The sequence below is a fragment of the Ochrobactrum quorumnocens genome (genome assembly GCF_002278035.1).
GTDB classification, from domain to species: Bacteria; Pseudomonadota; Alphaproteobacteria; order Rhizobiales; family Rhizobiaceae; genus Brucella; species Brucella quorumnocens.
Genome location: NZ_CP022603.1, coordinates 634,150 through 688,798, shown reverse-complemented (window position 1 = coordinate 688,798; position 54,649 = coordinate 634,150). Strand labels below are relative to the sequence as shown.

The window sequence follows — 54,649 nt, the reverse complement described above, 5'->3', positions numbered from 1 at the left end:
TGCGTGAGGTTCGATACGGCATCAAACAAACGTTTTGAGGCCGCAAGCCCTGCCTCATCGGGCACCGGATGGGCGGCTTCGATGATTTCAATACGCTCACAAGACGTTGCATAACCATAACGCGTGACGACCACACCTTCGAGCGGTGCGTCCCATACACGCTCAAAAGCCGCCGCCATTTGCGCCGACCCTTTGCCCGCGCCAATTACAATCGTCCGGCCTTTAGGCTTTGCAGGCAAATTGGCCCGGATCACCAGCTCAGGATCAGCAGCAGCAACCGCTGCATCAAACAAGGACTCCAGAAAAACGCGTGGATCAATTTTTGACATCATATCGTTTTGAAGGCCTCGGTTTTATGGATCTTTATTTGGGTCTAACAGGTGTGGCGGCGGCGCGTTCTGACACACCACCGTAGAGCACTACTATTTAGCGATGCCAGAAATAGTCTTTAAAATGGAAGCACCAAGGGTGTATTTGGGGTCTACCATATTGCCAAGGCGTACCCGTCCCGCCTGTGTCAAAAGCATATAGGCATCAATCTCATCGAAACCGAAGTCCGTAGCCATCCAGCGGATTAGTTCCCTGTAAGCCTGTCGAGCTGCGTCTTCCATGGGACGGGAAGAGCCAATCGTCATGTAGAATTTTTCATTCTCTAAACGGGGTGCACGAATAGTCCAGTTTTTGATCAGGTCGACTTGAACCGTAGTTACGGTTGGATGTTCAACGGCTACGCCACAAAGTTCTCCATCACCTTGCGCAGCATGGCAATCGCCGAGAAACAGATAAGCTCCTTTTGTTTGAACTGGCAGGTAGATGACTGCGCCCGGTGCAACATCAGGCAAATCCATGTTGCCACCATAATAATCCGGCACGAGAGCACTTATTGCTTCGATTTCCGGTGCAGTGCCGATTGTACCGATGAATGGTTCATATGGCAGAGTGATACGATCATTCCATTTAATACCCTTTTCAGCGTCGATGTGCAATTTCTTGACAACCTCCGGCAACGTGGGGTTTAGCATCGCAGTATCCGCTGTCGGCACGAGACCGCCAAACTCTGGCATGATCACAGTGGTGCCGGACGGCTGTTCGCCGCGTGGGCGAATTTCCTTAATATACACCGCCAGAGTATCGCCTTTCTCGGCACCCTCGACATAGATCGGGCCATTTTGGGGATTGAGAAATGGAAAATTCAAAATCTCCGAAGGTTTGTCAGTCTCCTTACTAATTTTCCCTTCAAAAGCATCGTGTGTCTCTGCGGAGATGATCGCTCCCGGCTCTACATACAATATAGGCTCAACAAATGCCCCGTAAACATACTGGTACTTTCCCTGAACTTCTTCACTAATGTGGTGAGGGTTTCCGGCGATACCTTTTGCAACACCTTTGCGGGCCATAATCGATTCCTCAAACCAGGACATACAACTCTCCTTTTATTAAATTTTGATTCAGCAAGCTCCCGAGCAAATCCCAGCTCGGAACAAACGAAGATTGGGGGATTTCTAAGACCGACACCTGCAATCTTCAGACAGCCAGGTATCTGCGTACCGTATCGCGATCTTCCAACATCTCGGCTGAGAGTGTTGCAACGATGCGTCCTTTATCCATGACATAGCAGCGCTGGGCCATGGCGCGGATCATATCGATATTCTGTTCAACCAGAATGATCGACACTCCAGTTCTCTGGTTAAGTTCGACTGATAACTTTGCAATATCCATCACGATGTTTGGCTGAATTCCTTCGGACGGCTCGTCAAGGAGGATAAGAGACGGACGTCCTATCAAAACACGTCCAATTGCCAATTGTTGCTGCTGACCGCCCGACATGGTTCCAGCGCGTTGATGTCGTCGCTCTGCGAGAATTGGAAACCGGACATAAATCTCGTCGTAAAGCTTTTTACTGGCACCGGGAGTTATAGATTCTCCGACGGCCAGATTTTCTTCAACAGTCATTCGAGGGAAAACATCTCGTCCTTGCGGCACATAACCGATTCCGTGTCGTACCCGCTTGTGAGGAGGCAGATGCGTAAGGTCCTTCTGGTTGAACTGTATTGATCCCTGATCAGCTGGCAAAAGCCCGATAAGAGCCTTCATAAGTGTAGATTTACCCACGCCATTACGACCGATAACGGCTACGATTTCGCCTTTGTGCACATCGATATCTACACCCTGCAGCACGGGCTTTCCACCATACCCTGCCCATAGTCCGCGTGTTTGAAGTAGAATTTCCTTATGCATCGGCTTGCCCCAGATAGATTGCGGCGACCCGGTCATCCTTTACAATGTCCTCGATCGAGCCTTGTGCAAAAATTTTACCAAAATGCAGAACGGTAACTCGTTGCGCGATTTGCCGAACGAATGCCATGTCATGCTCAACGGCCAACACAGTCACTCCTTGTGCATTCAATTGTTGAATCATTTCGCCGGTCGCAAATGTTTCGTCCGGCGTCATGCCTGCTGTCGGCTCATCGAGTAGCAGCAATTCCGGTTCAAGACTGATCGCCATACCAATCTCCAACCACTGCTTCTGGCCATGGCTGAGATTACCGGCAAGTTTTGTGGTGGAATCCCTAAGCTTCAGGAAGCTTAAAAGACGTTCGATTTCGCGTTTAAGATCTGATCCGCGATGCTTTCTTTGGACCGCTATTTCGAGGTTTTGATAAACACTCAGTTCCCTGAAAATTCCCGGAACCTGAAATTTTACGCTGATACCGCGGTCGACGCGATCAAACGATTTCAATCGGGTAATCGTTTCGCCTTTATAAATGACGTCGCCTTTACTTGGCAGATACTCACCGAGAATAAGACGGAAGAGAGTGCTTTTTCCTGCTCCGTTTGGTCCGATCAAACAGTGAATTTCTCCCTTCTTGAGCCGCAAGTTGACATCGTTGGTTACGTGCAGTCCACCGAAGCTTTTATGCAGGCCGCGTGTTTCAAGAATATTCATGGCGCTGACCTCTTGCGTTTGAAAAACAGAACACGCCCAATCAAATTGGCTAACCCAAGAACGATACCTTGCGGTGCGAGAAGTACTGTGAAAACGAGCAAAGCACCCATCACGACCAGTGCATATTGAGCACCATAAATTGTCAGCGCTTGAAATCCTGCAAGAACAAGAAGCGTTCCAATCAGGGTGGCAGTGATGTCGCTACGACCACCAACGGCAACCCAAACAATCGGTAACGCAGCTGCGGTAATGCTCATGCTTGATGGTGTGATATACTGCCCCCAGGCGGTGTATAGAACGCCCGAAAGACCGGCTAGCATCGAGCCTATGATAAAGCCCGCCCACTGATAGAGGCGAACATCATAGCCCAGCATCTCGGCACGCTGCGGATTCTCGCGAATGGCTACTAGGACATTGCCAAATGGCGAGTTCAGTAGAACGCGCAAAGCTAGGTAGACAAGAACTACAAGGCCAAGAACGGCATAGTAAAGTCCGATATCTGGATAGAGCGCAATGTCACCACCAAACCACGGAATGGTAATTGGCGGCATACCGCTCATACCGTTGAAACCGTTAAGGCGGGCCTTTCCTATTGCCCATTCCGGGCCTGCCGTCTGCGCCATTAAGCGCTCCAGCACGAGCGTCACCGAAAGAGTGACAATGCCTAGAAAAACCCCTGTTATCCGTCCATAAAACAGAAAGTATCCAATGATTGCAGCAAAGAGACCAGACAGGAGAATTGCCAAGACCAACGCGACAAGGGTAAGGCCGTAAGCATCCCCAATGTTGATTGTGAACACTCCATAGGCATAGCCAGCAACACCGAAAAATGCTGTTTGACCGAACGATAAAGCCCCTCCATAGCCCCATATGAGGCTAAGCCCCATCGCCATAAATGTCCAAATCAGGAAGTAGACATTGTTTCCAATGGTGTAACCGTCAGAAAACATGGGGTATATGATCGCGATTAGGACAACGGCAAAGAATCCAACCCAGAAAATGGGGCCTTTGCCGTTGGTTTGGGGCCCTTCGAGATGCCTGAATAGCTTGGGTGCCATTAACCTTTTCCTTTAATGAAAAGCCCTGAAAGGCCATTTGGCAGCACACGAATGACGATGATCACAGCCAGGAGCAGCCCAATCTGTCCAAACAGTTGGCCATACATCGACGTAAGACTTGCCTTGACGATCGCTAGAATGGCCGCAGCCGGTGCCGTACCCAGAAAGACATCAGCGCCTCCGACAACAACGGTTACGAATGACTCCACAATGAAGCTCGAACCCATTGTCGGTACAAGGGTCATGGTCGGAGCATAAAGTCCGCCGGCAAGTCCTGCCAGACCGGCACCCAGACCAAACGTCAGCGCATAGATATAGTTCGTGTTCACACCAAGCGTCTTGGCCATGTCGGGGACCTGAATTGTCGCACGTGCAAGAATGCCGAAGCGTGTCTTGTTAAAGACAAGGTAGAGACCTGCGAGGATCGCCAGTGCTGCCAGCATCAGGACCATGCGGTAAATAGAGAAGGACAGAGCTCCCAAAGTGAACGATCCCAATGGAGTGCCGATACCCTGCATCGTTGAACCAAGCAGGATGAGTGTTCCTTGTGTCGCAATCAGACTGATGCCCCATGTTGCAACGATTGTATCAAGTGGCCGACCGTAGAGATGACGGATCACAAGTCGCTCAAGAAGCATACCGATGAGGCCTGCAACGAGGGCCCCGGTAAGTATGGCCAATGGCAAGGGTAAACCGGCCTTTGTGGTCATTACGGTCACATAAGCACCGCACATGATAAACTCACCATGCGCGAGATTGATGACCCCCATCATACCAAAGATGATTGCCAGTCCGCATGCCGAAAGAACGAGAAACGCAAATGCATCGCCAAACTGATAAAAGGCAGCGAAAAGAGAACCCAATAGCTCCATCATAATAATCCTTAATCGGGAGACGTCTGATTCATCGGCACGCATCACGCGCGTGCCGGATCAGACCCTTACTGCTTCGAAGGTGGATTAGATGGTGTGTACTGTTCGCCAGGATTGCTTTTCGTTAGGTCGCAACCCGCATCACCCAGCCAGTAAGGCTTCACATCGTTCCAGACTTTTGGGAAAGAAACACTGTGGTCATCGCCTACTTTGGCCAGATAGATGGTATGCGACATATGCTGGCTCTTGGGATCAAGACAGGTTTTTCCCGAAGGACCGTCAAAACAAACGTCGCCCTCCGCAATTATTTTGCGCAAGTCATCCCGCTTGGTTGATCCACCAGCACGCTCAACCATCTGCTTATAGAGGTTGACTGCAATATAAGAATTGGCAGATTCTTGGTTGATGTAAGGCTCATTCGGAAACTTGGCGTGGAAGCGTTCGATGAATTCCTTGCTTGCTGGCGTGTCGACTTCTTCGATGTAGTTTGTCGTCACATGCATATTCGCAAGACTAGGTGGTGTGAAACGCTTATGTTCGTAGCCCTGTCCAACGTTGACCGATGAAGCCATAGGCAATTTCAGATTTGCGGAAGCCGCTTGTTCATAATAGGAAGCCTGCGCTGTTCCAACCAGCAAAGTCACGACAACGTCAGGTTTGGCAGTCTGAATATTCTGAATGGTTTGAGAAAACTGCGAAACGCCAAGCGGGATGAATTCCTCTCCCACCATTTCACCACCATTCTGCTTAACAATCTCACGGACCCATTCAGCCGAAATCTGGCCAAAATTATAATCCGCAGCGATGGTGTAAACTTTCTTCCCATAGGTTTCCATCATCCAGGGAATGAGGGTTGAAAACTGCTGTTCCGGCACTGCGCCCGTAATGACCATATTTGCGTCGCATACACCGCCTTCATACTGGTTGTTATAAAAGGCAAAGCCGTCAAACTGGCGTACGATTGGTCGATAAGCCTCTCGGGACGCCGATGAAAAGCCTGCGAAAATGACATCGACCTTATCGCGTTGCAGTGCACGGCGTGTGAATTCCTGGAACCGCGTATTGTCTGACTGCGTGTCATAAATGACCAGTTCAATCGGACGCCCAGCAATGCCACCTTTGGCATTGATCTCTTCGGTTGCAAGCTGGATCGCATGGACCTTACCAATGACAGGCACGACAAATTCGCCAGATTGGTCTTCCAGAACACCGATTTTGATCGGCTCCTGCGCAAGTGCTGCCCCTGAAAAAAGCGCAAGGGTCCCCGTTACCGCAAGTACTGCGGTTTTTGAAATCATAGACATTCTTTGTTCTCCTCGGAGGTTATTTCGCGATCGTTGACCTTTGAGCGGTTTCTGTTTCGCGGTCGTCCACCTTCATCAGTTCGCTGATGAAGTATTCTGCGTATGTTTCAACATTCATTCGCGCTTTCATGCTTTCCTTGCGAAGAAGGTTGTAGGCTGTGTCGTCACAAACATTGTGACGACGCATAATCTCGACAATTGCCTTAATTAGACTCCGACGTTGCAACCGACGCATTTCGTGGAGAGCGATCGTGGTCTCCATCTGCTGCCGCTGCTGGTAGGCGTTAATGCCAAGAACAATTGCGGAATAAACGATAGAACCGTAAACGGGCTTGCGTAAAAAGGCAGTTGCCCCGGATTGGACAAGCCCCTTCAAACGACTGGGTGCTTCCACACCGACTAATCCGATGATCGGTACACAAGCCAGACCGCTAACCGGGCTGACAGGAAGCGAGAGTGGGCTGTCTAGATCACCATCTACAAACAGCACGTCCCGATCAGCGTTGAGTTCTGATTCTAAGAGTTCAGCATGGTCTGCTTTCAGAGGTACATATGACGCACTGAGACCAAGTTTTGGCAAGGTCGAATCCAAGGCGCCAATTGCTCTGAAATCACGTGAAACGATGATCCCTCGGCGATTATTGAAATTTTGTATGAAGCGGTTGCTCATTGTACAACCCTCAAACTTGCCTGGCCGATTGAAGCTACAGCGAGGCTATCTGCTGATACGAGGTAGGGATCTGGTCGCACAGGTTCCGGCGACTCGATTAGTATCTCAAATTCGGCATCTCGCGTAGACAGACCGATGCGGGGCGTCAGATAGGCATGATGTGTTTCGGGGTCTATTGTGACAAGTCCTTGCGGTGCCTGTAACTGCATTCCTGCAACAGCGTTTCTAACCAGCATAGGATCGATTGAATTGGCTGCAGAAATGGCTCTTCCGAGCATGAGAGTAGCAATATAGGCGGCTTCGCCTTCTGCTGCGGGTGGAGGACCTTCCGGAAACGCCTGATTATATTCTGCTACGAAGCAACGATTCTCGGGATTGGTTAGAGTGGAGAAATAAACTGAAGAGCTGATATGCCCATCTCTGCATTCTGGTATTATCTCGGTCAGATCGGGTTCAGAAAGATTGCAACTGGCGATTGGGAAACGTTCGGACTGATTGATGCCACGCGCCTCACATGCCCGTCGAAACTGCTCGAAAAAGGCGTAAGAAGAGTCACCGATCAAGGCATTGAATATAAAGTCGGGCTCTTCCTCGAAGATGGTTTCAATGATTTTTTGAAGATCAGTCTCACCCACGCCGAGATAGCGTTCAGCCAGAACAATACCTTTTCTTGCTTGGATATATTCACGCAGGACGCGGATGCTTTCCCAACCCCAAATATAGTTGGAGCCAACGCAAAATGTTTTGCGGCCGTATCGAGTTAGAAGGTAATCCATCAATGGAGACATGTGATGGTTCGGCGAAGCACCCGTGTAGATTACGTTTGGGGAACTTTCGAATCCTTCATAATGGGATGGATGCCAGAGCTGCGCATCATACTTCTCAAAAAGCGGAATGACTTCCTTTCGGCTGGATGATGTATAGCAACCGACTACATGACGAATTCCGGAATCGATCAACTTTTTGGTCGCGACCGAATATTCTTCCAAATCACCACCTGGATTGTAATGCACCGGCTCCAGAGTTAATCCCCATTCATCGTCGGCACTTATTTGCGAGCACGCAAGCAGCGTTCCGTTCAAGATCGCACGTCCAACGGCTGCGTATGCGCCAGTTGTGGAAATCAATATGCCGATCTTGCAGGTCAGCTCACCCATTTCACCTCACAAACGACAAAAATCCCGCCAACACGATGTGTTGCGGGCTTCATTGCCACCACGTTCCCTTAGATTGTTTTTCTACGCATTTATAGGCAACGTTGCCTCGCGTTTCCAACATACAACAAACTTTTCATGATCCTGTCAAGCGGTCAATAGAATCTCTTTAGCTAACCGACTTCTATCGCTGTGTTGATGATATCCTTGTGGCGGCTTCTCATTTAAAATATTTTTGCCTGTTTCATTTTTTGGATGGCGAGATAAAGCCTTTGTACGGAATCTCGTTTTGGCTGTAACAGCTCGATGTATGGGGAATTACAACCTCAATGATCTGCGCATTCAAAAAATTCGACTAGTTCCCCGACTGGAGGTGTGGCGCAAATCAAGTGATATCGCCTTTTATCGGAGCATTTTTCCAGCGGTCCAATCGGGCGTAATGCCATTTTTACCAAAAATGCCATAATGGCCTCCCGTGTGAATAACCCGCACGATAAAAGCAGCACAAACACACATAGAGATGCGCTTCTTGTGTGCATTGCCACTTAACGCGAAATAAATAACGTCACTGACTGCCGCAGATCCAACATAGGCCTCAATCATTCAATCCTCATAGAGAGGTGTCCACTATTGCTACTTTTGTGGGGCTAAATGGTGCGTCTCCGCTGAACACGTAACTTTAGTTGTGTCGATTGCTAACTGGAAAGGTGCATGCTCGAATTCATGTTGATCACCCCCAAGGTGCAGAGTTCTTGCTTCAGCAACGGCAGTTCATCTTAGAGTATAAGCCCCGGTAGCGAAACGGCTTAACAAGGGCGATGCTTTCTCGTGTTTGGGAACCGGTCAGCGCCCGTTGATTTCTAAATGCTCAGACGATTTTCTTTGGTTTTTGCAGGGATTTCGTTTTTTTCTGCTTTTTTGCCGTTTTTAGCTCGTCTGCTAAATTAATAGAGGTGTGGACCGAACTTGCAACCAGTTGATGCATGACTTCGATGAGTTTGATCTCGTCCTCAATAAAAAGTGACACTTCCTTTGGCCGTGAAAAACGATTGAGGCCAGAAAACGAAAGTGTTCTGCTCTGAGGATCATAAGCAACTGTATTCACTTTTACGACGCGCATTTTGATTAACTCCATTCAATCCGCTCAATGGTGAACCGAGTTAGCTGTCATAATCAATGGGGTATGACTGTCATAATTCTTATAGTTCAAAAAAAACCGTCAAAATGTTAACCAGTCGGGGTTTTGCAAAATTCAAGTCGCATTAAATGTTGGCTCGCACACCAGATGATGCAAAGAGAACCCGGGCAGGCGGGGCAGCGCCGGAACGACTGTCGCGGATCGTCCTCGCGCGCCCTCAATCATCGCATACTCGCGACAAATTTCAATAAAAACCCCGTTACGTTTTTCAACGTCACAGGGCTGCGCATCAACGGGCATGCGATTGTCTCAGCGCACTGTGTAATATCAAAATTCGCACCAAAGAAAAGCCCCCGGACGGCGGTCAGACCAAACCGGGGACGCGCACCGGTGATTATCAGGAAGTGGGCAGTGCGCTGATAAATCCTCTCACATTCATAACAAAAGACAATAAAAACCCCGGCAAGCGAGGGCCGACCGGGGTTCTGCGCACCGCGAGTGATGTGGGGGGCTCGGGATGATGCGCAAGTAAATCTTCTCACAGTCTCAGGAAATCACACTGTCACGGCCCATCACATGCTGGCGCTCTGTCGTACCTAACTTCAGGACAATCTAATGAACAAAACAACGTTCTTCGCGTATGCGAGGCGCGCGCCTTTTGGCGGACGTCTTTCGCAGGCGCAAGTCAGCGGCACCGAGGCAATTCTTGCCGAAGCCGCTAAAAGGAATCTGCCTGACGAGCAGGTTGCATACATCCTCGCGACCGTCTTCCACGAAACTGGCGGCAAGATGCAGCTGGTTGTAGAGAACCTGAATTACACCAGTGCGGCGCAAATACGAAAGACGTGGACGAAACGCTTCTCGTTGATCGCTGCGGCTCAGTCTTATGTGAACAATCCGCAAGCCCTTGCAAACAAGGTCTACGGCGGCCGCATGGGCAGCAACGGCGCTAATGACGGTTGGCTTTATCGAGGCAGGCGCCTGCGTCAGATCACTGGCAAGGACAATTATAAGAAGTTCGGCATTGCTGATGTGCCTGAGAAAGCGCTCGAACTCGCAACAGCGACCGTCCTTGTCAATGCGTATCTCAAAGGCCGGTCTGACAGCAAAACAGCCCAGACCGCACGCGACGCAGGATCCGTAACCAAAGCACGGAAGATAGAAAATGAAGTTGGCCGTCTTGATGACAGCGCTGTTGACGCTCGGCTTGCTAAGTGGATGCGCGACAAGCGGTAATTACTGTGACGTGGCGAGGGCAATCTATGCAAGCCATGACGACACGTCAGAAACCAAGCGTCAGATTCTGGCTGAGAATGAGAAAATAGAAAAGCTATGCGGGATGCAGCCGTGATTCCTAATTGGAGGCCGGTTCCGTTGCTCCTGGGACATGGTCAGTAGGAATTAGGCTTCGGCCCTCTTCATACCTAGCAATCAGTACAACTGCGGCAAGCGCCACCAAGATCGGTACAGCAATACATAGGATCCGCGGTACCGATGAAACGATCTGTCCAATGATAATTGTCAGTTTCGATCTCATACGGCGATGTTAGCAAAGAAGAAGTTAAACGAAAACAAAGGACGACATTAACTATGTTTAATCCTAGGGAATTAGCCAGATGACCGGCACTGAAATCATGGGCGCAGTCGGCTTCATCGTGATGCTGTTCGGCTTTCTGTTTGGCCTTTGGAAGTATGTCGACAGCAAGATTAATGCGGCAAGAAACGAAAATGCCGCTACAGTCGAAGCAGCAACCGCACTCGCCGCGCTGACGAGCCAGGAGCTATCAGACTACAACCTGCGGGCTGCCGAAACATTCGCCACAAAGGCCGGGATGCAGGAGCAGACCTCGCAAATCGTGTGCCATCGAAAGCGTTGCAAACCGCATTGATGGGCTTACCGAGCGTATGGATCGCGTATTTGAACAGAAGACGACGCGGGCTAGAAGCTAAGCGTTCTACTGGGGCGCTCTTTGCACTTCTGTTTCACTTGGCTGCGGCTGTAATGTATCGGTGGGTCCGGGAGCAGGCGGCTGTGGCGGCGTTGAGGGTTCTTCTGCAAGAACCTCATTTGTCTTCGCCTTAATATCCTCTGCCGTCTGCTGGCTAATTAGTCCCTGCGATGCGGCAAAGCCTACGACAATGGCAATGATCGCGCCGACGAGAGCAGTTTTTAGCTTGGGCGACATATGCGGCTCTCCTACAAGAATAGTTTATGTCCCGCCGAGCCCTTGGTAACGGTTTTATATACAGGCACTCAATAAAGCAATGTTGGATTTTCGTCCCGATGAGGGAACGAAGGCTTAAAAGAAAGCGGCCTTTTGGCTGCTGTCATATAGGTCAAATTACAGATGATTTCTGCATTTGTAAGCGCATGTCCCGTAATCGCGAAGTCCGACTAGTCTGTGTTCGTTGCCTCAATGTTGGAGTTAGCAGCCGGGAAACTGTCGCGCGGGTGGCGGAACTGATATTTTTGATGAGCCTGCCGGACAGCCAGTTCGGTGATGTAGCCGAGGTCGCGAAGCCCGCTCTCATAAAGCATCATGATTGTGCTAGACAGATCGACTGCAACATAATCGAGCTCGCCTTCTTCAAGCTTGGTTGCTGCATTCGAATAACAGCGTCTCATGAAACTCACTTCTTCAAGCGTGTAGATCCGGCTCGCTTCGTTGAACAGTGGCATAGCCAAGCTCCCTCCAGTTGTGAACCAAAGTAAAAGCCGTTGCGGCGTTAAATCGTATGATGTTAATTAATGCATAACATCCGAGAAGGTTTCTAAGGAATTTCCAGTATGACGCGGCTTGCTCAGGCGTGCAGGCGACTGCATTGTGGGCGGGTACTAACTGACCGGCTTAAAACAAACAGGTTTGGGCTTCCTCGTTATCGTTGCTCGGCGTGAGGTCGATCAAATCCGCATCAGGCGAAGGCTTCTGCATTTCTTTGGCTTCATCCCATGGTGCGCGAAGCCACGCGTCGATTTCCTCAATGGTGCGTAGAATGACCGGCATTGCTTTTGGGTGAATAAGCCTAACTGTGGCGTTGGACTCGGTTGTCAGGAAGCCGAATATGTTGATCTCAACCGCCCCTTCCTTCTTCTTCCGCGCCCCTTTCTAACTTCTCCATATGCCAGCGAACGCAAAGAGTGGCTTTTCTTCATTCAATACGAACCAGTGTATCCGTTTGCGCTTGGTAATTGGGGCGAGATTTTGCCCATATTCGGAGAATGAGTTGGCCGGGACAACGCAGCGGCTCTCGACGGCTTGCCATCGCCGCCAATGGGATGACTTTAGATTTCTGGCGTTCGTGACGCCTTTATCGACTTCCGTTTTCAGAAACTCACGGGGCATCGGCATATCCCAGCGCAGCATTGTAAGCTCCGGGTCGTCAGCTTCGACGTTCCGAAGTACTGGGGCCGGATAATCTGGATACACATCAAGCTGTGGATCAACACGGTTTGTCACATCACCGAACTTGGGGAACAGACGGCGCATGGCCTCATGATAGGTCGTGATGTTATATAGATTGCACATGCGTTCCTCCGTTTTGAAAGGAGGTAGCGCGCAATTTAGCGGCGTACAGCCAGTGCCTCTTAACAAAAATACCCCACGATTTTTTCTCGTGGGGTATTTGCTGCAAAGTTAACTATATGGCGAATTGCAAACCACTCGACGTCCGACACTCGGAACATAAGTATTGTCTGATGCACGGTAGGTGCGGTAACGCGATGAACACCACTGATAATGGCGATTACTATAGCCACGTGCTGCCGGGCGCTGGTTATTTAGAGCGCCACCGACGACCGCACCCGCACCAAAGGCTGCCAGCGGATACCACCAACCATCCGAATGTCGCCTATAACCCCGACGGTATTCGCGATACCCACGATGTCCGTTGCGCCAGCCGTCACGATGAGAGCGTTTCATATTCCCGCGCCTATCATCCCAACGCCGCTTATTCTGAACTTGTTGGATCTGCGATACATTAAAAGAAGAGTCTGACGTCTGACGCAAAGGGGAGGCGATTACAGGTGTGAATGAAGTCGCTGCAACAGCAAAACTTAAAGCTGCAATCCAAGTTTTTCTAAGCATTATTTTTCCTTCCATTATCTCAATAGATCAACTGAGTACGCCGCGTATGGTTCCAATAAACGGCAAATTGGGCAGACACTTCCTCGGCGCTCGATAAACGACGAATTCGCTCTGCCCCTTCATGATGCATGCCTCACATCGCAGCTTCCATTGATGCTGTCGCAGCGGTTCGTCTTTGCCAATTCTGTGCAGAACTTGTTTTATGCTTACATCGTTACCCACCTGACAAATCAGCGTGACCGTGATGCGCGTCATCCGACCGAGAAGCCGACCCCGTTGATGGCAGAGCTTCTAGTTGACTTTACCGATCAGGGGCAGACGATCCTCGATCCTTTTAAGGGGTCCGGAACCACTGGCATTGCCTGCGCGCGAATGGGCCGTCGATTCATTGGTATCGAACTTGATCCAAAGTATTTCGACGTGGCATGTGAGCGCATCGAAAAGGCGTACGCGGAAAGAGATATGTTTGTTGAAATGCCGCGGAAAGCTCCCAATCCTACGGATCCTTTTGCTGCCAACGACAATGTCGGGGCTGCAAATGCGGCCTGACGATATCTGCCACGTCTGCTACCGCCATGCCGTCGGACTTGGCGTGCAGGCAGATCGCGAACCGACCCGCTGGCTTTGCAAGGACTGCGCAGACATTGTCGAGCACATCCGTTCCCACCGCAGGCTCGACCCTTACGAGCTGCGCGCCCTCGATGCCGGCGTTGAGGCAGTTGGTTCATATCTGCAAGAGATCACAATAACCGACCTTGCGGAATGCGACAATCTCGAAGCGCGCTTGCCGGTCGAAGCAGCGTGGGAAGGTTGCGGGCGAGGGATGCGGGAAGCTTTGAAGGAAGCGCCGTTCTAAGTAGTCTTTGGTGGCTCGACCGACGGCATCTTTTGAAGGAGCTCGTTGTTGTACTTGGAACCCTCCATGCCGTGATGAACCTTGCGATGGCAAATCGGGCAAAGAGCTATGACGAAGGCAGGATCGTCTGGGCCACCGTCGCTTACTCGACGGATATGATGGGTTTCGAGGTAAGGCTGACCGTTCATGCGCAGAAAGGGCGCTTTACAGCCGCAACCCTCACAATGACCGTTGGCCCGTGCAAGCACGTAATCTCTAACGTGTCGACTTCGATCATAGATTGTCCTAGCGCCAGCTTTACCTTCACGTGTACCGGCTGCTTGGAGTGCCCGAGTTCTCAACTCGCTGAGATCAATAATATCAACGACATTCTGATCGTCGTCCAACTCGTCGACAATATTTTCCAAGTTTCGGAGTTCGAAAATGATCGCTTTACGCATGTCATTGTTGCGGTCCGGTGATTGTCCCCATCGCCAGCTCTCGCAGACAAAACTACCGAGAAAAACCAGATCTTTGCCTTTTCCAAGGCTCTCAAAGAGGAGCAGGTCATTACCTAATACGGCATGGTCGCGAATAGCTCTGTTGCCACGCACCATTTCCATGTCACCGACCTGGCCTTCACCGTAGTAATCAAAACGGCCATCTGGAAGGTGCATGTCGTCATAACCGTAATGGCTTCCAGCTTTGCCAGTGATAATGAAGATTACGTGGTGATCAGAAGGCGTGACTATGCCACCCTGACGTTGGCCGGAAAAGTGTTCGTCATGCTGCCCCCGATACAAAATGTGGAACAGCAGTATCTAATCTAAATCGCGCAGTCAAAATGGAGCAGTCTAAGGTAATTGGCCGCTTCCGCCTTCGTGCTGCCTTTCCATGAAAGTCCGGGTGATCTGCACTAGGCAATCATTAGCCTCTGTCTCGGTGAGCCCTGTCTGAAGCTTACCTTCGAACTCCGCCGGTTCATTTTTGTACGCCTCAATAACAGACCAAGTGCCGTCCTGTTCTTGGCGAACCTTATAGCCATTCTCGATCATAGATTTCTCCTTCAGGAGTTCGCATGCAAAATAATACCATTCGGCATTCTCAGAAGACCCGATGCTCGACGTCGCGTTGTCGTATCAGACGCAAAACTGGCCGGTTTCCCCGTGCCGCCAACGCGATGAAGAATACGTCGATCAGGACGGATACATCGAACTCCTTGCCACTAAAACACCGCTAACCAGCAATGGGTTCCGTGGTGCTACGCTTAATGAGCGCATCGTTCGAGAATACTGGCGTCGCACCCCTTCCGCAATGATTGGCGAGCCAACAGGTGCGCCTAAAGGTGCATGGGTGCTAGATATCGACCCGAAACACGACGGTGACGAAACTCTTGCTGCGCTTGAGCGCCAGTATGGCGCTGCCTAAGACGCTGACAGCCGAAACCACAAGCGGTGGCCGTCACTACTTCTTTCGTCATCGTCAGGGCGTTCGCAATCACGGTGCGCTTGGTTGGGACGTCGACGTGCGTGGTGACCGCGGCTATGTCATTGCAGCGGGCAGCGTGCCGGAGATTGGCCTACCTGATCGCTGGATCACTGAGCAGGAGTCGGTCGACGCGCCTGGCTGGTTGCTTGAGATCGTGCTGCCGCGTTCATATGAAAGCACGTACACCGGGGCGCCATCTGTGAGCGGCAAGATCAATGACCGCTATGTCGAGCGTGCAGTTCAATGCGAGCTGGACGACCTTGCGCTTGCACCGATGGATAATCGACGCAAAAGCCAAGGGTATGGAGTAGGATAGCGGCGCAACGCTGGCGAGTTACTTCAACTCAACAATCGAAAAATGGGCAACTGAGGCTCAAGCTTTCGTCGCTTGGCGCGATGCTGTCTGGCTCTATGCGTTGACTGAACTGGACAAGGTGAAAAACGGCGAGCGCGATCAGCCAAGTGTTGAAGACTTTTTGGCTGAACTGCCCGCGTTTGTAAGGCCGTCAGACCTTGTAAGCAATTTCTAGCATTGCGGGCGGCTGAGTTTCTGGCTGCTTAAGTCTTTGTTCAGAAGCGAATGCGACGGTTTTGAGCAAGCACCACCAAGAACACCACGACCAATATTGGCGCTGCCCCGCCGATAACTATCTGCCCGATATCTGACGCAATGAACTCTCTTACATGGCTCATCAGTCCTCCCTTCCTGAAGAAAACCCCGGCGACCGCAAAGTCCACGGGGGGGTATGCCGAAAAAGAAACCCCGACTGACCTCTCAGAAAACCGGGGCTACGCAAGCTTCCAGTCGCGTTAGATTGTTGGCTTACGCCTGTAACTAGGCAAACAAAAGCCCCGGTAGCGGAACGCGATATTTTGGGACCACGCCTTGCTATCATCTGAGCCGCTAAACCTTGCCGTTGGCCGTTCTCAGTGACAATGGCACCGCTCGGACAGACGAAGCTATTGATCCCGCTCTATAGCGAAACTCGGTGCGTCATTGCCTTTCTCTGTTGAAGAAATTCGATTCGTTCGCCCATCAATGCTTCAGCCACGGGTTTGATCATTGCGCGCTCGATCATTCCTCTATCTGTCTTTAGTGTCAGAATGCCGAGTAGCGGATCCTCATTGAGGACTGTAGTTCCAGCGCCCAGAATTTTATTGAACCCGGGACGTGATGGTTTAGCCATTGTGTGAGCCTCAATTGCGAAGGTTTTGCAGCCAGAGTAGCCGCTCATTACCAAGCTGGATCAATTATAAACATAAGTGAACTGCCGACTATACCGGCTGCGGCAATCTCGTTCGAATTTAGACAATAAAAAACCCCGGCGATGAGAGCCATCTGGTTCGCCGGGGCTATTCACTGTCGTGATTGAGTGGAGGCTTGTAACAGTGAACACCGTTAAGCTAGGGCGCTGATCTGTGAAGTGAACTAGTCGCAGGAGCAAAATTATAGTTCATAAGAAACCCCGGCTGACCTCCCAGAAAGCCGGGGCGGCATCACGTGGACGCCCTGATTGTTCACGAGATGCGGGAAAACTGTATCACCAAAAACAAACAAGAAAAACCCCGGCTCGGAGGTCCATGCCGGGGTCTGCGCACCGATTGGGTAAGCGGGGGGGGGCTTGGGATCCGGTGCGCATTAACAATGTAAGGCACCAGTCAGGGTGAGTGAACCCGCTCTGTCATAACGATATCTTAAAAGAGGAAACAAACAAAAACCCCGGAGATGGGACCGGGGTTTGATTTAAAACTAGTGTTACAGTTTACGTCGGTTGTTCATGTAGTACCTGATCTCTTTCCAGCCGATCAAGGCTACCACATATGACAGCGTAGCAAGAATAGCCGCTTCAAATAGCAAAACCCAAATCATGATGCGCTTTCAAGCCTGAACTAGGCCGCCTCCTGATTTTTTGCCCTTCATCCAAGGGATCGCAACTTCTGGTTTTTCGAGAATTCCGTTCTTCTTGGCGAAACCTCGAATGGCGCTCTCTGCCGCTTTCACTGGTTTGATGCCATCGTGGCTGTCGCAGCACGCTTTCCAAGCGGTTTCGTAAATGTGGCCACGGTCATATTCGGGCCACTCGTAGAGAAAATCTAGCGCATCTCCGATGCTGGCAATCTCACGCACAAGGTATGGCCCGTCCTTCACGAATACAGGACGGTCAAACAAACGATCGTTCATCGAAGCCTCCATTTGATCGAACGCGTTACGTCGGAATGACGGCTTCGATTTAGTCAGTAATCGCGCCCTTTCAAGAGGGCAATTTATCAAAATATGAGGGAAAAATGAATACGCACCTTGGCGATACCCGCCTCTTGATTGAGGCGGGTCGAAAGCGTGGACTATTGCGCAATCAGATGGCGTATGTGTTGGCCACTGCGTACCACGAGACTGCGCACACGATGAAGCCGATCAATGAGATGGGCGGTGAGAAGTATCTCCGGTCCAAGAAATACTGGCCGTATATCGGGCGCGGATACGTCCAGATCACTTGGAAGGCCAACTATGAAAAGGCTGGCAGAGTTCTGGGTATTGACTTCGTGTCGAAGCCTGAACTGCTCCTGCAGCCCAGGTATGCGGCACCAATCATCATTGCAGGCATGGTCGAAGGCTGGTTCACTGGCAAGAAGCTGTCGGATTACATCACTTTGCAGAAGTCCGATTTCAAGAACGCTCGCCGGATCGTCAACAGTACAGACAAGGCTGAACTGATCGCCGGATATGCCAAGGAATACGACAAGGCGTTGCTTGCTGAAGGTTATGGCGTCGACCAGGTGGTGACTGCTCCTGCAGCTGATGTGGTGCCAACTCCGGTTGAAGAAAAGCCGCTCTCCAAATCCTCTCGCGTCTGGTCATGGATCGGTAGCGGCAGCGCAGGTGCCGCAATGCCGTTTGTCGATTGGCGGGTACAGATGGTGCTTGTCGTGTTCGTTCTTGCGCTCGCGGCTTATGCAATCTTCACCATGCCACAGGCCAAGGCCAAGCTTGAGAAGCTGGTGGACGCGCTATGAGCGTCATTTGGGCCTTAATCCCGAACTGGCTGAAATATTCGATAGCTGCCCTTGTGGCAGCGTCTTTGCTTCTGGCGAGTGGGTATCTCGCCGGTAAGCGCCAAGGCCATCAGGACGCCATCACATACCAGCTCAAGCAAACCGTGAAAGCAGAAAGAGAGAGGGGCAAGGACGATGAGAAACTACGTGGCCTGTCGGATTATGATTTGTGCGTTGTTGCCCTTCGTCGTCGTGGCTTGCCAATCGACCAGTGCGACGAGCTGCGCGGGGTTCAGACAGAATAACATCTCACCCGCAGGCCTTGTCGCTCTGATCAAAACGGATCGGGCAGGGGCTGAACGGGTTGAGGGCAACGATGAAAATGGGAAGCGATGGGGTTGCTGGTAATGACAACTGAAGCGGGACAGGACCGAGCCATTGGCCGTGTAGAAGGCAAGCTCGACCAGATCATCAAGGATATGGATCGGGCGCGGGATGATCGGAAACAGCAATACGAGAAGCAAGAAAAGACCGATCGAACCTTGGACGAGGTCATGCGCAAGCTTCGTAGCGTGGACAACCGCCTTGAGAAGGTTGAGGAGCCGGTAGCAGATTTCAACCGCTGGCGAGAGCGAGGTGTCGGCGCAATCATGCTCGTTTCGTTCGTCGCAGCATCCCTCGGTGGTTTGCTGGTGACATTTGGTAAAAAGATTTGGGCGGCTATCGTCGGCTGATTACTCGGTCGGAACCGTTCGCCGCTCACCTATATCCCCATTTTCTCTTTAATTAAATCCAGCATTACTCTAGATTAGGTCGTCTTAAGCTGGAGGGAGGGCATGCTTAAAGATATACATCGAATAGTGATTGTCGATAATCTGGTTTTCGAACCATTCAGCGCTCGGTCGTTGGCACCGTACTTGCCCCAAACTGATGAAAAGAGAATTGCGGCTTATCTCAGGTTGAACGCATCCAAAAATCCGCGCAACCGGCATGCGTTCTTCATTCGATATTATAGGGGATGGTATCGGTTTAATTATTTGAGGCTTGAGGATCTTGCAGCTTCAGGCAAATAATAGGCCCCGGCACGTCTCCCAACGTCACGGGGCCGCGCACGTGGGCATGACCCGAATTCCTCCACATTGCGCATCAAATATTTTACCAAAAAATTCGCTGTTGAAAAGTCAGTATCACTCTTCCGGATCGAAGCCTGCATATCCGTTTGCCATTCCCGCTGCTACGATTTTAATAGCGTTCGCCACTTCAGCCTCTTGCCAGCCCACAGCTTTGGCTTCTTCGATAAGATCGCGAATGCCGGGAACGTTTTGTTCTGCTAATGCTACGGATGCATCAGCTTCCGAAGTGCCCGACAACGTGGCTTGCTCTATAAGGTCGGCTATTCCTTGCGCAACTGCAGCCTGACAATCCACGTCTCTGTTTGGATAAAAGCCCGGTTGTTTTGGTCTGATCATGTCGTCCTCCTGTTTTACGGAGAAACGCATCACCCGGCAAAAGGCTCCTAAAACAGCGACCGCTGCTCTTCATTATCGTTGCTTGGCGTCAGATCGATCAAATCCGGATCAGGTAACGGCTTCTGCATTTCTTTGGCTTCATCCCATGGTGCGCGAAGCCACGTGTCGATTTCCTCAGTGGTGCGCAGGATGACAGGCATCGCCTTTGGGTGAACCGGCTTGACCACGGCGTTAGGCTCGGTGGTCAGGAATGCGAATATATCAACTTCGACCGGACCTTCCTTCTTCTTCCGCACACCTTTCCATGTCGTCCAGATGCCAGCGAACGCAAAGAGCGGCTTTTCCTCGTTCAGAGCGAACCAGTGCAGCGGCTTACGTTTTGTTTTCGGATCTGGCTCTTGTCCGTATTCGGAGAATGAGTTGGCCGGGACAACGCAGCGGGTTTCAACACCTTGCCAGTGCCGCCAATGAGATGACTTTAGATTTCTGACATTAGTGACGCCTTTATCAACTTCCGTTTTCAGAAATTCGCGTGGCGTCGGCATGCCCCATCGCAGATGCGCCAACTCATGCTCACCATCTGCCAAATTGCGCAGTACTGGCGCCGGGTAATCTGGATACACATCAAGCTGCGGATCAACACGGTTTGTCACATCACCGAACTTCGGGAACAGACGGCGCATGGCCTCATGATTGGTCGTGATGTTATATAGATTGCACATGCGCTCCTCCTGACAGGAAGAGAATAGCGCGCAATTTATCGGCGTCCAGTCAGTGCATCCTCACCTTGCTGCTTATGTGCATGGCAGAACCAAAGCTGGCCGTATTTTGTCTTATATCCGAAACTGCCCCATGCCTTACAGTCAGCATCGTCGCACCAATGCTCGAACAGTTTGCCCGGTTGTGAAACGTGAGCTTTGTCGTTGTTGTATCCGGTCATTTATTACCTCGGCATCTTTGTGACGCCAAACTGGCCTTCACCTTTTGATTTGCAGTGAGTGCAGCGCATGCGCTTATGAAGATCCACGAAATACGTATGCGTTCCGAACTTCCGCAGGATTATCCGATATTCAATCGGTCCTATGTGGCCACAGTGATTGCAATAACCGTGCAGTTCGTACCAAGACGCCATATCCATGATGCGCGTCGATGCAGGCATGCCTTCAAGATTACGCGGCTTCGGTCTCATTTCTCAAAGTATGTTTCCCACGGCTTGGACTTCTTATCCTTGGGGTAGTAAGGAACGCCGCCATACAGACGAATAAACTCCTGCTGACCTTCTTTTGTCGGGAAGTGGGCAATGTCAAATCCGATTAAGCCATGTCTTTTCCCGCTCCATAGGCGGTAGCCTCCAAGTCTTTCACGGTCGTAGAGAAGCTGGATAAGGTTCTTTCGATGCCAATCTGTTAGATGGATGACGACCTGGTAAGGGTAAGTCATATTCAAAACAGTTGGATTTAACGCGCCACGTGAGCGTGTCATTTTACAAACACCGTAGGCTTCCAGCCACGCGGAAATTCGAGCGACATTGCGAGACTGGCGCACTCAATTTCTTTGATAAGAAAATCCCGGTCTTGTAGCAGCGCTTCCATGGCAGCGCGCATGTCGCCTTTGTGATAGGCGAGAACCAGCTCAATTTCGTCGTCGTATTCATTCTCTTGCACAACTGCATTCATTGTTCTGCTCCGTTAAAAGCAGACACACACGCCACCACGCGTATCTGTGATTATTTCGACCACCATCGATGTTCCTACAATGTTCTCATGGCAGCGAAGAGTCAATTCAGATTTTCAAGATGTGGAAATCCTGTTAAAAACGCGGGGATAACGTTTGGATGAGTACATGTTAGCACCGACACAGCATCCCGGTTCATCGACATAGGATGAACCGCAAAGGACGGAACCCTTCCTTTATGAAGGTAAACGTCTTGATAGCCATAGGTGTATCTAAAATCGCCAAAAAAAGGAATAAAAACAAATAAATGCGATTTAACTAGGTAAAAAGTCCTAAGAACGGTACATTAACCATCAACTGATATGGTAATGGCAAAGTTCTTGAGGGCGATACTATGGCTGATACTTCAATCGAATGGACAGACGCAACGTGGAACCCAGTAGCAGGGTGTACAATCCTGACAGCTGGCTGCACCAACTGTTACGCAATGCGTATGGCGGCTCGTCTAGAAGCTATGGGCGTAGAGAAGTATGTCGGGACAACACGGAAATCTGGCGGACGTGCGAAGTGGACTGGTAAAATTGTCCTAGATGATAAGGCGCTATCTATCCCTGAAACGTGGTCAAAGCCTCGACGCGTTTTCGTGAATTCGATGTCTGATCTCTTTCATAGTGATGTTCCAGAAGAATTCATTCTCAAGGTGTGGAATGTGATGGCTAGAACTCGCCGTCACACCTACCAGATACTTACCAAGCGTCCTGACCGCATGGCTGATATTCTCAGTAAGGACGGATTTAAGATACTTCCAAACGTCTGGTTAGGAACAAGTGTAGAAGACAATCGAGTTCTGTATAGGTTGGATGAGCTTAGGCAGGTGCCCGCAGCAGTGCGATTTGTCTCCTACGAGCCGTTAATTGGATCTGTGGCAGGTGGCGACCTTAGTAAAATTCATTGGGCTATAGTCGGTGGTGAAAGTGGTCCTAATTCAAGGCCTATGGATCCAAAGTGGATTGATGAAATATTTGACCAATGCACTGATGCTGATGCCGCCTTCTTTTTTAAACAGTGGGGCGGCAAGAATAAGAAGTCGACTGGCCGTTCTTATCGAGGCAAGACGTGGGATGAGATGCCATCCGCAAGTATATGATTTGCAAACTTCTTCGCTAGTCCCAACGCTTTCGGCGATCTGTTTGAAGCGGCAAAGAAAAGGGAAAACCTCTGTGGTTTTTCTTTAGCTGGTAATGGGAATGGTACTGAAACCAGGGGGAATATCGTTTCAAGCCGCTGTTTAACATACTGTTCTAAACCCGCCACGTCGGCATTTCTTTGCCTAACATCACCTGCAGTAAGTAAGCCTAGTAGGTCGGTGGCAGGAGGAACTTTACTGTAGAGTTCGTCCTCCCATTTATCTGTTCCTAACATGCGTGTGAGAGCACGACGTTTCACATCATCGATATCTGAAAGGTTTCGAGCGGCTTGCCTATAAAGCCCGGAGAGCGGAAATAAAAACCAGACGTCAATAGCCTGGGTACGCGCTATGGCCTCTAAGGTCTTCCATTCGACTTCCATACCATACGGATCCAGGAAAAGAACAGCGCGGCATCCAGACCAGTTCACCTTGTTGATGTGAGTTTGAAGCACCTCGTTCGCATTTCCGTTTACAACGTGAATATCTCTGTGAGGGTTTTCATTCTTGAGCTCATTCAAGACTGAGCAGTAATTAGGATTTTGCTCGATAAAAATTAGTCTGGTGAAATGTGGAAACACGTCTAAAGCAATTCTAGCGGAACCGCGGCGATTTTCGATTTTTTCAGGTATAGGTTCTTCTAAAAGATCGCCGCCTCTTGCCTCTGTGCGAACTGTTCGCGATCCACTACCGGCAAACGCGTCGATGTACCAAAGATGGTTAAATGTGTTCTTAAGTGCACTTGTGTATGTTTTTAAGTATTTCTCGACTAGTTCCAATTTAATTTCAGTATGCTGTCCGCCAAACTCGTGATCACCCAAATTTCTCATGCGCTCCCCCATTAAACGTCATGCTATATAATCTCTTTTCCTGATAGGATTTACTTCGCTTGGTCTCCCCCAGAGCGCTGCCGCTTCTTCATCTGTCGGAACGTGCGGTTTGATCCATCACTGCGGTTGGATCACTTCATACGTTGATGCTCATGATATTTGCTATTCCCGATAAATAGGTGATTTATCAATTGTAAGGCCAAATCTCTTGGCGAGCTTTTCTGCCGAAGCTGGCCGTAAGCAATACATTGCCTTTAGTTGGCAGGCGTCGAAATCCCAATTTTTGGTTGATATTGGGGACATTCTGAAGCGATTTGGGTTGTTATCGACGGGAAGCGAAAATGCGGTGTGGCAATAACGGCCTTTCCCACCTTTTCGCGTGTCTTCGACAATGTGGATCCTTGATCCGTTTACGTTGAGAACACCGTCCCCAAAGCAACGTTTTATATCGGGCTTAGAGTAGCCGACTTTTAGATTTTCGTAAGCAAACGCCTTGGACTTCTCGGTCGGTGGCGTAATTTTTATTTGGCAGCAAGGTTCCTTCTTCGTACATCCTGCAACTGCCAACAAAATACCTACCGCTATAAATCCCCGCATATTATTCCCCTCGTTAGCTCCGCAACTGCGCTTCGATAAATTCGCGTCAAAGGAACGATGGCGTAAAGGTTTTGTAGGTGACCCTGGGTGCCAAATTTGGCATATGTTTACGCACATTCGTCTTATATTCGCTGTCGGCAGGGTACGAAACTAAAAAGCCACGCCCATTAAAATCTGCTTGAAAATGTAGAGAGCCGGCATCTACGATTTCGTTTTGTCCTACAATTATCGTGTTTGCTCCGGCGATAGGCATTTCTTTGGAAGAAAAACGATGAGGCTGAACGTATCCAGAGTCGCAGTATAGTCCTGTAACGATGTATTTTCCCGGTACTATTGGTTTAAAATCTATCCTATATCCATCTTTTCTAGGGTTCTTGGCCGAGTATCCCTTGAATAATCTAAATCCTGATCCGGTAGATATGCTAACTGTTTCAAATTGCTGATCACCGTCTATTCGTCGCAATCTAACGCTGCCACATTCGACAGGATGGCCAAGAAGATTTTTACCTGCGGATGCGATAAAAGCGATAGCCGCACCCTTCTCTTTGATGAAACGGTCTGCTTCGTGCTGAGTTTTTGCACTCAAATTGGCTTGCTTGTCTGGTCCCGGGGTACCGCATCCACTTACCGCTATCGCTAGTCCCGCCGCTATAATTCCCTGCCTGACCATTACCTGCAACCTTTGCTCTTGGCCGCGTTTTCGATGGCGTTTACCTTCCCCTTTGACACGGCAACCTGACCTTCCTTATCACCACCAAACGTGCTAGACGCGGGAACGCCGATCAGGAACACTCCGACTGCATCGCCTGTAGCGGCCTCATTCTGCTGTTTTGACAAACTCGCAAGTATGGTTCGCTCTTTCAACAACTCGCTAGCCAATGCTTGGCAGCTGAGGTTCGTATAAGCGGCAATTGGAATGTCGACCGGAACAATTGCGTCTGGACGCTTCGCACACGCAGTCGAGATTGCGCTGACAAAGAGCGCAGTAATAATAAGCTTTTTCATGACAAGCCCCTTTCCCCGTGCCGATTACTGGCAAAGGCTGGGTGAGTCGTCAATATGATGCTTTGGTATGAAAGGCGCAGTGACTAGACATTAGTTCACGACTAGGCGGTCCAGGCCGAAGAAAAGCCCCGGCACGTCTCCCAACGTCACGGGGCTGCGCATGCGCTTGGACCCAGCTTCCTGACACGATGCGCAGCAATAATTTATCAAAGCGAATTTTCTTTGAAAAGTGTATTTCATTCGTCAGGGTCCGCTCCCCGTTGCCTTATGAATGTTCCCATTTTGTTCTATTTGAGGTACGATTGCCTCTGTTTTGAGTCGGGGGCCTTTCAGAGGAGCCACTGAAATGCAGGCGCAGCAGCAGAAGGTCGATGTTCTTCCGCGATGGATGACTAAGGCTAAACTGCAAACTCTTATGCAGATGGAGCCAGAGGAAGCCCTTGAAGAAGCGCAGCGCCTGCGAGCGGCTTTCAACAGAAAGCGGCGCGATAACAGAGCCGCACGTAAAGAGATTGTCGCTCAGCAGGCGAAGAAATGGTCCAGCCGATACAAAGCAAAAAGGCGGAAAACAAGTCGAGCTCGGTTGGCCAAAATCAAAATCGAAGACCCAAATTTGTATCGCAGTATTTGCGATAAAAAAAATGCGCGTGATCGGGTCAGACGGCTGGGCAAAAAACAAGTTCGTACAGACGCGATGCGTGAAAAAGACCGCCGAAAATATCAGCGCATCAAGGCACAAGATTTCGCGCGCGCTAACCACACCGAAATGCGCAAGCTTATCTGTGTTCATGTGCCTGGCTATCTCATGGCAGCTGCGCAGATGGACGTTATCAATTCCGTGATGGTGCAAATTCTCGATCGGAAAGTGCCGTTCAATGAGCTTGCAGCATGGGTGAAGAAATCAGTCACCGAATACAACCGTCAGTTCGATTACTTCAAGACTGTTTCCATCGACGCCCCGATAGCCGGAACTGACGGACTGACACGCGGCGATATGCTGGCAAATGACACACCGCATTTTTGAAGCGGAAAACTATTCTTGTTGATGATGTGGGAGCAAAGCGTTTTTGCTCCCACATGGTACGGCGAGACCTTTCTTCAATGCAGAAATTTTAGGCGTTCTGGAAAAGCCGTGGTTATTGCAAGTCCTTGTTTCCAAACGACTCACCCCTAGCAAACGCTAAGTTTTTGACATGTCAAAATGAAATTATCTCACGATTATCTGCGACATGAAACGTGACATGGCCGTGACGGTCACGTTACGTCACGTTACGCGTAACGTTTCTGAAACGCTTCAGCGTCTGAAAAGCGTCTTATTCAGACGGTTTAAATTGGTGATTGTGCTTAGATTACAGGAAGGATCACTCGAAAATGCAGAATGACGCTGACGACTGTCTTGACCTTATATGGGGAATAAAAGAGATCGCAAAATTTATTGGGCGCAGCGAACGTCAGGCTTATCACTTGGCAAGCGGAGGCATAATTCCAGTTAAGCAGGTGGGTGGGCGATGGGTGGCTTCACGTCAAAAGCTCTCAGATTTCTTCACTAAGATCTAAACAATCGTAGCCGCGAGCCAAATGTGAGTATTTGGTGAGTAGAAAATCTCATGTGGGAGGGGGGTGAGCTAAGTCATTGATTTTATGGTGCCGCTTAGCAGACTCGAACTGCTGACCCCATCATTACGAATGATGTGCTCTACCAACTGAGCTAAAGCGGCCCGGAACTATAGTTCCAAATCCCAAGGGATATCGATCTTTATAAGACCGAACGGTGCGCTGATAACCAAAAGCATGCAGGAAAGCAAGGTCCAAAACGCATATTCTTCATGTTTGTTCGGACCAATTGGAAACAAAGCCTCCATTATACGTCACAGGAGGCTTTATTGTATTAAGGTGGCAATTATACGTTTCGGCAGACGCGATTGCGAGCCTGCTCATATTCCTGAGCCAGGCGGCTAACCAGCTGTGCTGCGGGTGCGATTTCCTTAATTGCACCAATGCCTTGTCCGCATCCCCAAATGTCCTTCCAGGCTTTCGTGCCTTCCTGGTGAGCTTTGTCGAAGTCCATCTTTGATGGATCAGCCTCCGGCAAGTGATCAGGGTCGAGGCCGGATTTAGCGATGGATGGTTTGAGGTAATTGCCTGCAATTCCAGTGAAGTAGTTGGAATAGACGATATCAGCAGCGTTGGATTCGACGATCATCCGTTTGTAATCGTCAGAAGCGCGAGCTTCTTTTGTCGCAATGAATGGTGAGCCGATATAGGCAAGGTTTGCGCCCATGGCTTGGGCTGCGAGAATTGCCCCACCATTGGCAATCGCACCAGAAAGGAGCAGGGGGCCATCAAACCATTCGCGAATTTCTTGAACGAGCGCAAAAGGTGAGAGCGCGCCTGCGTGACCACCAGCGCCTGCGGCAACGGCGATGAGACCGTCCGCGCCTTTGCGGATCGCTGAGTTGGCATGACGGTTGTTGATGACGTCGTGCAATACTATCCCTCCGTATGAATGGATAGCTGCATTGACTTCAGGAACTGCGCCCAGCGAGGAAATGACGATGGGGACTTTGTATTTCACACATAGACCAAGGTCATGTTCGAGACGCTTGTTGGAGCGGTGCACGATCTGGTTAACTGCGAACGGTGCGGCTGGGCGGTCAGGGTTCGCGGCATTGTAGGCAGCGAGATCTTCGGTGATTTCGGCGAGCCATTCGTCAAGTTGCGCTTTAGGGCGCGCATTGAGCGCTGGAAATGAGCCGACCACGCCTGCCTTGCATTGCGCCAGCACCAAAGCCGGATTGGAAATGATAAACAGTGGCGCTCCGACCACGGGAATGCGCAGCTTGTTTTTCAAAATATCCGGCAATGCCATTTCATCCTCCAAAAAATTGACGTTTCCGTAAACGTAATATGTCTAGCACGGCTTTTGCCAAGGGCAACCTGAAAAATTAGAGAAGGGCCTGCGCAATATTAGTGCTCGCCATAAGGCTGTTTCGCTAAAGGTTGGGGGAAAATCATGCTTAAAGTTAATATTTGGTATCTTTGACAGTTCTCGCGGGTAGCCAAAATGGGTCTAGAATAGGTAAATGCCTTGATTCAGACGTTAATTTCGCTGAGGCTCATTTAACCGGCTGTGCCCGACGGACCCAGCCAACAGACGCAACCAAGGAAGAGCAGCCCTTTGGAAAGTATCGAACGCGCAATCAGAAATGCATTCGCAAAGTCGGACGCTCATAATCCGGCCACTCGTCAGCGCATTTACGAAGCGGCCTGGGGGGCACACGAGCGCGCCTTGACGGCAAATGCTGCCCTTAGCGAAGATCAGAAACAGCAGCGACGTCAGAAGATCAAGGATGCCATTTCAGAGATCGAGGCTGAGTTTAAATCTGTTTCTGTAGCGAATGCCAAGCGAGAGCCGTCGCTGGGTGCACCAGATTTGTCCGACCCTGTTTTGGGCGAGGGTGCTTACGAAGCTGGTCCTGCGCTTGATAACGCAGATATCCGCTCAACTTCGAAAAAGAAAAAGCGTGGATCAGCCGATTTAGGTTACGAAGCGGGCGTCTCCCGCAAAGATCGCAAGAAAAAGCGCCGCTCACCACTTATCAGTGTCGGCATCCCGGTAATGGTCATCGTTATTCTGGGGTTGATTGGCTTCTCGCTTTACAACAGTTTTGCGGATTTCACGCGCGGTAATGGTTCCAGCCCACTTTTGACCGATAATCGCATGGCGCCGATAAAGGAAGGCGAAGATCCGGAAGGACGCACATGGATCAACATTTTCACGCCTACCGAAGCAACGCGCATGTCAGTGCAGGGTGGTGCAACGGCCGAAATCATGCGCGAAGGCACCAACAGCTTCGCACGGGTTCTGTCGAAGGGCCCTAATGACAGTGTCACATTTGACGTAGGTGAAGGTGTGCTGAACCAGCTTATCGGCAAAAAGGCGACCTTTGACATTGTGGCCCGCAGCGATGATGGCAAGCCAACGCAGATGTCGGTTAATTGTGATTTCGCAGGTCTGGGTGATTGCGGACGCAGACGCTATGACGTGCGCGATTCTGTGAGTGATTTCCTGTTTGATCAGGATTTCCAGGCAGGCCATTCCGCTGGTCGTGCAGGCAAGATTACGATCAATTCTGATCTCAGTGGCGCAGGCAAGCCTGTCGATATTTTTGCAATTCGCGTCACCACAGCTGCTGAGTAAAAGCATACTCAGCTCAGCAGTGTCTCCAATGTTTCAAGTCGATCCGCTTCGCGGGGCGGCTTGTCCCAGCGGAGACGTGAAAAGCGCGGAAAGCGCATAGCAACGCCCGACTTGTGTCGGGTGGAACGGTTCAGCCCTTCAAAAGCAACTTCAACCACCAGCCCATGATCTGGTTCCGCGCGGACTGAGCGAACGGGACCAAAGCGCTCAATCGTGTTTTCGCGAACAAACTTGTCGAGAAGCTTTAACTCCTCATCAGTAAAGCCAAAATAGGCTTTTCCTACTGGCACCAGAACAGGTTCATCTTCTGCTCCGGTCCAAACGGCGAATGTGAAATCGGAGTAGTAGCTGGATCGTTTGCCGTGCCCGCGTTGTGCATAAACAACTACAGCATCAACGGTGAATGGATCGCGTTTCCATTTGAACCACGGCCCTTTGGGGCGCCCCGGCACATAGGCGCTGTCATGGCGCTTTAGCATCACACCCTCAATCACCGGATGGGGCGGGTTTAGGCGCAGGTTTGCCAGTTCGCTGAAATTGTTGAACTGCAATACGGGCGATAGATCGAACCGGCGCTTGTCGAGCTTTTCAATGAAGCGCGTAAGTCGCGCGCGCCGTTCAGAGAAAGGCAATGGACGCAGGTCTTCGCCTGTTTGCTGCGTGCCCTCCTGCAAAAGATCATAGGCGCGTATGAAGGCGGGATACTCCTTTAATTGCTTCGCTGAGACGGTCTTGCGGTTTAATCTCTGCTGCAAATCGGAAAACGTTGCGGTTTCAATGCCAGTTTCACCGTGATAGCCAACGAGCAATTCGCCGTCAATCGAGCCTTCAAAATCCATGGCTTCTAACACATCGGGAAAAGCACCTGAAATGTCGTCACCAGTGCGCGAATAAAGCCGTCGAACACCATTTTCCGATACCGCCTGAACGCGAATGCCATCCCATTTCCACTCAGCACTATAGGCAGATGGATCGAGTGCTGGAATTTCGGCTTCATCAAAGGCTGTTGCCAGCATGACTGGCCGGAAGGGCGCATCGGCAGTGGCTGCAGGTTTTGAACCATGCCCTTCAAGCCATGCGAACAGCGCTGAAAAGGGTGGTGCCTGTCCGTGCCAAAGTTCTTCAATTTCGACGACCTCCACGCCGCCAAAATCCGCCAGCGCCTGTTTGGCAAGACGAGCGGAAACACCGATACGCAAACCACCTGTGACAAGCTTAAGCAGCGCGTATCGTTCTGAAATGCCTAGCAGATCGAGCCAGCCTGCCACAAGCAGCGGCCCCTCGCGGCGCGAGGCGTTTTGCAATTCATGCACGACCACACTGAGCGGCAAATTGGCACCCGCTGGCGTTTCATTTGGACCGGGCCAGATCAGTGAAATCGTTTCGGCAAGATCGCCAACATAATCATAGGAATAGGCGAAAAGCGTAGGATCGCTGCGCTCGGCTATCAATGCGCGCAGCATCGCGGGTTTGACACTCTGCAATTCCAGATCGAGCGTGATGGCTGCGAGTGCCAGACCGCGGTCAGGATCGGGCGTGGTGCGAAAATAGTCGACCAGCAGCCGCAATTTGCCATTGCGCTGAGGTGTGAGGACAAGCCGGTCGAGGAGTTCTGCGAAAGCGCGCATCAATCCCCCTCGTCTTCATAGCCGATGAGATGAAGGGGGCGTGCGGGGATGCTTTGTAATTCACACCAGCGAACGAGGGCTTCTTCGCGCCCATGTGTGACCCAGACTTCTGCAGGCTTTATCTCGCTGATGGTTGCCGTCAACTCGTTCCAATCACAATGATCAGAAATAATAAGCGGCAATTCTACGCCGCGTTGCTTGGCGCGCTGGCGGATACGCATCCAGCCCGATGCGAAGGCAGGCAACGGATCGGGAAAACGCCGCGCCCAGCGGTCAGAAAAAGCAGATGGCGGGCCGACCACGATTTTTCCTGCAAAGTCGGGCGAGGCTTCGCCTCGTTCAAGTGTTGCAGATTCCAGTTGACCAAGCTCAATGCCTTGCGATTGATAATAATCGCAGAGCTTTTGCAGGCCGCCGTGAATATAGATTGGCTCGTCATAACCAGCATTGCGAATAAGCTTGATTACCCGTTGTGCTTTGCCGAGCGAATATGCGCCCACAAGATGTGCGCGTTCAGGAAACTGCACGAGTGACTTCAGCAAAGCCGCGATTTCGTGTGAAGCTTCGGGATGACGAAAAACCGGAAGCGCAAAGGTTGCCTCCGTGATGAAAACATCGCAGACAATTGGTTCAAACGGCGCACAGGTTGGATCAGCGGCGCGTTTATAGTCGCCCGATGCGACGATGCGTGTGCCATCTTTTTCGACGGCAATTTGTGCAGAGCCAAGCACATGGCCAGCACCTTGAAAGCTCACCCGAACACCATTGATGGTCAGTGTTTCGCCAAGCTGCGCTCGCTGTGTGCTGCCCGCAAAATCGGCGCCATAGCGGATCGCCATGATGTCGAGTGTTTCTTGCGTCGCAAGTACATGAGAATGTCCGGCGCGCGCGTGATCGGAATGCCCGTGCGTGATCAGCGCGCGGTCTACCGGACGCACCGGATCGATATAAAAATCGCCGGGGGGGCAATAAAGACCTTTTGGTGTGGAACGCAATAGTTCGTCAAAACGCATGATTGATTAGATAGGTCAGTCACTTCTCCCTGGAAAGAGGGTGGAAACCGGACTGCTGACAAAATGAGAACAAAAGTGAACAAACATCTTGGCGGAAAGCGTTGCGAGCATTAGATTGGGGAAGTGACGCTGAACCTGACCCCGACTTCTGAGACTGCAGCTTTCCATCTGCCAGACCGTTTTGTGAAATGGTTTGCGGAGAAGGGCTGGTCGCCGCGCGCCCATCAGTTGGAGCTGCTTTCGCGTGCAGAACAAGGGCAATCCACGTTGCTGATCGCCCCCACTGGCGCAGGTAAAACGCTGGCTGGTTTTCTGCCTGCATTGGTTGATCTGGAACGGAGTGGCCGCAAAAAGCCGGGTATGGCGAAGCGTGGTGTTCACACGCTTTATATTTCGCCGCTCAAGGCACTTGCTGTCGATATTCATCGCAATTTGACAGTGCCGGTTGAGGAAATGGGTCTCGACATCACCATCGAGACGCGGACAGGCGACACGCCTACACATAAGCGCCAGCGACAGAAGCTGGCACCGCCTGACATTTTACTCACCACGCCGGAACAGCTTGCACTCTTGATCGCATCCAAAGGGGCCGAGCAGTTTTTCAAAGGTCTGCGCTATGTGGTGCTCGATGAGCTGCATTCACTAGTCATTTCCAAGCGCGGTCATTTGCTGGCGCTGGGCCTTGCGCGCCTGCGCCGTCTGCAACCGCAGCTGCAGACCATTGGTCTTTCGGCAACGGTGGCCCAGCCGGACGAATTGCGCCGCTGGTTGGTGGAGCAAGATGGAACAGAGCCAAAATCCGGTGTTGTGACTGTGCATGGCGGTGCCAAGCCTGAAATCACCATTCTTGATTCCGAAGAGCGTGTCCCCTGGGCGGGGCATTCTTCGCGCTATGCCATTCCGGATATCTACGAGGCCGTTCGCGCACACCGAACGACATTGCTCTTCGTCAATACGCGCAGTCAGGCTGAAATGCTGTTTCAGGAACTCTGGCGCGTCAACGAGGATACGTTGCCGATTGCGCTTCATCATGGATCTCTCGATGCCAGCCAGCGCCGCAAAGTGGAACAGGCCATGGCAGCCAACACCTTACGAGCTGTGGTTGCCACCTCGACGCTTGATCTTGGTATCGACTGGGGCGATGTCGATCTGGTCATTCATGTTGGTGCGCCAAAGGGGGCAAGCCGCCTTGCGCAGCGTATCGGTCGCGCCAACCACCGTATGGATGAGCCAAGTCGCGCCATTCTGGTGCCTGCCAATCGTTTCGAAGTGATGGAATGCCGTGCAGCGCTCGACGCCAACTATCTTGGCGCGCAGGATACGCCGCCGCTGATCGATGGTGCGCTTGATGTGTTGGCGCAACATGTGTTGGGCATGGCCTGCGCCGAGCCGTTCAACGCCGATCAGCTTTATAGAGAGATTCAGAGCGCGGCCCCATATTCGAACCTTTCGCGAGAAATTTTTGATCGTATTCTCGATTTTGTGGCCACTGGAGGTTATGCGCTCAAAACCTACGAGCGCTTCGCCAAAATCCGCAAGACTGTTGATGATACATGGAGGGTTTCCAATCCGCGCATTGCGCAGCAATATCGTCTGAACATTGGCACGATTGTTGAAGCACCGGAACTGAATGTGCGCCTCACACGTGGTGGCAAGGGTGCCAATGCCCGTGCTGTTGGAAGAGGCGGTCGCGTTCTGGGGCGGATTGAGGAATATTTTCTCGAAACGCTGACACCGGGCGACACATTTCTGTTTGCAGGCAAGGTGCTGCGATTTGAGGGCATTCGTGAGAATGAATGCATGGCTTCTAATGCCGCAGGACAGGATGCCAAAATCCCAGTTTATGCCGGCGGAAAATTCCCGCTTTCCACCTACCTCGCCTCGCAGGTACGCGCGATGCTGGCGGATCGTTCGCGCTGGCAGTTCCTGCCGGAGCAGGTACGGGAATGGCTAGAAATGCAACAATTCAAATCCGTTCTGCCACGCACAGATGAGTTGCTGATTGAGACTTTTCCAAAAGGCGGGCGCTTTTACATGGTGGCCTATCCTTTCGAGGGACGGCTCGCACATCAGACGCTCGGCATGTTGCTGACGCGTCGTCTGGAGCGCATGGGCGCCCATCCTTTAGGTTTTGTTGCTACCGATTATTCGCTGGGGCTGTGGGGCCTCAAAGACATGGGTACTATGATTGGCGCGGGTAAGCTTAATCTTACGCGTCTGTTCGATGAAGATATGCTGGGCGATGATCTCGAAGCATGGCTTGATGAAAGCTATCTTCTCAAGCGAACATTTCGTAGTTGCGCCGTGATTTCGGGGCTTATCGAACGACGACATCCGGGACAGGAGAAAACAGGCCGTCAGGTGACGGTCTCGACCGACCTGATCTATGATGTGTTGAGAACCCACGAACCGGACCATATTTTGCTACAGGCAACGCGCGCCGATGCTGCGACCGGGCTTCTGGATATCAAGCGTCTTGGTGACATGCTGGCGCGAGTGAAGGGGCATCTCCTGCACAAGCCGCTTGATCGTATTTCGCCGCTGGCGCTGCCCGTCATGCTTGAAATCGGACGGGAACGTGTTGCAGGTGAGGGCGATGAGTTGCTGCTTGAAGAAGCGGCGGATGACTTGATCAGAGAAGCAATAGGATGAGCACAGCAGTCTGGGGAAATGGCGAAGCTTACAGTCTGGCGCATGCGGAAGTGCGCGGGGTCGCGACCATTTATGATCCCTGCGGTGCGCTCTTTCTGCCTGACCTGCACATGCTGGTGGTCTCTGATCTGCACCTCGAAAAAGGCTCATCCTTTGCCCGACGCGGACAGCTCATTCCGCCTTATGATACAGCAGCAACACTCGACATGCTGGCAGCAGTCATAGCGCGCTATCAACCCCGCACGGTTATCAGCCTCGGCGACAGCTTTCACGATGCGAAGGCCAGTGAACGACTGCCATCGCTTTATGCTATGCGGCTCAAATCACTGATGGAACATCGCGAGTGGTTCTGGATCACTGGCAATCATGATCCTGAGCGCCCAGCGGACCTGCCTGGTGATTGCGTTGAAGAACTTGCTGTTGGGCCGCTTACTTTCCGGCATGAGCCATCGCGGACACAGGCGCAAGGCGAGGTGGCTGGTCATCTTCATCCCGCAGCACGGATTGTTCGGCGCGGGCGCTCGGTGCGGCGTCCGTGTTTTGCAAGCGATGGCGAGCGGCTTATTATGCCTGCATTCGGTGCATATACGGGCGCGCTCAACGTGCTCGACCGAGCGTTTCGCGGGTTGTTTGTCGATGCAAGCTTACGCGCCTATATGCTGGGGCAGGGCAAGATTTACCCGATTGCACACGGCACGCTGGTGGGTGGCTAATCTTTCTTGAACAAAATACGACCAACCCAGCCGGTGAAAACAGCCAGAAACACCGCGAACAAACCATAATAGAAGCTGTATTTGTGCGCGGCATCATAGATGCTTTGTTCGACGCCGGCCTTCACGATTTCAAGGCTGGCATTGGCTTCGCGCAGGAAAACACCATTACGAAACAAAAGCGCGCGAGCGCGATGGCGTCCGACTGGTACGTTTACTGACAGGTTCAGCGTTGCGCGGAACAATGTGCGCGAAATAAATTCCACACCGCCAACGCGTTGGCTATAAAGCCCTTGCCGCAGTTTCATCTCACGCAATTCATCGCCGAACTTCGGAATGTTGCCCGACAGGCTCGCAGGGTCTTCCGGCCTCAGATAAAAATTGCGGACACCAACCGAAAGCTGGCGGTAGATCTTGTCATCCGCGATATCCTGCAAGTTGCGTGTCGAAGCCAAGGAGTAGGAAAGCGGGACACCAAGGAAGGTTTCAGAATCTGCATTTACCCAGACACCCAGATAGCGTTGTTTTTTGCGCACGACCAGATCGCGCGCTGGTCCTTGCAGAACGACGATAATGTCGTAGCGTCCCTGCCGTTGGATCATCGGATCGGCATTATCAAGCGCACCAAAGATCGTGAGATCCGTACCACCAAAATTAGAGGTAATGGCGATCGTTTCGGTTGAAAGGCCAATCTCGATGGTTTCTTCAGCCGGGTTTTGAAGTTGCGGCACACCATTGCCATCACCGATGGAGTTGATCTGCGCTGATACTGGCGTTGCTGCAAAGCCGAGTAGCAAAGTGGATATGAGGCTGAGTTTCCTCATGTCACATATCCGCAATGGTGATCGAGAATAGATTATCTGGCCGCACAAAAAGGCCGAATGCAAGACGCAGGCCTACAGCGAGAACCAACAAGGCCAGCAATAGGCGCAGCTGTTCGCCGCGCAGTTTCTGGCCGGCGCGCGCGCCATATTGCGCACCAATCACGCCGCCGAGCATCAGGAGAAACGCCAACACAATGTCGATGGACTGGTTGGTTGTCGCCTGCATCACGGTGGTGAATGCTGTGACAAAGGTGATCTGAAACAGCGATGTACCAACCACAACATTGGTGGGGACATGCAGCAGATAGATCAGCGCAGGCACCATGATGAAGCCGCCGCCGACACCCATCACCGATGACAAAAGGCCGATAAAAAAGCCGATGCCGAGTACAGGAATGATGCTGACATAAATGGTTGATGCACGAAACCGCATCTTGAACGGCAGCTTATGTATCCACGTGTGCTGACCCGGACGGCGGATTGCGCCTGCCTGTCCTTTTTTTACACGGCGAAGCGCACGCACGCTTTCAACCAGCATCAGTCCGCCAACCGTGCCGAGGAAGAAGACGTAAAGGATCGAAACGATCAGATCGAGCTGTCCTAAGTCTCGCAACCACGAGAACACGAAAATGCCGAGTAGTGACCCGACTATACCCCCCGCGACCAGAAAAAGGCCGAGCTTGATGTCGAGCGTTCGCCGCTTGAAATGCGCAAGTGCTCCAGACACCGATGAAGCAATGACCTGATTGGCGCCTGTCGCCACGGCAATTGCCGGTGGAATGTTATAAAAGATCAGCAAAGGTGTGATCAGAAATCCACCGCCAACACCGAACAATCCCGAAAGAAAACCAACGGCAGCGCCCATGCCGAGCAAAACCAGCATGTTGACCGATAATTCCGCAATGGGAAGGTAAATACCCAATTCCGAACCCGGTTTTTACAACGCACAACACGCAGCCCGTTGCGGTCGCGCCATGCCGCAAGGTCTGTCTTAAAGCCCCAGAGCAGATTTCGATCTCACTGAATTGATCGACGCTCTAATCGCTTGTTTTAACGCGCATCTTAGTCGTGAAATCGTTTTTGCACGTTTAAGGATGCGTTCTAAAGGTCTTGCTCTCTCAAACAGGGGAAGTCAAACCCCGATTGAGAATAGAGTTACTTTGAACGATAATGAGAAAAGAAAATGGCACATTGTTGTTTGTGAACAACATTATGCCTCTCCGTGCTCCATAAAAACGTCATATTCTGACGGCGCGACTTGGAATGCGTACCTTGTCCGGAAGGCCGTTTTCCCTTTTCGGGATGTGCTGATTATTCGTATGAGTCTTGCCGGTTGCTCAGTACAATATTGATGTGTTCTTTCGGGTAATAATTGAATGCGTCGAAGACGGATAGAATTGCGCTTTGATTGCAATTGGGTCCGATATTTTATTATCGATGAGGCTGCCGTTGTTTATCACATAAAGATATGGATTGGTGATGCTTGCACTGTAGGCTCCTGCAAACTTACTCCCGGATGTGATGCCGAACGAGGTCGCTGCATCAGAATAATAATGCCCATTCGTGACAGCCCAGTCTTCTGTCGGAACGGAGCGCGCCATCGAGGTTTTTTTGCCGTCCGGCGTTGAGAAATTGAGATTGAACGAAAGTGCCATATAGATGTTTTTAGTTCTGAATTTCCGGAAAGAACTTTGAACAGCGACTTATATGGGTGGATTTCTTCAGCCGGAATGAAACGGCCGTCCAATGACGATATCTGGAAAACAATCGCATCCCCCTGGAAGCCTTTGACATCCTTGTCCAGTGCAAGGGGTATTTTAGCAATTATGCCATTTTCCATCTCGTTATTTACATGCAAAAGCATCACATGTCCCCCTTGTTCTAATGATTAAATAATGAGTGGCGGCAATTGGATTCAAGCTGTTACTTCTGGCAGAAAGTAAATCCGTCGATGGACCGTTTTGCAGCGGTTGGCGACGTTGACACTGTGGAAAATCTTTGCAATTCGCAAAGGTTCAGCGAGGCGGGAGGGATGTGCCATGATGAAATACGGTATTCTGGCTCTTACGGCATTTATCCCGTTACCAGCGATGGCGAATTGTATTCCGCCTTGGCAGACGCAATTTGCGTGCAATATTCCTGAGCGTAACGCGCGCGCAGAGTTCTGTCGCATCGCCGACCCAAAGGCCCATCCGGATAAAAAAGAAGCCTATTATAATTATGTGATCGGAACCAAGCCGTCGGAACTCTATTTCGAAACCAATTCCACTTGGTTTTCGACAAAAGACACGAATATCGATCACCCAACCGATATGACGATGGCAATGGGCTATGCGCGCGGCGACTATGTCTATGCGTTTGTTGTGACTGAAGACAAGCGTGAAGCGAACGGCATCAGAGATGCCGAAGTGCGCGTTTATTCATCGACGGATAAATTCACTAACGACACCAAAGACAACGAGACCGCAAAATTATACTGCGATCCCGCGTCGATTATCGCCGATCAAGACAGCATCAGACCTTGATCTGACGTTTACTTGTTCTTCTCGAGCAGGAGTTGCACGAGCTGCTGATTGACCTCGCCAGTTGGCTCTTGCCCATGGGCCTTCTGAATTTCAGCGATGGCGTTGCGGGTCTTATTGCCCATCAGCCCGTCTGCTGTCCCTACATCATAGCCATTCTTCTGGAGGATGAGCTGGATGTTTCGAACGGCTTTCTTCATATCGACCGAGGCAGTTGTAACAGGCTTCTCATCGGACCAGCCCTCGGGCATATCGACTGAATTGGCTTCCTGATTAAGCGGCTTAGCCTTCCAGAGTTCAACGCTGCCCTTTGCACGTTCAAGCTGCTGGGGCTTCATTGCTTCGCCGATCTGGTCGCGCTTGTCGGCTGCATCCTTGTCGCCAGCTTTGGCCGCAAGCGCAAACCATTTATAGCTCTCTTCGAGATTAACCTGCATTCCAAGACCCTTGGCGGCTAGAATGCCGAGATTATACTGGCTATCCTTGACGCCGAGTTCTGCGGCTTCGGTAAACCAGCGCACGGCAGATGCATTGTCGGGTGTACCATTGGCGCCTGATGCAAAAAGCACAGCGAGATTATGCATAGCGCTGGCATTACCCTGCTTGGCTGCCTGCTGATACCAGTCGACCGCTTTGGTAAGGTCACGGGGCATGCCGAGCCCCTTCTCATTGAAATTGCCCATGCGATAGAGCGCTGGCGCAAAGCCATTTTGGGCCGACTGTTCATACCACTTTGCAGCTTCGGCCAGGTCTTCCTTAACGCCACGGCCTTCCATATAGCGATTGCCGATTTCAAACAGCGCACGAGAGTCACCGGTCATTGCTGCTTCACGCAATGCTGCGGGGCCAGCTTCAACAGGTACTTCGGTTACAGTAACTTCCGGTTCTTCAGCCGGTGTCGTATCGGCACTTGCCGGCTCTAGAGGTGCGGGAGCTGGCATTGGTGCATTCAGATTGCTTTCCTGTTGCGGCTTGGCAATCTCTGTCTCAGGCACAACCACTTCTGGCATTGGCTGCGCTTTAGGTGCAGGCAAAGCTTCATCTGCGGGAGCGATGGAAGCAGTCGTTTCTTTGTCGATTGCGGGGGCTTCTGTCTTTGCGGAAAGCTCTGCCTGTTGATTGGCTTCGAGGAAAGCCGAACCTGCCTGCAAGCCAGCAATTGCTAGCATCACAGCACCAATCGCCAGCAGAATAGGTTTGCGCTGACGATTGAAAAGATCGCTGATCGATCCCTTCTTCTTCTGCGAAGCTTTTTCAGATTGCTGTTCGAGCCTGGTAGATTCCTCTGCTGCCTGCTGAGCAGTACGACGTGCTACGCTGATCAGGTCGGCTTTGCTAGCTGCTTCAGCCTTCGTACCTTCTTGCTGACTGCGTTCTTCGCGCACCCGCTTCATGATCGTGTTGAGGTCAAGCACGCTGTCATTGTCGGGCTGAACTGAATCCAGAGACGCACTCAGTTCTGGTTCCAGCCGCGTCTTCGGTGTCAGCTTTGAGAGTTTCTCATCTGCGTTCTGCGCATCGACAACCGGCTTCGGATGGTTCTCGGCGGCCTGATTTGCCAAGGTCTTAGGAGCAAGGTTCGAAAACGCTTGCGGTGCGGCAGAGTAAGGGTTTGCGACCGGCTTGGCTTGTGAGTTTATCTGCGGGTGATGTGGTTGCGCATCGATCTGCTGTTCGAGGCTTGCAAGTCGATCAACGACTTTAACGAGTGTCTCGTGGACAGCCTCAAATGTCTTGCCGTTCCGCTCATCAGCATTACGGGCAAGCGCCTCAAGCGATTTCATATCGTTGGCGAGCTGTAGTGCAATCGCAGTGTCATGTTGCGAGCCATGCTTCAATACATGGGCAACAGCAGTTTCAGCGGCTTCGCGAGCTGCATCCAGAACCGTTTCGCGATTGTCTGAAATCGAACGCTCGATTGCATCAAGGCGTGGCTTGATTTCTGCAAATTCGGCTGAAGGCTTGGCCAGTTGACGCGCGAGATTTGCGATCTGGCTTTCGAGGCCGCGAATAGCTTCGCTTTCTGCAAGCGCGATTTCTTCCGCCTGAGGCGTTTGCAACAAGCTAAGCGATATATGTTGCGAAATATCGTCCAGACGACCTTCAAGCGTATGGAGCATGCCACCTTCGGCGTAATGGCTTGCATATTGCGCATCGAGGCGCTTGGTCAGTTCCTTGAACCGATTATCGACCTTTTCCAGAAGTACTGGATTTGGCTCAAGAGACCATTTTTCCGCAGAAGCGAGCTTTTGGTCAATTGCTTCCAAACGAGCATTGACGTTGTGGTAATCGGACTGGCTCAGGTTTTCCATAACCTTGCCAACCTGATGGGCAAGGAGATTGATTTGCAGTGCCAGCTGATCGATTGCCTGTTCAGGCAAACGCGATCCTTCGCTTAAGGCATCAATGCGCTGTGAAAGTTCACCGAGGCGGCGAAAGAGCGTGTCGGCATTTTGTTCAGCAACAGAGCTGTCGAGTTGCTGCGTTAGTTCATTAAGGCGACGTTCGATGCGTTGCAGACGAGGTGCTTCTTCGTGATCTGAGTTCTGATGGCGGTTGGCTGCGATTACGGCACGGCTGATTTCATCCAGACGGCTATCAATCTGGCGCAATACGCCGTCGTCAGAAAACGAGGTGTCCGGCGCTTGGCGCTGTTCCGCAAAACGTGGTGCAAAAGCCGGGGCTGGTCGCGTGTTATGCTGTTCGGCCTTATTCTGCTCATCGCTCAGACGGTGCAGATGCTCAGCAATTTCTGCGAGCCCTTCAATACGCCTATCGGTTTGCTGTGGCTCAATAGCGCGGGGACGAGGTGCCGCACTGCCAAGGTGACCTAAGCGCTTTTCCAATTCTGCCAATGTGTTGTGCAGCTCGTTCATAGCGCTCGACTTCGGTGCCGCAGGCGTATGGCGCTCACGCAGGGCGTTGAGTTCATCTATGATAGAGCGTGAACCGGATGCCTTATGAGTATTTGCCATGTGAAATTCACTTTTCCAAAAATAGAAGCTAGCCGAAAGCCGAATTCACGAACGAGTCGAAGCCATGATTGCTGAGGCTATATTCTTACAATCGTGGTAAATAAGTCGTTAAAATCTATTGCTGATTGCATAAAAACGGCCTCCTTTGGGGAGGCCGTTTTGGTGTTAAGTTTTGGAAAAGCTGGTATTATTCGGTTGCGAGCATTACACGTGGACGCAAAGTTAGGGCAAGGGCTAAGAAGACCAGGCAGGCAATCGTAACGAATACCGGCAGGCCGTGGGTCAAATATTGCTGAGCGATGCCGGCAAAGAGTGGTCCGATCAATGCGCCGACACCCCACATGAGGCCCATACTGGCATAAATGCCGACAAGTTGCGCGCCTTTGAACTGGCTCCCCACGACACTCAACATTATGGTATAAATACCAACGAAAGCACCACCCCACACAAACAGCAGCGTATAGGTGAGCCATGGCATAGTAAGAGCCCATGGCCAGACGGCTGCGCCTGCGGCTGAAAGGGCTGCGAGAATGATGAGCAGGCTCTGACGGCTCATTCGATCACCCAGAAAACCAATAGGAATTTGGAGGACGATTGCACCGAACATCATGACGGACATGAGCTGCGTTGCCTGATTTTCGTTCCAGCCGAGATCGACGGCATAGAGCGGCAGAAACGATAGGCCAGCCGATTCAATGGCAGCATTCAACACTGTTGCTGCGAGTGCGACGGGCGCAAGTGCCAAATAATGCAGCGGGCTTCCATGTGGTTTGTCGGTAATCGGCGGCGCGCTGACTTTTGGACTGGCAATCAACAGAGCCGCTACAATCGCAAGTGCAGAGCCGATCAGATAGGGCAGGAACCCACTTGATCCCACCAATGAAAGGATTAAAGGCCCAAGCGCAAACCCTAGTGACAGGGCAGCTGTGTAAATGCCCATCGTCTTGGAGCGATTTTCGTCCGTACTCAGCGAATTGAGCCAGGTTTCTGAAACGACGAATAATGTTTCTGATGCTGCTCCCAGCAATATGCGCAGTGGGAACCAAAGCCAAATCAGTGGTATTGCGGGAAATAGGCCGAGAAGCAGGGCCGCAGCGGCGAGGGCTACGATAACCAACAAGCGCATGCCGAGCAATGCACTAAGGCGCGGAAGCAAAAAGGCCATGCAAAGTACGCCGACCGCATGCATTGCGGCGTTGGCACCGATAATGGCTTCGCTGAACCCCATTTCATCGAGGTCGAGTGCAATGAGCGCGGCACTAAGACTATATGTCAGGCCGAATATCATTGCAGTACTTGTGACCGCAGTGCGGGAGAATACGACATTGGAAGGGGTTTGTTCAGTAGTCACAGCGATGATCCGAAGAGCTTGATATTAGAAATACTTAGATATCAAGCGGGACGAGCAATCAACTGGTTATGACAATTCTTTTCTGGTTGTACTTGAAGTGTTAAACCAGTTTTCGAGACGTTTAGTCATCGTGACGAAACAAAGAGGAATGCCGAATGAATCCGCCCGCCTATTCGACTTTCGCGCGTACGCCGTCTGTTGAGGAGTATTTGCATCTTCGCGCGGTGGCCGGATTAAGCCCGTTTTCGAAAGAGGCGGCAATACAAGGACTTAAAGGCACTGCTTTTGCCGTTGTGATTGTGCACGAGGATAAAGCGATTGGAATGGGGCGGTTGATTGGAGACGGAGGCTGCTTTTTTCAGGTGGTAGATATTGCAGTCGATCCACAACATCAGGGGCGAGGTCTTGGTAAGGCGATTATGGACGCCATTATGCAACATGTGAATGCGGAGCTTCCTGATTCAGCCTATGTGAGCCTGATCGCCGATGTGCCAGCTAACAAGCTTTATGAAAAATTCGGCTTTCAGGAAACTGCACCAAGATCGCTTGGGATGGCATATCGGGTAAAGAAAACGGCTTAGATGCTGCCGATGGTCTATAAATTACAGCCTTTCTGTTAGTGCAAACTTTCTAAATTATCTGTAACTTTCAGTAGCATGTTGCTGATGTTACGCTGGATTTGCGTTCCGACTTCTGGGTAGGGGCATCGGTTCGCAGTCGCTCCAGCAGCCCTCGCTGCGGAGCGACTTTTGTTAGTGGTTGCTGCACTAACCATTTGCAACTGCAACAAACTGTCATTTTTGTTTTTCACGATCGTATTTATTTATGGGGTGCACCCTGTTTGCAGGAAGGCACCCGTATCGCGCACCCCAAGCCCCCCGCCCAAATGCGCGATGCGGGCCTTTGTATTTGATGAGGCTGCTATCTCTTCAGTTGCTTGCAAGTTTAGCTATAATCATACAGAATTAGTATGATTATATACTTGCTCATTTGATTTGCTTTATTCAAACAATACTGTTATCAAGCCGCCTCTTGGGAGGATTAAACCGCCTGCGCGCGCTCAGTCGCTGCCGGGCGGTTTTCCATTTCAGGTCGCTTCGAAAGCTGTTTAGCACTTTTCAAGCTGCGCATTTAAGATGCGTGTCGTAGCCAAGTTCTTGGGCTCGCATATCAGCTATGCATATTTGCATCTTGTAATCATCATGGTTGCTGCCTATTTTTGGGATGTTCAGTTTCACTCCTCCTCCCAGAAACTGAACTCGAAGCGCGGCACTCCTCCTCCCAGTCGCGCTTTCCAGATCAGCCCGCTTCGCACTCCTCCTCCCAGCGAAGCGGGCTTTCTTGTCTTCAGCGCCGAATTTGGTTTTTATAATTTCACCACAGCTGGTGATCTGTTTTCACGCGCGCTTCTCCAGCATTTTTCAATTTGGCACAGCACTTATTATGCAGTCGCCGCTTGTTTAATCGTTATTGAATTCAGCTCGAAAGTTGAAACCGTAGCCCGCTGATTGTCGGGCTTTAAGCAAAGTGATCCTGATTGCGCCCGTAAGAAATGTCCCGGAAAAACACATAAGTCATTGAAATATAACAATCCACTATAAAAAAGGGTAGCTAAAAACGATAGATGGTCGCTAAGCTTTGACCAAAAATAATCGGGGCAAAAAAATAAGCCCGCAAGGCTGTGAACTTATGAAATTCTTTTTGGGGAAGGATGGCAGATCAACCAGCTGGAATTGAGTTGCTAGAAAAATGCATCTCGGGAATAAAACGATGTAGCCTTCGGGGTTACCTTCGAGCCGAACCGCTACAGCGTGCCTGCATCATTTGCAAACCGACCCGTCAGCCTGCGGATATATCCCGAGCGCCTGGTCGTTGCGGCCGAGGGAAAAATTCTGTGTGAACACGCGCGGGTCATCGAGCGCAGCCACAGGCTACCCCGGACAATCTATGATTGGCGACATTACCTGACGGTCATCCAGCGCAAGCCCGGTGCCCTGCGCAATGGTGCTCCCTTCCTGGAATTGCCGTTTGCCTTTCGAACTACAGGACCAGATGCTTCGCCGCCCGGTGGTGATCGTGAGATGGCCGATATCCTTGCCCTCGTCCTTCATCACGACGAACAGGTTGTCGTGAGGGCTGTAGAACTGGCTTTGGATCAAGGCGTGGCAACCAAAACGCATGTGCTGAATCTTCTGCACCGTCTGATCGACGGCAAGACGAACGACGCTCCCGACGTCGATACGCCACAGGCATTGACCTTGCTGCGTGAACCCAAGGCCAATGTAGAACGCTACGATGGCTTGCGCGTCCGGATCGCGGGAGGTCGCCATGCGTCATGATCCTGCCAGCGCCGCCGTCGTCATCATGCTCCGTAGCCTGAAGATGTATGGCATGGCGCAAGCCGTCACAGACTTGATCGAGCAAGGTGCTCCAGCTTTTGACGCAGCCGTGCCGATCCTGTCCCAGTTGTTGAAAGCCGAGATGGCCGAGCGCGAGGTCCGCGCCATCGCCTATCATATGAAGGCTGCACGCTTCCCTGCCTACAAGGACATCTCTGGATACGACTTTGCCGCCAGCGAGATCAACGAAGCGACGGTGCGCCAGTTGCACAGATGCGAGTTCATTGACGGAGCGCAGAATATTGTGCTCGTCGGCGGACCGGGCACAGGCAAAACCCACGTGGCGACGGCCCTTGGCGTCCAGGCTATCGAACATCACCGTCGAAAGGTCCGCTTCTTCTCAACCATCGAATTGGTCAACGCACTTGAGCAGGAGAAGGCCAAAGGCAAGGCAGGCCAGATTGCTGAGACCCTGGTCCGCCTTGATCTGCTGATCCTTGATGAGCTCGGATATCTGCCATTCAGTGCATCAGGTGGCGCTCTTTTATTCCATCTGCTCAGCAAACTTTACGAGCGCACGAGCGTCATAATCACAACCAATCTTAGCTTCAGTGAATGGGCAAGCGTGTTTGGCGACGCCAAAATGACGACTGCATTGCTCGACAGGCTCACCCATCACTGCCACATCCTAGAAACTGGAAATGACAGCTTCAGGTTCAAAAACAGTTCCGCTCAGGAACCAAAACGAGCAAAGGAATACACGAAACTTGACCGTGAATAAAAACCCGAACATTAATTAAAAGGCGGGTCAATTCTCGGCTCTGACTCATATTTGCTGTTGTTGGTATGCAGACTCTGGCTGGTTCACTGGAGGGATCAGCAATGCAACATCGATTTCAACGCACGGGTCTCGCGCCGGACGGTTTTTTGGTAGATTCAGTGCAGGTCGCCGGCGAGAGCGTGCAAATCCTGTTACGATCACGTTCTCCCTCAGGGCTTTACCCCAATTGTGGGCGGTCGAGCCGCCGCGTTCAAAGCCGATATCAGAGAAGGCCAGCGGATTTGCCCCTTTGTGGTCGGCGAGTGGAGCTGACGATCGTGGCGCGTCGGTTCTGGTGTGATGCCGTTTTATGTGGGCGGCGCATCTTCTGCGAACAGTTCGATGACGGTGTTCTGGCACGCTATGGTCGGCGAACCCAACGTCTGGAAACAATTGTCCACCACCTCGGTCTCGCGCTTGGCGGCAGGCCTGGGGCGGCCTTTGCCGAGCGCCTGATGGTACCGGTAAGCAACGACACGTTGCTACGGGTGGTTCGCCGCCGCACGGCTGATCAGAACGATGAGCTAACGGTCATCGGCATCGACGATTTTGCCTTCCGACGCGGCCAGACATATGGAACGATCATTTGCGATCTGAAGCGTCGGCGGCCAGTCACCCTTCTGCCGGATCGTGCGTTGGATACGTCTCGAGCATGGCTTGCCGGACACCAGTCAATATCGATTGTCGCCCGCGATCGGGGCGGTGGCTATGGTGAGGCCATCGCGAAAGCTTTACCTGACGCTGAACAGATCGCCGATCGATGGCACCTTATGGAAAACTCGAGCCGGGCGTTTCTGGATGCGGTTGGCAAGTCGATGCGCCAAATCAGGCAAGCGGTCGGCAGCAACCTCGTTGATCCCAAGCTTCTAACTTACGCGGAAAGGCTACAGTATGAAGGATATCTGCGCCGCCAGGAGACCAAGGAGGCGATACAAGGATTGGCCAAAAAGGGAATATCAATTCGGCAGATTGTCCGGCAAACCGGTCATAGTCGAAAACTGGTTCGCGATGTCCTGCGTGGTCAACGCCTCGATGTATTCCGAACGAAGCCGAGTTCGCTGGATAACTGGCTGCCATGGCTTAACAACCGTTGGGAAGAAGGGGCGCGAAACGCCTTGGCGCTGTGGCGCGAGATGAAAGCAAAAGGCTTCCCAGGGCAGAGTGGTGTGGTCTCGCAATGGGCACAACGTCGACGTTTGGCTGAGAAGGCAGGCCAGAGCGGACTTGCGCGCACGCCATCGTCGCGGGTTATTGCTCGACTTATGACCGCCGCACGCGATGACCTGGCAAAATCCGAGGCTATCCTTGTTGCGGCAATCGAAGTGAACGTTCCGGAGCTGGTTGCTGCCCGCAAGGCCATTGGGGACTTTCAATCTATGATCCGTTCAAAGTCAGCGGCGAAACTTGATGGCTGGCTAGAAACCGCCAGGGACAGTCTGATTGGGTCCTTTGTAGGCGGCGTTGAGAAGGACCTCGATGCAGTCCGAAACGCTATTGTCTCTCCTTGGTCGAACGGGCAAACAGAAGGCCAAATTACCCGCCTGAAACTGAGCAAACGCCAGATGTACGGGCGCGCAAAACTCGACCTTCTGCAAGCACGGCTGATTGGGACATCATAGGGCTTCTACTTCAGCAAATCTGCGTCAGAGCCCAAAAATAACCCAGCTTTCGTTGCTGCAGCGCAGCTTTCCAAAAAAATCGCCGATCTGATGCGCAATCGCGACCCGGTCGGATTTGATACGTGGCTCGAACAGGCAAAAGGAAGCCTGTTGGCTTCATTCGCCTCTGGACTTCAGCGCGACGGAGATTCAATTCGAGCAGCATTTGAAGAAATCTGGAGCACTGGCCCGGTGGAGGGACAAATCAATAAACTCAAGCTCATCAAAGGCGTATGTATGGGCGGGCCAAACAAGATCTGCTGCGACAGATGGTACTCGCCCAATAACCAAAGCACGATGACGACACAAAGATTGGCGCGCCGCTAACTGCACCAAATGTGCGCAAGAACCTGAAACAACTGTCCGGGAATTACTGAAACACGCACTTATGCGGCTGTTCGTATTGCTGATTGGATTTTCAGGGGTGGGAAAACTGCGCTATTCGGCAGCAACTGCCACCAACTAAATGGTTCTCTGTTCGATGGCGCTTGCTTTTTTGTCTTATATTGTCTTAGGCAATGACAGGGAGCCCGCCAATGTCCCAAACCGTTACCGGATCAGTCACTCTTCGAGTTCCTGAAGTTGTATTGTCGGGTATTGATATCATTGCAGACGCTACCGAACGCTCCAGAAGCTACATCATTTTAAGAGCGCTCAGAACATACCTGTTGAATGAGGGCCGATATTTTGTCTTCAATCAAAGGGCGGAATCATATTGCTGCTGGAGAATCCGAGGATATTGACAGTATTTTATCGCTGTTTTGGATCGGATTATCGCTGGGAAGGCTGGATGGCCCCGGTAAAATTCCAAGCTTGCAACAGATTATGTTCTTAGAGACGGCGCGTAACTGTTCAATCGAATCCTAGAGTTTAAATGTTCATATATCTTTCGAAAACACCTTGCCTTGCTCGAAAAATGTGCTATTAAAGTAGCACAAACTGGAGTTAATTGGATGAGCAACACTGCAAAGATTCGCCGTCAGGGTGGTGCGACCGTATTTAGCATTCCTCCCGCGCTTTTGAAGATGCTTGGCGTCGAAGTCGGCGCAGAGTTGACCTTGGTTGTCAATAATGGGTCTCTTGTGGCGACCCCGAAACAGGGGAAGAAAAGATACACGATGGCTGAGATGCTAGAAGGAGCCAATGAATTAGTAGCGCTCAATAAAGAAGCCGCATCCTGGAATGTTAGTGCGCCCGTCGGTAACGAAGTGTTCTGATGGTTCGGAGTAACATTCCAAAGCGTGGTGACGTCTTTCTCGTCGACCTTAATCCTGTTGTAGGCAATGAAATGAGGGATGCTCATCGCTGTGTCGTAATCACGCCTCATGAAATCAATATGGTCGGCATGTGCCTTACGGTTCCCATTACAACGGGCGGCGCATTCACCCGCAAAGTCGGTCTTGCCGTTAATATCTCAGGACACAAAACGACTGGTGTGGCTCTCTGCAATCAGGTGAGAGCACTCGACATCTTGGAGCGGATGAAGCAAAAGACTGCCAAGCATATCGACACGTTGGACGCCTCCACCACTGACGAAATTGTTGCCAGAGTGGTCAGCATGATCGACCCTGCTTAGGCGTCAAACACATGTTGCCGCTTAATTCATCCTCAATACCGACCGTTTGCTACTCCATATAAGCAAATGGATATTAGACCGTCATCCTGATGGAGTCTGGTGGCAGTTGCTGCCGAATAGCGAGAACCTGGCTATTGGAGCCGAACAAAGAGCTATTGATGCCCAATGAAAAGGTTGGATTGACGATTTCCTGTGCCACTGGAAAACCGTTGCCCAATGGCGCTTCGTAGTCGCTCCTTCACTGTCGGTTTGGCTGAGAGTTTATCCCTGTGGGAACCCGCCGCGTAACGATTGTTAAAAATTGTCTGGTGACTGCCAATCAACATTGTAGATACCACGCGCCGCGAGAATACGGTCGGTTGTTTGGATTGGGCGCACACTGATGAGTTCCCATGCCAGCCATCCATCTTCAAAATTAGAAGCGCAAGCCGCTTCCGTATCTGAAAGCGTGAACGGACGAACAGCTTTCACCTTAGGCTCAGGACTCATTCCCTGCCGAGCCAGAATATAACGGCTGCTGCGAGATCTATTGCTGCGCGGAACACGATCGGGCAGCGATCATAACGGGCGGCAATTCTTCGCCAGTCTTTCAGTCTGCCAAACATGATTTCGATACGATTGCGCCGCTTGTATCGACGTTTGTCATACTTGATATCCTTCTTGCGGTTTTGCGCCCCGGGATGCGGCTTTATCTCTTTGTCTTTTAACTGTTTTCTGAACCAGTCAGCATCATAGCCTCTGTCAGCAAGAAGCCAGTCGACCTCTGGTAGCGTCGCGATTAAGGCTGCAGCTCCGGTATAGTCGCTGATTTGTCCTGTCGTGATGTGTAACCTGATGGGGCGACCCTGTGCATCGGTGACGGCGTGCAATTTGGTATTCATGCCACCCTTCGCCCGACCGATCAGTCGTCCATCGCCCCCTTTTTTAACCGTAGGCTTGAAGCCGTGCGGTGAGCTTTCAAATAGGTCGCATCCATCATGACAGTCTTTCCAACCGACGATTTGGAAGACAGACCTTCTAATATCTGAGCAAATATCCTCTTGTGACACCAACGGTTCCAACGATTATAGAGCGTTTTACAGGACCCGTATTCCCGAGGAGCATCACACCACCGTAACCCATTGCGAAGAATGAAGATAATTCCACTCAAGACACGCCTATCATCAACGCGTGGACGTCCATGGCTCTAGGGAAAAAAGAGACGAAGGCGTGCCATTTGTCCTTCACTCAGCCAGTAAAGATTACTCATCGATCAGTCTGCTCAAGCGAAACTGAATCAGTTCATAACTCTAAAATCAATGGGTCCTGAGCCTAACCCAGAGTCGCTATCGCCATCGCTCAGGATTTTTCGGCCAGTATTGCCGCTTACGGTATTGTTCCCAGTTATAACTGCTTTTCCATTCATCGGACGAATTCGCGGGATGGACAAATCAAACGCAGCGAAATGACCATGCCAGGCTGCAGGAGGACAAACCAAGGCGGCATTTACATTTCCTGAAAAACAGCGGTGCACGAATAAGTGTAATTTTTGACGTTTACGGAAACGTCAAAGTGCGCTAGTTTTGCCCTAGATTTGGACTCTGCCTTTCAAAAAATGGGAAAGTAGATATCCGAAAGTGGTAAAAATGGCTGGTTTTTTGAGTTTTAGAACCCATTTTTGTCAGCAAGGACATGCTGTCATGCATTCGAGTACTTGATGTGACAGACATGCCAAACACAGGTGGGAGCCTGTTCCGCTTCATGCGGGACTGAGCGGGTTATTGATTTGGAGGATTTCGATGCCGAGCTATCGCGCGCCAGTTGAGGATACAAATTTCGTTCTCAATGACGTTCTGAATTACCAGCGTTATAACAATCTGCCGGGCTTTGCCGATGCGACGCCTGATGTCGTCGAGGCAATCCTGTCTGAAGGCGCAAAGCTTGCCGAAGGCACGCTGTTTCCGGTCAATCATTCCGGTGACCAGGAAGGTTGCGTTCGTGCATCCGATGGTTCGGTGAAGACGCCGAAGGGTTTCAAGCAAGCCTATGACCAGTATCGCGAGGGCGGCTGGCTTGGTCTTGCCGTGCCCGAGCAATATGGCGGGCAGGGGCTTCCTTATCTGCTGCATACGGCGGTCGGCGAATATATGTCGTCGGCCAATATGGCGCTCACCATGTATCCGGGCCTGACGCAGGGCGCGATTGCCGCGATCCTCACCCATGGCACCGATGAGCAGAAGGACACCTATCTGCCAAAGATGGTGGAAGGCACATGGACCGGCACGATGAACCTGACCGAGCCGCATTGCGGCACGGATCTGGGTTTGCTGCGTTCGACGGCGATACCGCAAAAAGACGGTTCCTATAAAATTTCCGGCCAGAAGATTTTCATCTCGGCTGGTGAGCATGACATGTCGGAAAACATCATCCATCTGGTGCTTGCCCGTATTGACGGCGCACCGGAAGGCGTGAAGGGCATTTCGCTGTTTATCGTGCCTAAGTTCATTCTGGATGCCGATGGCAATCCGGGCGAGCGCAATGGCGTTTCCTGCGGTTCCATCGAAGAAAAGATGGGCATTCACGGCAACTCCACCTGCGTCATGAATTATGATGACGCGGCCGGTTATCTGATTGGTGAGGCGCATAAGGGCCTGCGCGCCATGTTCACCATGATGAATGAAGCGCGTCTGGGTGTGGCGCTTCAGGGGCTTTCGATCGCCGAAACCGCTTACCAGAATGCCGCGATCTATGCGCGTGAGCGTATTCAGGGCCGAGCCCTTTCTGGTGCCGCTGCTCCTGACAAGAAGGCCGATCCGATCATCGTGCATCCGGATATCCGCCGCAACCTGATGAATATCCGCGCTTATAATGAAGCCGGGCGTGCGCTGATCCTCTGGACCGCACTTAATTCCGATATTGCGCATCGTGCGGGTGACGAAGCAGAACGTCAGGCGGCTGACGATCTCGTTGGTCTGCTCACACCAGTGCTGAAAGGTGTTCTGACCGATAAGGGTTTTGAACATGCTGTCATGGCACAGCAGGTGTTCGGCGGTCACGGCTATATCGAAGAACATGGCATGAGCCAGTATGTGCGCGATGCGCGTATTGCCATGATCTATGAAGGTGCCAACGGCATTCAGGCGCTTGATCTGGTTGGTCGTAAGCTGGCGCTGAATGGTGGGCGTGCGATCACTGCTTTCTTCAAGGAAGTGGGAGAATTCTGTGAAGTCAATCGCGAGAATGAAAAACTCTCCTTCTTCACCAAGCATTTGAAGAAGGGTGTCAACGACCTTCAGGCCGCGACCATGTGGCTGATGCAGAACGCGATGGCAAAGCCGGATAATGCCGGTGCTGCATCGAATGATTACATGCATCTCTTTGGTCTGGTGGCGCTTGGTTACATGTGGGCGCGCATGGCAAAAGTTGCGGAAGAAAAGCTCGCATCGGGTGAAGGCAACAAGGACTATCTTGAAGCCAAGCTGATTACTGCGCGCTATTATTTCGAGCGGATCATGCCGGAAAGTGTCGCCCATCTTGCCCGTATCCAATCGGGTGCGGATAGCATGATGGCACTCAACGCCGACGCATTCTGATTAAGAATCCGGGCTAATTTTGAGATTAGGCTAAGTTTTCGAACTTAGCGGGAAGGAGATAAAATGGCTGAGGCTTATATTTACGATCACGTGCGCACCCCGCGCGGACGTGGCAAGAAGGACGGCAGTCTACATGAAGTGCCTGCCGTTCGTCTGGGCGCGAAGGTTCTGGAATCCTTGCGCGACCGTAACGGCATCGATACGGCCAAGGTTGACGACATCATATTCGGCTGTGTTGATCCAGTCGGTGAAGCAGGTGCTGTCATTCCGCGTTCATCAGCTTTTGAAGCCGGTTACGATTTCAAAGCGCCGGGTATTCAGATTTCGCGCTTCTGTGCGTCGGGGCTGGATGCGGTCAATCTCGCCGCTGCAAAAGTGGCGTTTGGTTCCGACGATTTGGTGATCGCGGGTGGCGTTGAAAGCATGTCACGCGTTGGCATGGGTATGTCGGGGGGAGCCTGGTACATGGACCCATCGGTCGGCTTTCCGGGCTATTTCATGCCGCAGGGCGTTTCCGCCGATCTGATTGCCACGAAATACGGCTTCTCGCGTGATGACGTTGATGCCTATGCCGTTGAAAGCCAGAAGCGCGCCGCAAAGTCGTGGGAAAAGGGCTATTTCAAGAATTCGGTCATTCCGATCAAGGATCAGAACGGCCTAACCATTCTCAACCATGACGAGCATATGCGTCCAGGCACTGATATGCAGGCGCTCGGCCAGTTGAACCCATCCTTCGTGATGCCTGGTGAAATGGGCGGCTTCAATGCTGTTGGCATTCAGGCGCATCCAGAAGTCGAAACCATCAATCATGTTCACCATGCCGGTAACTCGTCTGGTATTGTTGATGGTGCAGCAGGCGTTCTCGTTGGCTCGAAGAAGGCTGGCAAAGCCTTTGATATCAAGCCGCGTGCGCGTATCCGTGCGTTTGCCAATATCGGTTCTGAACCAGCCCTCATGCTGACTGGCCCGGTCGATGTGACGGAAAAGCTTCTCAAGCAGGCCAAGATGAAAATCTCGGATATCGATCTGTTTGAGTTGAACGAAGCCTTTGCTGCCGTGGTTCTGCGTTACATGCAGGCCTTTGACATTCCGCACGACAAGATCAACGTCAATGGCGGCGCGATTGCACTGGGCCATCCGCTCGGTGCGACTGGCGCGATGATCCTCGGCACGGTGCTGGATGAGCTGGAACGCCGCGACCTTAATATCGCACTGGTCACTTTGTGCATCGGTGCGGGCATGGGTACAGCAACGATCATCGAGCGCGTTTAGAGCGTTTTTGATCTGATAAATCAGATCACGCTCTAATTTTTTAGCCTAGCGCGCATCTTATCCGAAAACCGCTTTGCACTTTTCGGGATGCGCTTTGAGGAGGTTTAAACAATGGCTTATGTAAATTTCAAAGTTGAAACCGACGCTGATGGCATTGCTCTCGTCACATGGGACATGCCTGAAAAGTCGATGAATGTTTTCACCGTCGATGCGATGCAGGAATTGAGCGCCAT

The 54,649-nt window shown here is 51.4% G+C and carries 62 protein-coding genes, 1 tRNA gene and 3 pseudogenes (2 of these 66 running past the window's edge); 27 read left to right on the top strand and 39 right to left on the bottom strand.

Annotated elements, in window-relative coordinates:
* The 11 genes from CES85_RS03410 to CES85_RS03360 all read right to left on the bottom strand — a co-directional run.
* Positions 1–332: the start of a glycerate kinase type-2 family protein gene (locus CES85_RS03410; RefSeq protein ID WP_095444645.1), read on the bottom strand. The gene continues 943 nt to the left of window position 1, outside the view; only the first 332 of its 1,275 coding nucleotides appear in the window; it begins with the start codon at positions 330–332; its stop codon lies beyond the left edge, outside the window.
* Between the two features lie 90 nt (positions 333–422).
* Entirely contained in the window at positions 423–1,421 is a 999-nt protein-coding gene (locus tag CES85_RS03405) for an acetamidase/formamidase family protein (RefSeq protein ID WP_095444644.1), read from the bottom strand.
* Between the two features lie 103 nt (positions 1,422–1,524).
* Positions 1,525–2,238 (bottom strand): urea ABC transporter ATP-binding subunit UrtE, encoded by a 714-nt coding sequence (gene urtE, locus CES85_RS03400; protein WP_095444643.1) that lies wholly within the window; start codon positions 2,236–2,238, stop codon positions 1,525–1,527.
* Positions 2,231–2,947: an ABC transporter ATP-binding protein gene (locus tag CES85_RS03395; RefSeq protein WP_095444642.1), complete on the bottom strand. Its 717-nt coding sequence runs from the start codon at positions 2,945–2,947 to the stop codon at positions 2,231–2,233. Before CES85_RS03395 ends, urtE begins: the two co-directional genes overlap by 8 nt.
* On the bottom strand, positions 2,944–4,005 hold the full coding sequence (locus tag CES85_RS03390) for an ABC transporter permease subunit (RefSeq protein ID WP_095444641.1): 1,062 nt from the start codon (positions 4,003–4,005) through the stop codon (positions 2,944–2,946). The genes CES85_RS03395 and CES85_RS03390 overlap by 4 nt, the downstream gene beginning before the upstream one ends.
* Positions 4,005–4,877, bottom strand: a complete 873-nt coding sequence (locus CES85_RS03385) for an ABC transporter permease subunit (RefSeq protein ID WP_095444640.1) — start codon at positions 4,875–4,877, stop codon at positions 4,005–4,007. The genes CES85_RS03390 and CES85_RS03385 overlap by 1 nt, the downstream gene beginning before the upstream one ends.
* Positions 4,878–4,945: 68 nt before the next feature.
* On the bottom strand, positions 4,946–6,181 hold the full coding sequence (locus tag CES85_RS03380) for an urea ABC transporter substrate-binding protein (protein ID WP_095444639.1): 1,236 nt from the start codon (positions 6,179–6,181) through the stop codon (positions 4,946–4,948).
* 19 nt (positions 6,182–6,200) lie between these two features.
* Positions 6,201–6,851, bottom strand: a complete 651-nt coding sequence (locus tag CES85_RS03375; RefSeq protein ID WP_095444638.1) for an ANTAR domain-containing response regulator — start codon at positions 6,849–6,851, stop codon at positions 6,201–6,203.
* A complete protein-coding gene (locus CES85_RS03370) occupies positions 6,848–8,008 on the bottom strand; it encodes a transporter substrate-binding domain-containing protein (protein ID WP_095444637.1) in 1,161 nt (386 codons plus the stop codon). The genes CES85_RS03375 and CES85_RS03370 overlap by 4 nt, the downstream gene beginning before the upstream one ends.
* A gap of 399 nt (positions 8,009–8,407) precedes the next feature.
* Positions 8,408–8,608, bottom strand: a complete 201-nt coding sequence (locus tag CES85_RS03365) for a hypothetical protein (protein WP_095444636.1) — start codon at positions 8,606–8,608, stop codon at positions 8,408–8,410.
* Between the two features lie 265 nt (positions 8,609–8,873).
* Entirely contained in the window at positions 8,874–9,125 is a 252-nt protein-coding gene (locus tag CES85_RS03360) for a hypothetical protein (protein WP_157743397.1), read from the bottom strand.
* A gap of 633 nt (positions 9,126–9,758) precedes the next feature.
* On the opposite strand from CES85_RS03360, the gene CES85_RS03355 reads away from it, so the two are divergent.
* Positions 9,759–10,379 carry a hypothetical protein gene (locus CES85_RS03355; RefSeq protein WP_244923211.1) on the top strand — a complete coding sequence of 207 codons (621 nt, stop codon included), beginning with the start codon at positions 9,759–9,761 and terminating at the stop codon, positions 10,377–10,379.
* 380 nt (positions 10,380–10,759) lie between these two features.
* Positions 10,760–11,032, top strand: a complete 273-nt coding sequence (locus CES85_RS03350) for a hypothetical protein (protein WP_342352140.1) — start codon at positions 10,760–10,762, stop codon at positions 11,030–11,032.
* A gap of 66 nt (positions 11,033–11,098) precedes the next feature.
* On the opposite strand, the gene CES85_RS03345 is transcribed toward CES85_RS03350, so the two are convergent.
* The 4 genes and pseudogenes from CES85_RS03345 to CES85_RS03330 all read right to left on the bottom strand — a co-directional run bounded on the left by CES85_RS03345 (position 11,099) and on the right by CES85_RS03330 (position 13,228).
* Positions 11,099–11,329: a hypothetical protein gene (locus CES85_RS03345; RefSeq protein ID WP_095444634.1), complete on the bottom strand. Its 231-nt coding sequence runs from the start codon at positions 11,327–11,329 to the stop codon at positions 11,099–11,101.
* 209 nt (positions 11,330–11,538) lie between these two features.
* Positions 11,539–11,823: a hypothetical protein gene (locus CES85_RS03340; RefSeq protein WP_095444633.1), complete on the bottom strand. Its 285-nt coding sequence runs from the start codon at positions 11,821–11,823 to the stop codon at positions 11,539–11,541.
* A gap of 169 nt (positions 11,824–11,992) precedes the next feature.
* Positions 11,993–12,670: pseudogene (locus tag CES85_RS03335) on the bottom strand (SOS response-associated peptidase).
* A 108-nt stretch (positions 12,671–12,778) separates the two neighbouring features.
* The gene (locus CES85_RS03330; RefSeq protein ID WP_095444632.1) at positions 12,779–13,228 is read right to left on the bottom strand and encodes a BA14K family protein; all 450 of its coding nucleotides are present in this window, start codon (positions 13,226–13,228) and stop codon (positions 12,779–12,781) included.
* A gap of 153 nt (positions 13,229–13,381) precedes the next feature.
* On the opposite strand from CES85_RS03330, the gene CES85_RS03325 reads away from it, so the two are divergent.
* On the top strand, positions 13,382–13,777 hold the full coding sequence (locus tag CES85_RS03325) for a DNA methyltransferase (protein ID WP_095444631.1): 396 nt from the start codon (positions 13,382–13,384) through the stop codon (positions 13,775–13,777).
* Positions 13,767–14,084, top strand: a complete 318-nt coding sequence (locus tag CES85_RS03320; protein ID WP_095444630.1) for a DUF6511 domain-containing protein — start codon at positions 13,767–13,769, stop codon at positions 14,082–14,084. The genes CES85_RS03325 and CES85_RS03320 overlap by 11 nt, the downstream gene beginning before the upstream one ends.
* Here the strand turns inward: CES85_RS03320 and CES85_RS03315 are convergent.
* On the bottom strand, positions 14,081–14,866 hold the full coding sequence (locus CES85_RS03315; protein ID WP_244923210.1) for an HNH endonuclease: 786 nt from the start codon (positions 14,864–14,866) through the stop codon (positions 14,081–14,083). The two genes, CES85_RS03320 and CES85_RS03315, sit on opposite strands and share 4 nt — an antisense overlap.
* Before the next feature lie 51 nt (positions 14,867–14,917).
* Complete coding sequence (locus CES85_RS03310) at positions 14,918–15,118, bottom strand: hypothetical protein (protein ID WP_244923209.1); 201 nt, start codon at positions 15,116–15,118, stop codon at positions 14,918–14,920.
* A gap of 61 nt (positions 15,119–15,179) precedes the next feature.
* Here CES85_RS03310 and CES85_RS27645 point away from each other — a divergent pair, with 61 nt between their 5' ends.
* Positions 15,180–15,491 carry a bifunctional DNA primase/polymerase gene (locus tag CES85_RS27645; RefSeq protein ID WP_244923208.1) on the top strand — a complete coding sequence of 104 codons (312 nt, stop codon included), beginning with the start codon at positions 15,180–15,182 and terminating at the stop codon, positions 15,489–15,491.
* Entirely contained in the window at positions 15,478–15,867 is a 390-nt protein-coding gene (locus CES85_RS27640) for a bifunctional DNA primase/polymerase (RefSeq protein ID WP_244923207.1), read from the top strand. The genes CES85_RS27645 and CES85_RS27640 overlap by 14 nt, the downstream gene beginning before the upstream one ends.
* A gap of 254 nt (positions 15,868–16,121) precedes the next feature.
* Here the strand turns inward: CES85_RS27640 and CES85_RS28060 are convergent, their stop codons facing one another.
* Both CES85_RS28060 and CES85_RS03295 read right to left on the bottom strand, forming a co-directional pair.
* On the bottom strand, positions 16,122–16,244 hold the full coding sequence (locus tag CES85_RS28060) for a hypothetical protein (protein ID WP_280523380.1): 123 nt from the start codon (positions 16,242–16,244) through the stop codon (positions 16,122–16,124).
* Between the two features lie 1,186 nt (positions 16,245–17,430).
* Positions 17,431–17,733, bottom strand: a complete 303-nt coding sequence (locus CES85_RS03295) for a DUF982 domain-containing protein (protein WP_095444627.1) — start codon at positions 17,731–17,733, stop codon at positions 17,431–17,433.
* Positions 17,734–17,837: 104 nt separating this feature from the next.
* Between CES85_RS03295 and CES85_RS03290 the strand changes: the two genes are divergently transcribed.
* From CES85_RS03290 to CES85_RS03280, 3 genes are all read left to right on the top strand, one after another.
* Positions 17,838–18,563, top strand: coding sequence for a glycoside hydrolase family 19 protein (locus tag CES85_RS03290; protein WP_095444626.1), 726 nt, complete (start codon positions 17,838–17,840; stop codon positions 18,561–18,563).
* Positions 18,560–18,847 carry a hypothetical protein gene (locus CES85_RS03285; RefSeq protein WP_095444625.1) on the top strand — a complete coding sequence of 96 codons (288 nt, stop codon included), beginning with the start codon at positions 18,560–18,562 and terminating at the stop codon, positions 18,845–18,847. The genes CES85_RS03290 and CES85_RS03285 overlap by 4 nt, the downstream gene beginning before the upstream one ends.
* Positions 18,848–18,949: 102 nt before the next feature.
* On the top strand, positions 18,950–19,276 hold the full coding sequence (locus tag CES85_RS03280; RefSeq protein ID WP_157743395.1) for a hypothetical protein: 327 nt from the start codon (positions 18,950–18,952) through the stop codon (positions 19,274–19,276).
* Between the two features lie 453 nt (positions 19,277–19,729).
* On the opposite strand, the gene CES85_RS03270 is transcribed toward CES85_RS03280, so the two are convergent.
* From CES85_RS03270 to CES85_RS03245, 5 genes are all read right to left on the bottom strand, one after another.
* The gene (locus CES85_RS03270; protein WP_095444622.1) at positions 19,730–20,011 is read right to left on the bottom strand and encodes a hypothetical protein; all 282 of its coding nucleotides are present in this window, start codon (positions 20,009–20,011) and stop codon (positions 19,730–19,732) included.
* Positions 20,012–20,058: 47 nt separating this feature from the next.
* The gene (locus CES85_RS03265) at positions 20,059–20,733 is read right to left on the bottom strand and encodes an SOS response-associated peptidase (RefSeq protein WP_095444621.1); all 675 of its coding nucleotides are present in this window, start codon (positions 20,731–20,733) and stop codon (positions 20,059–20,061) included.
* A 35-nt stretch (positions 20,734–20,768) separates the two neighbouring features.
* A complete protein-coding gene (locus CES85_RS03260) occupies positions 20,769–20,951 on the bottom strand; it encodes a hypothetical protein (protein ID WP_095444620.1) in 183 nt (60 codons plus the stop codon).
* 245 nt (positions 20,952–21,196) lie between these two features.
* Positions 21,197–21,493, bottom strand: coding sequence for a hypothetical protein (locus tag CES85_RS03250; RefSeq protein ID WP_095444618.1), 297 nt, complete (start codon positions 21,491–21,493; stop codon positions 21,197–21,199).
* On the bottom strand, positions 21,490–21,687 hold the full coding sequence (locus CES85_RS03245; RefSeq protein WP_095444617.1) for a hypothetical protein: 198 nt from the start codon (positions 21,685–21,687) through the stop codon (positions 21,490–21,492). Before CES85_RS03245 ends, CES85_RS03250 begins: the two co-directional genes overlap by 4 nt.
* Before the next feature lie 392 nt (positions 21,688–22,079).
* Here CES85_RS03245 and CES85_RS03240 point away from each other — a divergent pair, with 392 nt between their 5' ends.
* Positions 22,080–22,832 carry a DUF5131 family protein gene (locus tag CES85_RS03240; protein ID WP_095444616.1) on the top strand — a complete coding sequence of 251 codons (753 nt, stop codon included), beginning with the start codon at positions 22,080–22,082 and terminating at the stop codon, positions 22,830–22,832.
* On the opposite strand, the gene CES85_RS03235 is transcribed toward CES85_RS03240, so the two are convergent.
* From CES85_RS03235 to CES85_RS03220, 4 genes are all read right to left on the bottom strand, one after another.
* The gene (locus CES85_RS03235; RefSeq protein ID WP_095445677.1) at positions 22,787–23,701 is read right to left on the bottom strand and encodes a three-Cys-motif partner protein TcmP; all 915 of its coding nucleotides are present in this window, start codon (positions 23,699–23,701) and stop codon (positions 22,787–22,789) included. The two genes, CES85_RS03240 and CES85_RS03235, sit on opposite strands and share 46 nt — an antisense overlap.
* A 162-nt stretch (positions 23,702–23,863) precedes the next feature.
* Positions 23,864–24,298, bottom strand: a complete 435-nt coding sequence (locus tag CES85_RS03230; protein WP_095444615.1) for a hypothetical protein — start codon at positions 24,296–24,298, stop codon at positions 23,864–23,866.
* A gap of 46 nt (positions 24,299–24,344) precedes the next feature.
* Positions 24,345–24,977, bottom strand: coding sequence for a hypothetical protein (locus tag CES85_RS03225; protein WP_157743394.1), 633 nt, complete (start codon positions 24,975–24,977; stop codon positions 24,345–24,347).
* Positions 24,968–25,303, bottom strand: coding sequence for a hypothetical protein (locus tag CES85_RS03220; protein ID WP_095444613.1), 336 nt, complete (start codon positions 25,301–25,303; stop codon positions 24,968–24,970). Before CES85_RS03220 ends, CES85_RS03225 begins: the two co-directional genes overlap by 10 nt.
* A 346-nt stretch (positions 25,304–25,649) precedes the next feature.
* Between CES85_RS03220 and CES85_RS03215 the strand changes: the two genes are divergently transcribed.
* Positions 25,650–26,327, top strand: a complete 678-nt coding sequence (locus tag CES85_RS03215) for a hypothetical protein (protein WP_095444612.1) — start codon at positions 25,650–25,652, stop codon at positions 26,325–26,327.
* A gap of 618 nt (positions 26,328–26,945) precedes the next feature.
* Here CES85_RS03215 and CES85_RS03205 read toward each other — a convergent pair.
* Together CES85_RS03205 and CES85_RS03200 are read right to left on the bottom strand one after the other, a co-directional pair.
* Positions 26,946–27,021, bottom strand: a tRNA-Thr gene (locus CES85_RS03205).
* A gap of 182 nt (positions 27,022–27,203) precedes the next feature.
* Positions 27,204–28,172, bottom strand: a complete 969-nt coding sequence (locus CES85_RS03200; protein WP_095444610.1) for an NAD(P)H-dependent flavin oxidoreductase — start codon at positions 28,170–28,172, stop codon at positions 27,204–27,206.
* Positions 28,173–28,481: 309 nt separating this feature from the next.
* Here CES85_RS03200 and CES85_RS03195 point away from each other — a divergent pair, with 309 nt between their 5' ends.
* Positions 28,482–29,504: a hypothetical protein gene (locus tag CES85_RS03195; RefSeq protein WP_095444609.1), complete on the top strand. Its 1,023-nt coding sequence runs from the start codon at positions 28,482–28,484 to the stop codon at positions 29,502–29,504.
* Between the two features lie 8 nt (positions 29,505–29,512).
* On the opposite strand, the gene CES85_RS03190 is transcribed toward CES85_RS03195, so the two are convergent.
* Positions 29,513–31,132 carry a cisplatin damage response ATP-dependent DNA ligase gene (locus CES85_RS03190; RefSeq protein ID WP_095444608.1) on the bottom strand — a complete coding sequence of 540 codons (1,620 nt, stop codon included), beginning with the start codon at positions 31,130–31,132 and terminating at the stop codon, positions 29,513–29,515.
* Positions 31,132–32,145, bottom strand: a complete 1,014-nt coding sequence (locus tag CES85_RS03185; RefSeq protein ID WP_095444607.1) for a ligase-associated DNA damage response exonuclease — start codon at positions 32,143–32,145, stop codon at positions 31,132–31,134. Before CES85_RS03185 ends, CES85_RS03190 begins: the two co-directional genes overlap by 1 nt.
* Positions 32,146–32,268: 123 nt before the next feature.
* On the opposite strand from CES85_RS03185, the gene CES85_RS03180 reads away from it, so the two are divergent.
* Both CES85_RS03180 and pdeM read left to right on the top strand, forming a co-directional pair.
* On the top strand, positions 32,269–34,797 hold the full coding sequence (locus CES85_RS03180) for a ligase-associated DNA damage response DEXH box helicase (protein WP_095444606.1): 2,529 nt from the start codon (positions 32,269–32,271) through the stop codon (positions 34,795–34,797).
* Positions 34,794–35,510, top strand: a complete 717-nt coding sequence (gene pdeM, locus CES85_RS03175; protein ID WP_095444605.1) for a ligase-associated DNA damage response endonuclease PdeM — start codon at positions 34,794–34,796, stop codon at positions 35,508–35,510. The genes CES85_RS03180 and pdeM overlap by 4 nt, the downstream gene beginning before the upstream one ends.
* On the opposite strand, the gene CES85_RS03170 is transcribed toward pdeM, so the two are convergent.
* The 3 genes from CES85_RS03170 to CES85_RS03160 form a co-directional block, all read right to left on the bottom strand.
* Positions 35,507–36,331, bottom strand: coding sequence for a TIGR02186 family protein (locus CES85_RS03170; RefSeq protein ID WP_095444604.1), 825 nt, complete (start codon positions 36,329–36,331; stop codon positions 35,507–35,509). The two genes, pdeM and CES85_RS03170, sit on opposite strands and share 4 nt — an antisense overlap.
* A 1-nt stretch (position 36,332) precedes the next feature.
* Positions 36,333–37,214 (bottom strand): sulfite exporter TauE/SafE family protein, encoded by an 882-nt coding sequence (locus tag CES85_RS03165; protein WP_024896833.1) that lies wholly within the window; start codon positions 37,212–37,214, stop codon positions 36,333–36,335.
* A 573-nt stretch (positions 37,215–37,787) separates the two neighbouring features.
* Positions 37,788–38,195, bottom strand: coding sequence for a hypothetical protein (locus CES85_RS03160; protein ID WP_244923206.1), 408 nt, complete (start codon positions 38,193–38,195; stop codon positions 37,788–37,790).
* A gap of 175 nt (positions 38,196–38,370) precedes the next feature.
* On the opposite strand from CES85_RS03160, the gene CES85_RS03155 reads away from it, so the two are divergent.
* Positions 38,371–38,856: a hypothetical protein gene (locus CES85_RS03155; protein ID WP_095444603.1), complete on the top strand. Its 486-nt coding sequence runs from the start codon at positions 38,371–38,373 to the stop codon at positions 38,854–38,856.
* 8 nt (positions 38,857–38,864) lie between these two features.
* Here CES85_RS03155 and CES85_RS03150 read toward each other — a convergent pair whose 3' ends face one another.
* Entirely contained in the window at positions 38,865–41,828 is a 2,964-nt protein-coding gene (locus CES85_RS03150; protein ID WP_095444602.1) for a peptidoglycan-binding protein, read from the bottom strand.
* Between the two features lie 187 nt (positions 41,829–42,015).
* Positions 42,016–43,179: an MFS transporter gene (locus tag CES85_RS03145; protein ID WP_167388240.1), complete on the bottom strand. Its 1,164-nt coding sequence runs from the start codon at positions 43,177–43,179 to the stop codon at positions 42,016–42,018.
* Between the two features lie 155 nt (positions 43,180–43,334).
* Here CES85_RS03145 and CES85_RS03140 point away from each other — a divergent pair, with 155 nt between their 5' ends.
* The 9 genes and pseudogenes from CES85_RS03140 (at position 43,335) to mazF (ending at position 49,572) form a co-directional block, all read left to right on the top strand.
* Positions 43,335–43,760, top strand: coding sequence for a GNAT family N-acetyltransferase (locus tag CES85_RS03140; protein WP_095444600.1), 426 nt, complete (start codon positions 43,335–43,337; stop codon positions 43,758–43,760).
* A 555-nt stretch (positions 43,761–44,315) separates the two neighbouring features.
* On the top strand, positions 44,316–44,687 hold the full coding sequence (locus tag CES85_RS03135) for a hypothetical protein (RefSeq protein ID WP_095444599.1): 372 nt from the start codon (positions 44,316–44,318) through the stop codon (positions 44,685–44,687).
* Between the two features lie 276 nt (positions 44,688–44,963).
* Positions 44,964–45,518 (top strand): annotated as a pseudogene (locus CES85_RS03130) (Mu transposase domain-containing protein); the annotation flags it as partial.
* The gene (gene istB, locus CES85_RS03125; protein ID WP_095444598.1) at positions 45,508–46,299 is read left to right on the top strand and encodes an IS21-like element helper ATPase IstB; all 792 of its coding nucleotides are present in this window, start codon (positions 45,508–45,510) and stop codon (positions 46,297–46,299) included. The pseudogene CES85_RS03130 and the gene istB, both read left to right, overlap by 11 nt.
* Positions 46,300–46,400: 101 nt before the next feature.
* Complete coding sequence (locus tag CES85_RS03120; RefSeq protein WP_095444597.1) at positions 46,401–47,957, top strand: ISL3 family transposase; 1,557 nt, start codon at positions 46,401–46,403, stop codon at positions 47,955–47,957.
* Positions 47,958–48,047: 90 nt separating this feature from the next.
* Positions 48,048–48,323, top strand: a complete 276-nt coding sequence (locus CES85_RS03115; protein ID WP_095444596.1) for a transposase — start codon at positions 48,048–48,050, stop codon at positions 48,321–48,323.
* Positions 48,324–48,514: 191 nt separating this feature from the next.
* On the top strand, positions 48,515–48,739 hold the full coding sequence (locus CES85_RS28215) for a CopG family ribbon-helix-helix protein (RefSeq protein WP_095444595.1): 225 nt from the start codon (positions 48,515–48,517) through the stop codon (positions 48,737–48,739).
* A 210-nt stretch (positions 48,740–48,949) separates the two neighbouring features.
* Positions 48,950–49,213: an AbrB/MazE/SpoVT family DNA-binding domain-containing protein gene (locus CES85_RS03105; protein ID WP_095444594.1), complete on the top strand. Its 264-nt coding sequence runs from the start codon at positions 48,950–48,952 to the stop codon at positions 49,211–49,213.
* Positions 49,213–49,572 (top strand): type II toxin-antitoxin system toxin MazF, encoded by a 360-nt coding sequence (gene mazF, locus CES85_RS03100; protein WP_095444593.1) that lies wholly within the window; start codon positions 49,213–49,215, stop codon positions 49,570–49,572. Before CES85_RS03105 ends, mazF begins: the two co-directional genes overlap by 1 nt.
* 294 nt (positions 49,573–49,866) lie before the next feature.
* Here mazF and CES85_RS03095 read toward each other — a convergent pair whose 3' ends face one another.
* Entirely contained in the window at positions 49,867–50,061 is a 195-nt protein-coding gene (locus CES85_RS03095) for a hypothetical protein (RefSeq protein WP_095444592.1), read from the bottom strand.
* Positions 50,058–50,821 (bottom strand): annotated as a pseudogene (locus CES85_RS03090) (IS5 family transposase). The gene CES85_RS03095 and the pseudogene CES85_RS03090 overlap by 4 nt, the downstream one beginning before the upstream one ends.
* Before the next feature lie 529 nt (positions 50,822–51,350).
* Here CES85_RS03090 and CES85_RS03085 point away from each other — a divergent pair.
* The 3 genes from CES85_RS03085 to CES85_RS03075 form a co-directional block, all read left to right on the top strand.
* Positions 51,351–53,144 (top strand): acyl-CoA dehydrogenase C-terminal domain-containing protein, encoded by a 1,794-nt coding sequence (locus CES85_RS03085; RefSeq protein WP_095444591.1) that lies wholly within the window; start codon positions 51,351–51,353, stop codon positions 53,142–53,144.
* Positions 53,145–53,207: 63 nt separating this feature from the next.
* Positions 53,208–54,416, top strand: coding sequence for an acetyl-CoA C-acetyltransferase (locus CES85_RS03080; protein ID WP_095444590.1), 1,209 nt, complete (start codon positions 53,208–53,210; stop codon positions 54,414–54,416).
* Positions 54,417–54,527: 111 nt separating this feature from the next.
* Positions 54,528–54,649 carry the beginning of an FAD-dependent oxidoreductase gene (locus CES85_RS03075; protein WP_095444589.1) on the top strand. 2,095 nt of this gene lie beyond the right edge of the window, so the window shows 122 of its 2,217 coding nt (coding positions 1–122); its start codon is at positions 54,528–54,530; the stop codon falls past the right edge of the window.

What these genes read in the sequence shown, in the direction of transcription:
- CES85_RS03405 (WP_095444644.1), bottom strand. Translation starts at nt 1,421, where the DNA reads ATGTCCTGGTTTGAGGAATCGATTATGGCCCGCAAAGGTGTTGCAAAA.
- urtE (WP_095444643.1), bottom strand. Translation starts at nt 2,238, where the DNA reads ATGCATAAGGAAATTCTACTTCAAACACGCGGACTATGGGCAGGGTAT.
- CES85_RS03395 (WP_095444642.1), bottom strand. Translation starts at nt 2,947, where the DNA reads ATGAATATTCTTGAAACACGCGGCCTGCATAAAAGCTTCGGTGGACTG.
- CES85_RS03390 (WP_095444641.1), bottom strand. Translation starts at nt 4,005, where the DNA reads ATGGCACCCAAGCTATTCAGGCATCTCGAAGGGCCCCAAACCAACGGC.
- CES85_RS03385 (WP_095444640.1), bottom strand. Translation starts at nt 4,877, where the DNA reads ATGGAGCTATTGGGTTCTCTTTTCGCTGCCTTTTATCAGTTTGGCGAT.
- CES85_RS03380 (WP_095444639.1), bottom strand. Translation starts at nt 6,181, where the DNA reads ATGTCTATGATTTCAAAAACCGCAGTACTTGCGGTAACGGGGACCCTT.
- CES85_RS03375 (WP_095444638.1), bottom strand. Translation starts at nt 6,851, where the DNA reads ATGAGCAACCGCTTCATACAAAATTTCAATAATCGCCGAGGGATCATC.
- CES85_RS03370 (WP_095444637.1), bottom strand. Translation starts at nt 8,008, where the DNA reads ATGGGTGAGCTGACCTGCAAGATCGGCATATTGATTTCCACAACTGGC.
- CES85_RS03365 (WP_095444636.1), bottom strand. Translation starts at nt 8,608, where the DNA reads ATGATTGAGGCCTATGTTGGATCTGCGGCAGTCAGTGACGTTATTTAT.
- CES85_RS03360 (WP_157743397.1), bottom strand. Translation starts at nt 9,125, where the DNA reads ATGCGCGTCGTAAAAGTGAATACAGTTGCTTATGATCCTCAGAGCAGA.
- CES85_RS03355 (WP_244923211.1), top strand. Translation starts at nt 9,759, where the DNA reads ATGAACAAAACAACGTTCTTCGCGTATGCGAGGCGCGCGCCTTTTGGC.
- CES85_RS03350 (WP_342352140.1), top strand. Translation starts at nt 10,760, where the DNA reads ATGACCGGCACTGAAATCATGGGCGCAGTCGGCTTCATCGTGATGCTG.
- CES85_RS03345 (WP_095444634.1), bottom strand. Translation starts at nt 11,329, where the DNA reads ATGTCGCCCAAGCTAAAAACTGCTCTCGTCGGCGCGATCATTGCCATT.
- CES85_RS03340 (WP_095444633.1), bottom strand. Translation starts at nt 11,823, where the DNA reads ATGCCACTGTTCAACGAAGCGAGCCGGATCTACACGCTTGAAGAAGTG.
- CES85_RS03330 (WP_095444632.1), bottom strand. Translation starts at nt 13,228, where the DNA reads ATGCTTAGAAAAACTTGGATTGCAGCTTTAAGTTTTGCTGTTGCAGCG.
- CES85_RS03325 (WP_095444631.1), top strand. Translation starts at nt 13,382, where the DNA reads ATGCTGTCGCAGCGGTTCGTCTTTGCCAATTCTGTGCAGAACTTGTTT.
- CES85_RS03320 (WP_095444630.1), top strand. Translation starts at nt 13,767, where the DNA reads ATGCGGCCTGACGATATCTGCCACGTCTGCTACCGCCATGCCGTCGGA.
- CES85_RS03310 (WP_244923209.1), bottom strand. Translation starts at nt 15,118, where the DNA reads ATGATCGAGAATGGCTATAAGGTTCGCCAAGAACAGGACGGCACTTGG.
- CES85_RS27645 (WP_244923208.1), top strand. Translation starts at nt 15,180, where the DNA reads ATGCTCGACGTCGCGTTGTCGTATCAGACGCAAAACTGGCCGGTTTCC.
- CES85_RS27640 (WP_244923207.1), top strand. Translation starts at nt 15,478, where the DNA reads ATGGCGCTGCCTAAGACGCTGACAGCCGAAACCACAAGCGGTGGCCGT.
- CES85_RS28060 (WP_280523380.1), bottom strand. Translation starts at nt 16,244, where the DNA reads ATGAGCCATGTAAGAGAGTTCATTGCGTCAGATATCGGGCAGATAGTT.
- CES85_RS03295 (WP_095444627.1), bottom strand. Translation starts at nt 17,733, where the DNA reads ATGAACGATCGTTTGTTTGACCGTCCTGTATTCGTGAAGGACGGGCCA.
- CES85_RS03290 (WP_095444626.1), top strand. Translation starts at nt 17,838, where the DNA reads ATGAATACGCACCTTGGCGATACCCGCCTCTTGATTGAGGCGGGTCGA.
- CES85_RS03285 (WP_095444625.1), top strand. Translation starts at nt 18,560, where the DNA reads ATGAGCGTCATTTGGGCCTTAATCCCGAACTGGCTGAAATATTCGATA.
- CES85_RS03280 (WP_157743395.1), top strand. Translation starts at nt 18,950, where the DNA reads ATGACAACTGAAGCGGGACAGGACCGAGCCATTGGCCGTGTAGAAGGC.
- CES85_RS03270 (WP_095444622.1), bottom strand. Translation starts at nt 20,011, where the DNA reads ATGATCAGACCAAAACAACCGGGCTTTTATCCAAACAGAGACGTGGAT.
- CES85_RS03265 (WP_095444621.1), bottom strand. Translation starts at nt 20,733, where the DNA reads ATGTGCAATCTATATAACATCACGACCAATCATGAGGCCATGCGCCGT.
- CES85_RS03260 (WP_095444620.1), bottom strand. Translation starts at nt 20,951, where the DNA reads ATGACCGGATACAACAACGACAAAGCTCACGTTTCACAACCGGGCAAA.
- CES85_RS03250 (WP_095444618.1), bottom strand. Translation starts at nt 21,493, where the DNA reads ATGACACGCTCACGTGGCGCGTTAAATCCAACTGTTTTGAATATGACT.
- CES85_RS03245 (WP_095444617.1), bottom strand. Translation starts at nt 21,687, where the DNA reads ATGAATGCAGTTGTGCAAGAGAATGAATACGACGACGAAATTGAGCTG.
- CES85_RS03240 (WP_095444616.1), top strand. Translation starts at nt 22,080, where the DNA reads ATGGCTGATACTTCAATCGAATGGACAGACGCAACGTGGAACCCAGTA.
- CES85_RS03235 (WP_095445677.1), bottom strand. Translation starts at nt 23,701, where the DNA reads ATGAGAAATTTGGGTGATCACGAGTTTGGCGGACAGCATACTGAAATT.
- CES85_RS03230 (WP_095444615.1), bottom strand. Translation starts at nt 24,298, where the DNA reads ATGCGGGGATTTATAGCGGTAGGTATTTTGTTGGCAGTTGCAGGATGT.
- CES85_RS03220 (WP_095444613.1), bottom strand. Translation starts at nt 25,303, where the DNA reads ATGAAAAAGCTTATTATTACTGCGCTCTTTGTCAGCGCAATCTCGACT.
- CES85_RS03215 (WP_095444612.1), top strand. Translation starts at nt 25,650, where the DNA reads ATGCAGGCGCAGCAGCAGAAGGTCGATGTTCTTCCGCGATGGATGACT.
- CES85_RS03200 (WP_095444610.1), bottom strand. Translation starts at nt 28,172, where the DNA reads ATGGCATTGCCGGATATTTTGAAAAACAAGCTGCGCATTCCCGTGGTC.
- CES85_RS03190 (WP_095444608.1), bottom strand. Translation starts at nt 31,132, where the DNA reads ATGCGCGCTTTCGCAGAACTCCTCGACCGGCTTGTCCTCACACCTCAG.
- CES85_RS03185 (WP_095444607.1), bottom strand. Translation starts at nt 32,145, where the DNA reads ATGCGTTTTGACGAACTATTGCGTTCCACACCAAAAGGTCTTTATTGC.
- pdeM (WP_095444605.1), top strand. Translation starts at nt 34,794, where the DNA reads ATGAGCACAGCAGTCTGGGGAAATGGCGAAGCTTACAGTCTGGCGCAT.
- CES85_RS03170 (WP_095444604.1), bottom strand. Translation starts at nt 36,331, where the DNA reads ATGAGGAAACTCAGCCTCATATCCACTTTGCTACTCGGCTTTGCAGCA.
- CES85_RS03165 (WP_024896833.1), bottom strand. Translation starts at nt 37,214, where the DNA reads ATGCTGGTTTTGCTCGGCATGGGCGCTGCCGTTGGTTTTCTTTCGGGA.
- CES85_RS03160 (WP_244923206.1), bottom strand. Translation starts at nt 38,195, where the DNA reads ATGCTTTTGCATGTAAATAACGAGATGGAAAATGGCATAATTGCTAAA.
- CES85_RS03155 (WP_095444603.1), top strand. Translation starts at nt 38,371, where the DNA reads ATGATGAAATACGGTATTCTGGCTCTTACGGCATTTATCCCGTTACCA.
- CES85_RS03150 (WP_095444602.1), bottom strand. Translation starts at nt 41,828, where the DNA reads ATGGCAAATACTCATAAGGCATCCGGTTCACGCTCTATCATAGATGAA.
- CES85_RS03140 (WP_095444600.1), top strand. Translation starts at nt 43,335, where the DNA reads ATGAATCCGCCCGCCTATTCGACTTTCGCGCGTACGCCGTCTGTTGAG.
- CES85_RS03135 (WP_095444599.1), top strand. Translation starts at nt 44,316, where the DNA reads ATGCGTGTCGTAGCCAAGTTCTTGGGCTCGCATATCAGCTATGCATAT.
- istB (WP_095444598.1), top strand. Translation starts at nt 45,508, where the DNA reads ATGCGTCATGATCCTGCCAGCGCCGCCGTCGTCATCATGCTCCGTAGC.
- CES85_RS03120 (WP_095444597.1), top strand. Translation starts at nt 46,401, where the DNA reads ATGCAACATCGATTTCAACGCACGGGTCTCGCGCCGGACGGTTTTTTG.
- CES85_RS03115 (WP_095444596.1), top strand. Translation starts at nt 48,048, where the DNA reads ATGCGCAATCGCGACCCGGTCGGATTTGATACGTGGCTCGAACAGGCA.
- CES85_RS28215 (WP_095444595.1), top strand. Translation starts at nt 48,515, where the DNA reads ATGACAGGGAGCCCGCCAATGTCCCAAACCGTTACCGGATCAGTCACT.
- CES85_RS03105 (WP_095444594.1), top strand. Translation starts at nt 48,950, where the DNA reads ATGAGCAACACTGCAAAGATTCGCCGTCAGGGTGGTGCGACCGTATTT.
- mazF (WP_095444593.1), top strand. Translation starts at nt 49,213, where the DNA reads ATGGTTCGGAGTAACATTCCAAAGCGTGGTGACGTCTTTCTCGTCGAC.
- CES85_RS03095 (WP_095444592.1), bottom strand. Translation starts at nt 50,061, where the DNA reads ATGAGTCCTGAGCCTAAGGTGAAAGCTGTTCGTCCGTTCACGCTTTCA.
- CES85_RS03085 (WP_095444591.1), top strand. Translation starts at nt 51,351, where the DNA reads ATGCCGAGCTATCGCGCGCCAGTTGAGGATACAAATTTCGTTCTCAAT.
- CES85_RS03080 (WP_095444590.1), top strand. Translation starts at nt 53,208, where the DNA reads ATGGCTGAGGCTTATATTTACGATCACGTGCGCACCCCGCGCGGACGT.